General features: G+C 63.1%; 51 protein-coding genes and 2 riboswitches (1 of these 53 only partly in view). Of the genes, 16 read left to right on the top strand and 35 right to left on the bottom strand.

The annotated features are described in order from the left end of the window. On the bottom strand, positions 1-36 hold the 5' end (the start) of the coding sequence (locus BLR24_RS23870) for an aspartate ammonia-lyase (RefSeq protein ID WP_093021699.1). The gene continues 1416 nt to the left of window position 1, outside the view; the window shows 36 of its 1452 coding nt (coding positions 1-36); the start codon lies at positions 34-36; its stop codon lies beyond the left edge, outside the window. A 187-nt stretch (positions 37-223) separates the two neighbouring features. Continuing rightward, on the bottom strand, positions 224-1210 hold the full coding sequence (locus BLR24_RS23865; protein WP_093021696.1) for a LysR substrate-binding domain-containing protein: 987 nt from the start codon (positions 1208-1210) through the stop codon (positions 224-226). 61 nt (positions 1211-1271) lie between these two features. Between BLR24_RS23865 and BLR24_RS23860 the strand changes: the two genes are divergently transcribed. Beyond that, positions 1272-2714, top strand: coding sequence for an amidase (locus BLR24_RS23860; RefSeq protein ID WP_093021693.1), 1443 nt, complete (start codon positions 1272-1274; stop codon positions 2712-2714). A 178-nt stretch (positions 2715-2892) separates the two neighbouring features. Here the strand turns inward: BLR24_RS23860 and BLR24_RS23855 are convergent, their stop codons facing one another. Continuing rightward, complete coding sequence (locus BLR24_RS23855) at positions 2893-3831, bottom strand: 2-hydroxyacid dehydrogenase (protein WP_093021690.1); 939 nt, start codon at positions 3829-3831, stop codon at positions 2893-2895. Positions 3832-3877: 46 nt separating this feature from the next. Next, positions 3878-5743: an ABCB family ABC transporter ATP-binding protein/permease gene (locus tag BLR24_RS23850; protein ID WP_093021687.1), complete on the bottom strand. Its 1866-nt coding sequence runs from the start codon at positions 5741-5743 to the stop codon at positions 3878-3880. 42 nt (positions 5744-5785) lie between these two features. Here BLR24_RS23850 and BLR24_RS23845 point away from each other — a divergent pair, with 42 nt between their 5' ends. Continuing rightward, positions 5786-6211 (top strand): acyl-CoA thioesterase, encoded by a 426-nt coding sequence (locus tag BLR24_RS23845; RefSeq protein WP_093021995.1) that lies wholly within the window; start codon positions 5786-5788, stop codon positions 6209-6211. 73 nt (positions 6212-6284) lie between these two features. Here BLR24_RS23845 and BLR24_RS23840 read toward each other — a convergent pair whose 3' ends face one another. The 12 genes from BLR24_RS23840 to BLR24_RS23785 all read right to left on the bottom strand — a co-directional run bounded on the left by BLR24_RS23840 (position 6285) and on the right by BLR24_RS23785 (position 18326). Next, positions 6285-7049 (bottom strand): enoyl-CoA hydratase, encoded by a 765-nt coding sequence (locus BLR24_RS23840; RefSeq protein ID WP_093021684.1) that lies wholly within the window; start codon positions 7047-7049, stop codon positions 6285-6287. 40 nt (positions 7050-7089) lie between these two features. Further along, positions 7090-7683, bottom strand: coding sequence for a 2-hydroxychromene-2-carboxylate isomerase (locus tag BLR24_RS23835; protein WP_093021680.1), 594 nt, complete (start codon positions 7681-7683; stop codon positions 7090-7092). Positions 7684-7714: 31 nt separating this feature from the next. Further along, a complete protein-coding gene (locus tag BLR24_RS23830) occupies positions 7715-8455 on the bottom strand; it encodes an SDR family oxidoreductase (protein ID WP_093021677.1) in 741 nt (246 codons plus the stop codon). Positions 8456-8466: 11 nt separating this feature from the next. Next, complete coding sequence (locus BLR24_RS23825) at positions 8467-9297, bottom strand: acyl-CoA thioesterase (protein ID WP_093021674.1); 831 nt, start codon at positions 9295-9297, stop codon at positions 8467-8469. A gap of 28 nt (positions 9298-9325) precedes the next feature. Beyond that, the gene (locus tag BLR24_RS23820; protein WP_093021671.1) at positions 9326-10222 is read right to left on the bottom strand and encodes an alpha/beta hydrolase family protein; all 897 of its coding nucleotides are present in this window, start codon (positions 10220-10222) and stop codon (positions 9326-9328) included. A gap of 53 nt (positions 10223-10275) precedes the next feature. Next, positions 10276-11472, bottom strand: a complete 1197-nt coding sequence (locus tag BLR24_RS23815; protein ID WP_093021668.1) for an acetyl-CoA C-acyltransferase — start codon at positions 11470-11472, stop codon at positions 10276-10278. Continuing rightward, complete coding sequence (locus tag BLR24_RS23810) at positions 11469-11885, bottom strand: endonuclease domain-containing protein (protein WP_139188794.1); 417 nt, start codon at positions 11883-11885, stop codon at positions 11469-11471. The genes BLR24_RS23815 and BLR24_RS23810 overlap by 4 nt, the downstream gene beginning before the upstream one ends. 59 nt (positions 11886-11944) lie before the next feature. Then, the gene (locus tag BLR24_RS23805; RefSeq protein ID WP_093021664.1) at positions 11945-14368 is read right to left on the bottom strand and encodes a 3-hydroxyacyl-CoA dehydrogenase/enoyl-CoA hydratase family protein; all 2424 of its coding nucleotides are present in this window, start codon (positions 14366-14368) and stop codon (positions 11945-11947) included. A 36-nt stretch (positions 14369-14404) separates the two neighbouring features. Then, complete coding sequence (locus BLR24_RS23800) at positions 14405-14839, bottom strand: DUF2147 domain-containing protein (protein ID WP_093021661.1); 435 nt, start codon at positions 14837-14839, stop codon at positions 14405-14407. Between the two features lie 40 nt (positions 14840-14879). Then, positions 14880-16676, bottom strand: coding sequence for an acyl-CoA dehydrogenase C-terminal domain-containing protein (locus tag BLR24_RS23795; RefSeq protein WP_093021658.1), 1797 nt, complete (start codon positions 16674-16676; stop codon positions 14880-14882). A 60-nt stretch (positions 16677-16736) separates the two neighbouring features. Then, positions 16737-17438: a TetR/AcrR family transcriptional regulator gene (locus BLR24_RS23790; protein ID WP_093021655.1), complete on the bottom strand. Its 702-nt coding sequence runs from the start codon at positions 17436-17438 to the stop codon at positions 16737-16739. Between the two features lie 129 nt (positions 17439-17567). After that, positions 17568-18326, bottom strand: a complete 759-nt coding sequence (locus BLR24_RS23785) for an SDR family oxidoreductase (RefSeq protein WP_093021652.1) — start codon at positions 18324-18326, stop codon at positions 17568-17570. Between the two features lie 130 nt (positions 18327-18456). Here BLR24_RS23785 and BLR24_RS23780 point away from each other — a divergent pair, with 130 nt between their 5' ends. Then, on the top strand, positions 18457-19341 hold the full coding sequence (locus tag BLR24_RS23780) for a LysR family transcriptional regulator (protein ID WP_093021649.1): 885 nt from the start codon (positions 18457-18459) through the stop codon (positions 19339-19341). Between the two features lie 78 nt (positions 19342-19419). Here the strand turns inward: BLR24_RS23780 and BLR24_RS23775 are convergent, their stop codons facing one another. The 3 genes from BLR24_RS23775 to BLR24_RS23765 are packed head-to-tail and all read right to left on the bottom strand — an operon-like array spanning position 19420 to position 21778. Beyond that, positions 19420-20268 carry a fumarylacetoacetate hydrolase family protein gene (locus tag BLR24_RS23775; protein WP_093021646.1) on the bottom strand — a complete coding sequence of 283 codons (849 nt, stop codon included), beginning with the start codon at positions 20266-20268 and terminating at the stop codon, positions 19420-19422. Between the two features lie 32 nt (positions 20269-20300). After that, complete coding sequence (locus BLR24_RS23770; RefSeq protein WP_093021643.1) at positions 20301-21047, bottom strand: SDR family NAD(P)-dependent oxidoreductase; 747 nt, start codon at positions 21045-21047, stop codon at positions 20301-20303. Next, the gene (locus BLR24_RS23765; RefSeq protein WP_093021640.1) at positions 21044-21778 is read right to left on the bottom strand and encodes an SDR family oxidoreductase; all 735 of its coding nucleotides are present in this window, start codon (positions 21776-21778) and stop codon (positions 21044-21046) included. The genes BLR24_RS23770 and BLR24_RS23765 overlap by 4 nt, the downstream gene beginning before the upstream one ends. A 127-nt stretch (positions 21779-21905) precedes the next feature. Here BLR24_RS23765 and BLR24_RS23760 point away from each other — a divergent pair, with 127 nt between their 5' ends. From BLR24_RS23760 to BLR24_RS23750, 3 genes are all read left to right on the top strand, one after another. Next, on the top strand, positions 21906-22613 hold the full coding sequence (locus BLR24_RS23760) for a FadR/GntR family transcriptional regulator (RefSeq protein WP_093021637.1): 708 nt from the start codon (positions 21906-21908) through the stop codon (positions 22611-22613). A gap of 56 nt (positions 22614-22669) precedes the next feature. Then, a complete protein-coding gene (locus tag BLR24_RS23755; RefSeq protein ID WP_093021633.1) occupies positions 22670-24196 on the top strand; it encodes a UxaA family hydrolase in 1527 nt (508 codons plus the stop codon). A gap of 145 nt (positions 24197-24341) precedes the next feature. Continuing rightward, positions 24342-25400, top strand: a complete 1059-nt coding sequence (locus BLR24_RS23750) for a malate/lactate/ureidoglycolate dehydrogenase (RefSeq protein ID WP_093021630.1) — start codon at positions 24342-24344, stop codon at positions 25398-25400. A 16-nt stretch (positions 25401-25416) separates the two neighbouring features. On the opposite strand, the gene BLR24_RS23745 is transcribed toward BLR24_RS23750, so the two are convergent. The 4 genes from BLR24_RS23745 to slmA all read right to left on the bottom strand — a co-directional run bounded on the left by BLR24_RS23745 (position 25417) and on the right by slmA (position 28510). Beyond that, complete coding sequence (locus BLR24_RS23745; RefSeq protein ID WP_093021627.1) at positions 25417-26304, bottom strand: DMT family transporter; 888 nt, start codon at positions 26302-26304, stop codon at positions 25417-25419. After that, complete coding sequence (locus tag BLR24_RS23740; RefSeq protein WP_175543337.1) at positions 26297-27127, bottom strand: DUF2182 domain-containing protein; 831 nt, start codon at positions 27125-27127, stop codon at positions 26297-26299. Before BLR24_RS23740 ends, BLR24_RS23745 begins: the two co-directional genes overlap by 8 nt. Continuing rightward, the gene (locus BLR24_RS23735; protein ID WP_018903738.1) at positions 27124-27726 is read right to left on the bottom strand and encodes a DUF1326 domain-containing protein; all 603 of its coding nucleotides are present in this window, start codon (positions 27724-27726) and stop codon (positions 27124-27126) included. The genes BLR24_RS23740 and BLR24_RS23735 overlap by 4 nt, the downstream gene beginning before the upstream one ends. Positions 27727-27853: 127 nt before the next feature. Further along, positions 27854-28510, bottom strand: a complete 657-nt coding sequence (slmA, locus tag BLR24_RS23730; RefSeq protein ID WP_093021624.1) for a nucleoid occlusion factor SlmA — start codon at positions 28508-28510, stop codon at positions 27854-27856. Between the two features lie 122 nt (positions 28511-28632). Between slmA and galE the strand changes: the two genes are divergently transcribed. The 3 genes from galE (at position 28633) to BLR24_RS23715 (ending at position 36191) form a co-directional block, all read left to right on the top strand. Beyond that, on the top strand, positions 28633-29670 hold the full coding sequence (gene galE, locus BLR24_RS23725; protein ID WP_093021621.1) for a UDP-glucose 4-epimerase GalE: 1038 nt from the start codon (positions 28633-28635) through the stop codon (positions 29668-29670). 264 nt (positions 29671-29934) lie between these two features. Continuing rightward, complete coding sequence (locus BLR24_RS23720) at positions 29935-31734, top strand: glycosyltransferase family 2 protein (protein ID WP_254787542.1); 1800 nt, start codon at positions 29935-29937, stop codon at positions 31732-31734. A 59-nt stretch (positions 31735-31793) separates the two neighbouring features. Next, on the top strand, positions 31794-36191 hold the full coding sequence (locus BLR24_RS23715) for a class I SAM-dependent methyltransferase (RefSeq protein ID WP_093021618.1): 4398 nt from the start codon (positions 31794-31796) through the stop codon (positions 36189-36191). A gap of 29 nt (positions 36192-36220) precedes the next feature. Here the strand turns inward: BLR24_RS23715 and argB are convergent, their stop codons facing one another. Together argB and BLR24_RS23705 are read right to left on the bottom strand one after the other, a co-directional pair. Further along, positions 36221-37114: an acetylglutamate kinase gene (gene argB, locus BLR24_RS23710; RefSeq protein WP_093021615.1), complete on the bottom strand. Its 894-nt coding sequence runs from the start codon at positions 37112-37114 to the stop codon at positions 36221-36223. Positions 37115-37172: 58 nt separating this feature from the next. After that, positions 37173-38270, bottom strand: coding sequence for a glycosyltransferase family 4 protein (locus BLR24_RS23705; protein WP_093021612.1), 1098 nt, complete (start codon positions 38268-38270; stop codon positions 37173-37175). Positions 38271-38315: 45 nt separating this feature from the next. On the opposite strand from BLR24_RS23705, the gene BLR24_RS23700 reads away from it, so the two are divergent. Beyond that, entirely contained in the window at positions 38316-39071 is a 756-nt protein-coding gene (locus BLR24_RS23700; RefSeq protein WP_093021609.1) for a glycosyltransferase family 2 protein, read from the top strand. Beyond that, on the top strand, positions 39017-41170 hold the full coding sequence (locus tag BLR24_RS23695) for an acyltransferase family protein (protein ID WP_368086200.1): 2154 nt from the start codon (positions 39017-39019) through the stop codon (positions 41168-41170). The genes BLR24_RS23700 and BLR24_RS23695 overlap by 55 nt, the downstream gene beginning before the upstream one ends. Before the next feature lie 42 nt (positions 41171-41212). On the opposite strand, the gene BLR24_RS23690 is transcribed toward BLR24_RS23695, so the two are convergent. The 3 genes from BLR24_RS23690 to BLR24_RS23680 all read right to left on the bottom strand — a co-directional run bounded on the left by BLR24_RS23690 (position 41213) and on the right by BLR24_RS23680 (position 43777). After that, complete coding sequence (locus BLR24_RS23690; protein WP_254787540.1) at positions 41213-42265, bottom strand: glycosyltransferase family 2 protein; 1053 nt, start codon at positions 42263-42265, stop codon at positions 41213-41215. A 47-nt stretch (positions 42266-42312) separates the two neighbouring features. Next, positions 42313-43317, bottom strand: coding sequence for a glycosyltransferase family 2 protein (locus BLR24_RS23685; RefSeq protein ID WP_093021600.1), 1005 nt, complete (start codon positions 43315-43317; stop codon positions 42313-42315). Positions 43318-43576: 259 nt separating this feature from the next. Further along, positions 43577-43777 (bottom strand): hypothetical protein, encoded by a 201-nt coding sequence (locus BLR24_RS23680; protein WP_093021597.1) that lies wholly within the window; start codon positions 43775-43777, stop codon positions 43577-43579. A gap of 20 nt (positions 43778-43797) precedes the next feature. Here BLR24_RS23680 and BLR24_RS23675 point away from each other — a divergent pair, with 20 nt between their 5' ends. The 4 genes from BLR24_RS23675 (at position 43798) to BLR24_RS23660 (ending at position 47443) form a co-directional block, all read left to right on the top strand. Further along, on the top strand, positions 43798-44601 hold the full coding sequence (locus BLR24_RS23675; protein ID WP_093021594.1) for an ABC transporter permease: 804 nt from the start codon (positions 43798-43800) through the stop codon (positions 44599-44601). A gap of 3 nt (positions 44602-44604) precedes the next feature. Further along, on the top strand, positions 44605-45333 hold the full coding sequence (locus BLR24_RS23670; protein WP_093021591.1) for an ABC transporter ATP-binding protein: 729 nt from the start codon (positions 44605-44607) through the stop codon (positions 45331-45333). A 209-nt stretch (positions 45334-45542) separates the two neighbouring features. After that, entirely contained in the window at positions 45543-46580 is a 1038-nt protein-coding gene (gmd, locus tag BLR24_RS23665; protein ID WP_093021589.1) for a GDP-mannose 4,6-dehydratase, read from the top strand. Further along, positions 46577-47443, top strand: coding sequence for a GDP-mannose 4,6-dehydratase (locus tag BLR24_RS23660; protein ID WP_093021586.1), 867 nt, complete (start codon positions 46577-46579; stop codon positions 47441-47443). The genes gmd and BLR24_RS23660 overlap by 4 nt, the downstream gene beginning before the upstream one ends. Here the strand turns inward: BLR24_RS23660 and BLR24_RS30790 are convergent. From BLR24_RS30790 to rfbB, 7 genes are all read right to left on the bottom strand, one after another. Then, a complete protein-coding gene (locus BLR24_RS30790) occupies positions 47440-47610 on the bottom strand; it encodes a hypothetical protein (protein ID WP_175543336.1) in 171 nt (56 codons plus the stop codon). The genes BLR24_RS23660 and BLR24_RS30790 overlap by 4 nt on opposite strands. Before the next feature lie 373 nt (positions 47611-47983). Next, the gene (locus tag BLR24_RS23655; protein WP_093021583.1) at positions 47984-51076 is read right to left on the bottom strand and encodes a rhamnosyltransferase WsaF family glycosyltransferase; all 3093 of its coding nucleotides are present in this window, start codon (positions 51074-51076) and stop codon (positions 47984-47986) included. A 352-nt stretch (positions 51077-51428) separates the two neighbouring features. After that, positions 51429-52550, bottom strand: coding sequence for a class I SAM-dependent methyltransferase (locus tag BLR24_RS23650; protein ID WP_217636338.1), 1122 nt, complete (start codon positions 52548-52550; stop codon positions 51429-51431). A gap of 34 nt (positions 52551-52584) precedes the next feature. After that, positions 52585-53136, bottom strand: coding sequence for a dTDP-4-dehydrorhamnose 3,5-epimerase (gene rfbC / locus BLR24_RS23645; RefSeq protein WP_093021577.1), 552 nt, complete (start codon positions 53134-53136; stop codon positions 52585-52587). Continuing rightward, positions 53133-54035 carry a glucose-1-phosphate thymidylyltransferase RfbA gene (gene rfbA, locus BLR24_RS23640; protein WP_093021574.1) on the bottom strand — a complete coding sequence of 301 codons (903 nt, stop codon included), beginning with the start codon at positions 54033-54035 and terminating at the stop codon, positions 53133-53135. The genes rfbC and rfbA overlap by 4 nt, the downstream gene beginning before the upstream one ends. Before the next feature lie 48 nt (positions 54036-54083). Next, positions 54084-54974, bottom strand: coding sequence for a dTDP-4-dehydrorhamnose reductase (rfbD, locus tag BLR24_RS23635; RefSeq protein WP_093021571.1), 891 nt, complete (start codon positions 54972-54974; stop codon positions 54084-54086). After that, complete coding sequence (rfbB, locus tag BLR24_RS23630; protein WP_093021986.1) at positions 54971-56053, bottom strand: dTDP-glucose 4,6-dehydratase; 1083 nt, start codon at positions 56051-56053, stop codon at positions 54971-54973. The genes rfbD and rfbB overlap by 4 nt, the downstream gene beginning before the upstream one ends. A 114-nt stretch (positions 56054-56167) precedes the next feature. Beyond that, positions 56168-56262, top strand: a riboswitch (glycine riboswitch). Between the two features lie 46 nt (positions 56263-56308). Next, positions 56309-56415, top strand: a riboswitch (glycine riboswitch). A 91-nt stretch (positions 56416-56506) separates the two neighbouring features. On the opposite strand from rfbB, the gene BLR24_RS23625 reads away from it, so the two are divergent. After that, positions 56507-56709, top strand: a 203-nt coding sequence (locus BLR24_RS23625) for an FAD-dependent oxidoreductase (protein ID WP_139188704.1), incomplete at its 3' end; no start/stop codon positions are given.

Here is a 56709-nt window from a genome sequence, read left to right as displayed (position 1 = left end):
GAGAAAGTCGTGTTCGGTCCGGAAATTGGGGCTCATACAGATTCCTCGGCTAAAAAAAAGCACGCGGGTGGCGCGTGCCGGAAGATTGCTGTGTGACAGCGGCAAAAACTGCCGCGACTGTAGTGGGGCCCGGTCCGCAACGCCAATGCCGTTTGCGGGGGGTGCCATGCGCGGCATTTATAGATTGTGCAGCGCACAAATCCAGCACGTCAATCGATCGATGTCAGCGCGGCGGCTGGGCGCCGACCAGATACGACCACAGCGCGTCGGCCGTGCGTTTGGGCTGCAAGCTGTCAGAGGGCGAAGCCTTCGCCGAGCGGCCGCCACCGGTCTTCACGGGCGCCGGCGCGCCGGGCCGCTCGCGGTAGGCGCGGATCTCCATCGTCGCCTCGAGGCTGTCGATTTCGGGCGGCAGCGCGCTCACGAGCTTGCGCGACTTGATCTCCTTGCGTACCGCGCTCTGCGGCAGAAAGGCGATGCCATGCCCTTCGAGCGCCATGACTTTCAGGCCCTCGGCCATGTCGGTTTCATAGACCCGATCGAGGTGGATGGCGGTGCCCGACTCCTTCAGCAGCTGATCGACCACGCGTCCCAGGTAGGCGCCGGGCGCGTAGCCCAGGTATGGCAGCGGCTGGCCCGGCCGGCCGGGCAGGCGGAAGCGCGGCGCGCCGTCGGCATCGGCCTTGACCCAGGGCGCCACGGTTTCCTCGCCCAGGCTGACCATCTCGTACTTGTTGGCGTCGAGCTGCAGCGGCTGCGAGGGGTGGTGGTAGGCAATCAGCAGGTCGCAGCTGCCTTCCACCAGGCGCAGCACGGCGTCGTGCACGTTGAGCGCGATGAGCCGGCTCTTGATGGGGCCGAAATGCTCGCGCAGGCTGGTCACCCAGGAAGGAAAGAAAGTGAAGGCCAGGGTGTGGGGCACCGCGATCTCGATCACGTCCTGCCCGGCCGCCGAATGGCCGCGCAGCATGGCGCGGGTGCTCTGCAGCGATTGCAGCATCTCGATGGCCTGGCTGTAGAGCGTCTGGCCCGCGGGCGTGAGGCGCGTGGGATAGGAACTGCGGTCGACCAGGTCGGTGCCGGCCCAGCCCTCGAGCGCCTGGATGCGGCGCGAGAACGCGGGCTGCGTCACGTGCCTCAATTGGGCCGAGCGGCTGAAGCTGCGCGTTTCCGCCAGGCTGATGAAGTCTTCTAGCCACTTTGTTTCCATACGCGGCGATTATGCGAGCGTCGCGCCATACTGGGCTCCCCCTCCTTTTCCCGCATTCGCCATGGCTCCAGCCGATCTGCTCGACCTCAGCGCTACCGAACTTTCCCGCCGCATCGCGGCCCGCAGCGTGTCCTGCCATGAGCTGATGCAGGCCTCGTTGGCCCGCATCGAGGCGCTCAACCCGCGCTTCAACGCCATTGTTTCGCTGCGCGAACCCGAGGCGCTGCTGGCCGAAGCAAGCGAGCGCGACGCCGAACTGGCGCGCGGCAATCGGCGCGGCTGGATGCATGGCTTTCCCCTGGCGGTGAAAGACCTGAGCCACGCGGCCGGCCTGCCGACCTCCATGGGTTCGCCGCTTTCGCCGCGCTCCCCGGCGCGGACCGACAGCCTGCACGTCGCGCGCATGCGCGAGGCCGGTGCCATCGTGATCGGCAAGACCAACACGCCCGAATTCGGCCTCGGTTCGCACACCTACAACACGGTGTTCGGCATCACCCGCAACGCCTATGCGCCCGAGCGCAGCGCGGGTGGCAGCAGCGGCGGCGCGGCCGTGGCGCTGGCCCTTGGCATGCTGCCGGTGTCCGACGGCAGCGACATGATGGGCTCGCTGCGCAACCCGGCCGCATTCAACAATGTCATCGGCATGCGGCCCTCGCGCGGACGCGTGCCGGGCGATCCCGAACAGGAGCTCTTCTTTCAGCAGCTGGGCACCGAAGGGCCGATGGGCCGCACGGTGGAAGACACGGCGCGGTTGCTCGCGGTGCAGGCGGGCTTCGACGCGCGCGTGCCGCTGTCGTCGCCGCAGCCGCTGCCCTCGCCCGATGCGCTGCAGCTCGACGCCGACGTGAAGGGCCTTCGCATCGGCTGGCTCGGCAGCATCTGGCCCGAGTTGCCGCTCGCGCCCGGCATCCGCGAACTGGGAGAAGGCGCGCTGGACATCTTTCGCACCCTCGGCTGCGAGGTCGAGCCATGCACCCTGGACGTGCCGCGCGAGCACAACTGGAGCGCCTGGCTGCGGGTGCGGCAACTGTTGGTCGGTGGCAAGCTCGGCGCCTATCTGAGCGACCCGAAGCTGTTTGCACAGCTCAAGCCCGAGGCGCAATGGGAAATCGAACAGAGCCGGCATCTCGATGCGGCCTCGCTGTACCAGGCCTCGCTCTATCGATCGAACGTGTACCGCGCGTTCCTCAAGCTCTTTGAGCGTTTCGATTTCGTGCTGGCGCCAACCGCCCAGGTGTTCCCGTTCGAAGCCGAGCTGCACTGGCCTGCCGAAGTGGCCGGCGTGCCAAGCGACACGTACCACCGGTGGATGGAGATCGTGACGCCTTTCACGCTGGCGGGGTTGCCAACGCTGAATGTGCGCGCGGGTTTTGGCGAGGGTGGCTTGCCGATGGGGCTGCAGCTCGCGGGGCCGATCCATACGGACTTCGACGTGCTGCGGCTCGGGCATGCGTATGACCAGGCGTGCGGCTGGGCGTCTCATCGCCCGTCAGCCCTGGCTTGATTGACTCCCTCCCCTTCCGGGGGAGGGTTGGGGTGGGGGCCAAGCGGCCTATCCATCGGGCGCCCTGGCCGCCCCCATCCCAGCCTTCCCCAGAGGGGGAAGGAGCAAGACCTCAGGTCGGGGTGAACAGCGCAGACATTGGCTTCACTCCCTCCCCTTCCGGGGGAGGGGCAAGACATCAGATGGGCGAAATAACCCCGCGCCCCGCAAAGTGCCCTTCGGCATTCGCAAGGAAGCGGCTCACCGACGCCTGTGTGGCCTCCGGCGACCACCCCGCCATGTGCGGCGTCAGCAGCACGTTGTCCAGCCCGATCAGCGGCTCGGGCCGCTTGGGCTCGCTCTCGTACACGTCGAGGCCCGCGCCTGCGATGCGGTTCTGGCGCAGCGCAGCAGCCAGCGCCTCGGTATCGACCACGCTTCCGCGGCCGATGCTGACCAGGTAGCCCTGCGGCCCGAGGGCGTCGAGCACCTCGGCATTCACGAGGTGGCGCGTGGACGGACCGCCCGGCGCGGCCAGCACCAGGAAGTCGACCCAGGCGGCAAGCGACTTCAGGTCGCCGAAGTAGCGGTGCGTTGCGCCTTCGCGCGGCTTGCGGTTGTGATAGCCGATCTCCATGTCGAACGCAGCCGCGCGCTTGGCGATCTTCTGGCCGATGGTGCCGAGCCCGAGGATGCCGAGCCTCTTGCCCGACACGTTCGGTGGCTGCGGAATTTCTTCGCGCCACACGCCTTCGCGGCACAGCCGGTCGAGCTGGCGAAAGCCGCGCACGATGCTGATCAGCATGCCGAAGGCGTGGTCGGCCACGCAGTCGTCATTGGTGCCGGCGCCATTGGCCGTGACGATGCCGCGCGCGCGGGTCACTTCGAGCGGAATGCCCTCGTAGCCCGCGCCCATGCAGCAGATCAGCTCGAGCGCCGGCATGGCCGCGATCTCTTCGGGCGTGATGCCGATCACGCCGATGGTCAGCACCGCGCGAAATTTCTTGCCGTGCCCGGCAATCGCGGCGGCGCGCACGGCGGCGTCGAAGGCATAGGTCATGTCGTAGACCTCGGCAATCTGTGCCTGGTGGGCGCTCGAGAGGCTGCTGAGCACCAGCAGGGGAATCTTGGTCGGCACGTCTGAACTCCTGAATCGGTAAAAAACAAAGGAACGAATGATCGGGCTACAGCATCGGTACCGCTTCGCTCTTCTGCAAAGCCCACATCTGCGCATACCGGCCCTGCCTGGCGAGCAGATCGGAATGCGTGCCGCGCTCGACGATCACGCCCGCCTCGAGCACCAGGATCTCGTGCGCATCGACCACCGTCGACAGGCGGTGCGCGATCACCAGCGTGGTCTTGTCCTGCGCCGCGCTCCTGAGCTCCGATTGAATGGCGCGCTCGTTGGCCGAATCGAGCGCCGAGGTGGCCTCGTCGAAGATCACGATCGGCGGGTTCTTGAGCAGCGTGCGCGCAATGGCCACGCGCTGCTTCTCTCCGCCCGACAGCTTAAGGCCGCGCTCGCCCACGGTGGTTTCATAGCCCTTGGGCGTGGCCGAGATGAAGTCGTGGATGCGCGCCGCACGCGCGGCGTTTTCCACCTCTTCGCGGTTGGACCCGGGGCGGCCGTAGGCAATGTTGTATTCGACCGTGTCGTTGAACAGCACCGTGTCCTGCGGCACGATGCCGATGGCGCGCCGCACGCTCGATTGCTGCACTTCGCGGATGTCTTCGCCGCCGATGGTGATGCGGCCCTGCTGCACGTCGTAGAAACGGTAGAGAAGGCGTGCGAGCGTGGATTTGCCCGAGCCCGAAGGGCCGACCACGGCCACCGTCTTGCCCGCGGGGATCTCGAAGCTCACGTGCTTGAGGATGGGCCGCGCGGGCTCGTAGGCGAAGCTCACGTCTTCGAAGCGCACGGTGGAGTCGACGCCGTTGCGCTCTCCTGGAGGGAGAGGGTGCAAGGACAAGGGCTGCGCGCCCGGCGCATCGCGCACCTCGCGCTCCTTCTCCATCAGCACGAACATCTTGTCCAGGTCGGTCAGGCTCTGCTTGATCTCGCGGTAGATCACACCCAAGAAATTGAGCGGAATGTAGAGCTGGATCATGAAGGCGTTGACCATCACCAGGTCTCCGAGCGTCATGCGCCCTTCGACCACGCCCGACGTTGCGCGCCACAGCATCAGCACCAGGCTGACCGCGATGATCAGCTGCTGCCCGGCGTTGAGCATGCTCAGCGTGCGCTGGCTCTTGATGGCCGCCTTGCGGTAGCGGTCCAGGCTGGCGTCGTAGCGCTTCGCCTCGAACTCCTCGTTGTTGAAGTACTTGACGGTTTCGTAGTTCAAGAGCGAATCGACGGCGCGGCTCTGAGCCATCGAGTCGAGCTCGTTCATAGTCTTGCGGAACTGAGTGCGCCACTCGGTCACCGTCACCGTGAAGGTGATGTACAGCACCAGCGCGGCGCCCGTGATCCAGACGAACAGCGAGTCGAACTTCACGCCCAGGATGGTGAGCACCAGCGCCAGCTCGATGATGGTCGGCACGATGCTGTAGAGCGACATCGAAATGAGCGAGTGCACGCCGCGCGTGCCGCGCTCGATGTCGCGCGTCATGCCGCCGGTCTGGCGCTCCAGGTGGAAGCGCAGGCTCAGCGAGTGCAGGTGGCCGAACACCTCGAGCGCAATCTGCCGCGCCGTGCCCTCGGTGGCCTTGGCGAAGATCAGCTCGCGCAGTTCGCCGAAGAGCGCGGTCGAAAACCGCAGCAGGCCGTAGGCCAGCAACAGCCCGATGGGCACAATCAGCAGCGCCTGGGCCATGTCCGGCTTGGGCGTCATCGTGTCGATGAGGTTCTTGAGCAGCACCGGCACGCCCACGTTGGCCACCTTGGCGCCCACCATGAAGCCAAGCGCGGCGATCACCCGCCACTTGTATTGCCACAGATAGGGAAAGAGGCGGCGCAGCGTCGCCCAGTCGGAGCGGTCGCTGCGCGCCGGCGCGTGGCCGGCGACGGGATGGGAAGGAGGAGGTAGGGCTTCGCCGCTGCGGCGCATGGGGGACAATCGTGGTTGCTTTGTTTGTTCCAGATTGTGCCCATGTCCGATATTTCCAGCACCGCCGCCACCGCCGCCCTCAAGAGCCTGCCCACCGACATGGAGCTGGTGCTCAAGGTCATTCCGATGCCGGCCGACTGCAACGCCAATGGCGACATCTTCGGCGGCTGGGTCATGGCGCAGTGCGACCTGGCCGGCTCGGTCATTCCCGCGCGCTATGCCAAGGGGCGCCAGGCCACGGTGGCGGTCAACGAATTCATCTTCAAGCAACCAGTGCGGCTGGGCGACATTCTTTCGTTCTATTCGAAGCTGGTGCGTGTCGGGCGCACCTCGGTCACGGTCACGGTCGAGGTTTTTGCCGAGCGTTTCCTGGCCCAGGGCGAATACATCAAGGTGACGCAGGCCACTTTCACCTACGTGGCGATTGACGACAACGGCCGCCCCAGGCCCATCGAACAGCAGCCCTGAGCGCGCTCGCTCAGCGATCGATTGCTACTTTTTTTGCAGCATCGCTCGCGGGCCGCCCTGCCAAAGAGCGCCTTCAGACCTTGGAGAAATCCGGCTTGCGTTTCTCCATGAAGGCACCGAAAGCCTCCTTGGCGGCGGGTTCGCGCAGCATGCGGCCGAAACTCGCGCCCTCTTCCCCCATGCGCTCGAGCACGGCGGGCATCTGGGCCTTTTTCAGCAGACGCTTGGTTTCCACCAGCGCACTCAGCGGCTTGGCCGCGAGCTTGCGCGCCTGAACCTGCGCAATGGCGTTGGCTTCGGTCGGCGGCACGATGCGGTTGACCAGCCCAACTTCGAGCGCGGCTTCGGCCATGAAGGGCTCGCCCAGCAGCAGCGCCTCGGCCGCGCGGTGGTAGCCGAGCATCTGCGGCACCAGCAGGCTGGAAGCGGCTTCGGGGCACAGTCCCAAGTTCACGAAGGGCATCGAGAAGGCGGCGTTGTCCCCTGCATAGACCAGGTCGCAATGGAACAGCATCGTGGTGCCGATGCCCACGGCCGGGCCGCAGACGGCCGCGACGATTGGCTTGGGGAAGGTCGCGATGCCGCGCAGGAAGCGGAACACCGGCGAATCCTGGCCGGCGGGCGGCGCATTGAGAAAGTCGCCGATGTCGTTACCGGCGCTGAAAATCGTCGGGTCACCCTGGATCAGCACGCAGCGCACGGCCGCATCGCTCTCGGCCGCAGCCAATGCATCGGCCAGTTCGCCGTACATCTTGCTGGTGATCGAGTTCTTCTTGTCGACGCGGTTGAAGGTCAGGGTCATCACACCGGCTTCGGTGTGGGCGAGGATGTCGGTCATGGAAATGGTCCTTGGATAAAACGGGGTGATGGCGACGCGTTCAGGCGTCGAGGGCTTCGCGCACGAAATCCAGCCGGTCCTGGCCCCAGAACATCTGGTCGCCGACGAACATGGTGGGCGCGCCGAACACGCCGCGCTCCACGGCCTCCTGCGTGACGGCTTTCAGGCGGTCTTTCACTTCTTGCGAGCCGGCGAGCGCAAGCAGCGCAGTGGGGTCGAAGCCCGCATTTTGAAGTACGGCGCCGAGGGTAGCGGGGTCGTTCATGTTCTTCGGCTCGACCCACATCGCATGGAAGACGGCATCGACGTAAGCGCCAAAACGCGCGGGCTCCTTCATCTGGACGCCAGTGGCGCCGCGCATGAGCAGCAGTGTGTTGATGGGAAAGTGCGGGTTGTGCGCGAAGGGCACTCCGTAGCGTTTGGCAAAGCGCTGCAGGTCGATGGTCATGTACGGCGCCTTGAGCACGATCTCGGCAGGAGACCGGTTGCCGGTGGCCTGAAACACGCCGCCGAGCAGCATGGGCTTCCAGACCAGTTGCGCGCCGGTGTCGGCGCACACGTGCGGCAGCTGCGTGGCGGCCAGGTAGGCGGCGGGGCTGCCGAAGTCGAAATAGAAGTCGACGGATTTGGTCATGGGTGTGTCCTTGGATCAACGAACCGGCATCTCAGAACTTCTCGGACCAGGGCCTCAGGTCAAGCTCGTGCGTCCATGCATCGCGCGGCTGCGAATGCAGCATCCAATAACTGTCAGCGATGTGCTCAGGGTTAAGGATCCCATCGCTCTCCTTCAGCGCATAACGCTCGGGAAAATTAGTGCGAATGAACTCGGTGTCGATCGCGCCGTCGACCACCACGTGCGCCACGTGAATGCCCTGCGGACCCAGCTCCCGCGCCATCGACTGCGCCAACGCCCGCAGTGCCATCTTCGCGCCTGAGAAGGCGCCGAAGTTGGCCGCGCCGCGCAGCGATGCCGTGGCGCCGGTGAAGATGATCGTGCCGCGATGCCCGCCCTTCGGCAGTTCGCGCGCCACCATGCGCTTTGCCACTTCGCGCCCGTTGAGGAAACCCGAGAAGCAGGCCATCTCCCACACTTTGAAGTACTTGCGCGCCGTCTCGGTCAGGATGCTCTCGGGCACATTGGCGCCGATGTTGAAGACCATCACCTCGATCGGCCCGATGGTCGATTCGATCTGCTCGACCAGCGCGATCACGTCTTCTTCCTTGCGGGCATCGCAGGCAAAGGCATGGGCGCGGCCGCCGTCGGCCTCGATCTGCGCGACCAGCGGCTGCAACTTGTCCAGGCTTCGGCGCGTCACGCAGGCGGCGAACCCTTCGCGCGCAAAGCGGCGTGCAATGGCCCCGCCAGTGGCGTCGCCGGCTCCGACGATGAGTGCGGTCTTTTGCATGGGATCTCCCACTATTCCTTGTAGTAGACGATCTGGTTGGATGTCGCGAGCAAAGTGCCCTTCTCGTTCCACAGATGCGCCGCCTGGTCGAAGAAGCCGTTGAAGAACTGCTGCCCCACCGCCCGGCCCAGCAGGTAACCCGTGCCGGCCTCGGCCAGCTGCGCCGGTCCGGCATGAAAGTAGGTGGTGATCGAGACCGTGCCCGCCGGCACACGCGTTGCGCGGCGCAGCCAGACGCGCGGATAGAACACGTCGCTCATCGCGGCCAGCGAGCAGAAGTCGAGCGGCCGCTGTTGCGCCTCGCGCAGCCACATCCGGGTTTCGCTGTGATGCAGGCTCTCGTCCCACTTTGCAGGGATGCCGCCGCTGAACGGGCGCATCTCGTACCGGTCGAGCCAGGCCACGCCCGACGGGCCGATGCTGAGGCGCTCGACTGACTCGGGGTTGGGCGCCTCGGGCATCGGCATGTCGCTTGCGCTCCACGTCTCGCGCCGTGCGGCGGTGACCACGGTGGCGGTTGTCGTCATGTTCGGCACGCCCCCCGCACCGGCCTGTGTGATCTGCACAGTCCAGTGCTGGGTCGAACGGTTGGTGCGCACGGCGGTGGCCTGCACGTCGAACGCGCCAGCCTCCAACGCCGCCGCAAAGTTGACCGTCAGCGCAATGGGCGTGCCCAGCAGGTCCGGATGCCGCAGCACCGACTGCAGCGCAATGGCCGCAGTGGTGCCACCGAAGGGCCCGACCATGTTCCAGTAGTCAGGGCTCGTCGCGCCGGTGAAATGGCCGACACGAATGTCGCTGTGCTCCAGCGCGATGGCTTTGTCGAAGGGGTGCGTGCTCATGGTTGCAGTGTGCCTCTGGTGGATGGCGTCATGCAGTCGTGTGCGGGACGCTGGCTTGCTGCACCGCGGTAAGTGCCGTCAACCGGTGCAGCTTGTCGAGCGTGCTCGGCCAGAGGCTCTGGCTGAACTGCTCGCGGAAAAAGCCGAAGTGGCCGATGCGCCGGGCCTGAACGTCGGCCGGCGCAATGCGCTGGACTGCACTTGGCGCTCCGGCATAGAAGCTCACGAGGCTCTCGGTGCCCGCGAGCGTCATCAGTTCGTCGTCCGTGATCGACAGCGCAAGCACCGGAAAACGCACGCGCCCGTAGCTCTGCAACGCGCGCTCGCCTTCGGCACCCACGCTGTAGCGCGGATGGAGGCACCAGCGGCGCCACTGCAGGATCACGCCCCGCGGCAGGTCGCCGACCTTCTTGAGCTTGCGGCCCGGAAAGTAGCCGCACAGCCGCGTGACCAGCGGCACCAGCACGAACCAGAAATAGAGGATGCTGCGCTTGAGCTTGGGCGCGTTCTCGCGCCAGTAGCCGCTGCCGGCGGCGATGCTGACGAGGCCGTCGACCTGCTCCGGCCGCTGGAGGAAGCCCGGCAGCTGGGCACCGAGGCTATGGCCGAAAAGATAGAGCGGCTGCCTGGGCAGCGCAGCCTTGGCGGTGTCGATGACCGCCTCGTAGTCGCGCGCCCAGTCGAACAGGTCGGCCTCGAAGCCGCGCAGCGTGGCGCCGTTGCGCGAATCACCGCTGCCGCGGTAGTCGAAGGTCCAGACGCGCAAGCCCTGCCCGGCGAGCCATTGCGCGAACGGTTCGTAGAACGATTGGCGCACGCCCATGGCGCCGCCGATCACGATGGTCGCCCGCGGTTCGCTTGACGGATCGTAGCGGCGTACGGCGACTTGCACGCCCTCGCCAACTGGAAGCTGCTGCATCTGCATGAAGTGTCTCCTTCGTGTGCCGACACTCGTCGCGGTGTTTTGCGCGTTGCCAATCAGACCCGCTCGAAAATGCCTGCTGCGCCCTGCCCCATCCCCACGCACATCGTGACCATGCCGTACTTCAAGTTCTCGCGCCGCAGTGCGTGCACCACGGTCGCCGCGCGAATGGCGCCGGTCGCGCCGAGCGGATGGCCCAGCGCGATTGCGCCGCCCATCGGGTTCACCTTCGACGGATCGAGCCCCAGCGTGTTGATGACGGCCAGCGACTGCGCGGCAAAGGCTTCGTTGAGCTCGAACCAGTCGATGTCCTCGTGCTTGAGCCCCGCATAGCGCAGCGCGGCCGGAATCGCCTCGATCGGGCCGATGCCCATGATGTGCGGCGGCACGCCCTTGCTCGCAAAGCTCACGAAGCGTGCAAGCGGTGTCAGGCCGTACTGCTTGACCGCCTTCTCGCTCGCGAGGATGAGTGCGCCCGCCCCGTCCGAGGTCTGCGAGCTGTTGCCGGCCGTGACGGTGCCGCGCGCAGCGAACACGGTGCGCAGCTTGGCCAGGCCTTCGAGGCTGGTGTCGGGGCGCGCGCCTTCGTCGAGGCTCACCGTGCGCGTCTTCGCGAGCGACTCGCCGGTCTTGAGGTTCGGCGTGCGGTCGGTCACTTCGATAGGTGTGATCTCGTCCGTGAACTTGCCGGCTTTCTGCGCGGCCATTGCCTTCTGGTGCGAGGCAAGCGCAAACTCGTCCTGCGCCTCGCGGCTCACCTTCCACTGCTGCGCGACCTTCTCGGCCGTGAGGCCCATGCCGTAGGCAATGCCCACGTCGCCCTCGCGCTCGAAGATGGAGGGCGACAGCGAAGGCGCGTTGCCCATCATCGGCACCATGCTCATGCTTTCAACACCGGCGGCGATCATCACGTCGGCCTCTCCGACACGAATGCGGTCCGCGGCCATCTGCACTGCAGAGAGGCCTGAAGCGCAGAAGCGGTTGACAGTGATGCCGCCGATGCTGGTCGGCAGGCCCGCCAGCACCGCGCCGATGCGGGCGACGTTCAGGCCCTGCTGAGATTCCGGGATCGCACAGCCGCAGATGATGTCTTCGATGGCCTTCGGGTCGAGGCCCGGCACGGCGGCGAGCGCGGCCTTGAGCGTGGTCGCGAGCAGGTCGTCGGGACGGTAGTTGCGGAAGTAGCCGCGGTGGGATTTGCCGATGGGCGTGCGGGTGGCGGAGACGATGTAGGCGTCTTGGATTTGTTTCATGGATGGCTCCTGGATTTAGCTCCTTCCCCCTCTGGGGGAAGGTTGGGATGGGGGCAGGCGGCCTTCAACTCGTTCAGGCGGTTGAGGACGGCTTGCAACACCCCTTCAAAATTGACAAACGGATCGTTTGACCCGAAGCGCAAGACCTCGAATCCCTGCGCATGCAGGAAAGCATCGCGCCGTGCGTCGTAGCTATGCTGCCCTTGGTGTTGCGATCCGTCGAGTTCGACGATCAGCAGGGGATCGAGGCACGCGAAGTCGGCGATGTAATTTCCGATGGGATGCTGGCGACGAAACTTCACACCCAGTTGCTCGCTTCGAATTCCGCTCCAGAGCCTGCGCTCGGAATCGGTCATCTCACGTCGCAGGACGCGGGCGTTCTGCTGTGCTTTGGGAGTGGACTGGTTTTGCATAGGCCGATGCCCCCATCCCGACCTTCCCCCAGAGGGGGAAGGAGGAAGAGGGAACCTCGTCAGTTCCGCACCGGCTTCCCCGTGCTCAGCATCCCCATGATCCGCTCCTGCGTCTTCGGATGCACGATCAGCGAGCAGAACGCTTTGCGTTCCAGCGTCATCAGGTACTCCTCGGTCACGAGCGAGCCCGCATCCACGTCGCCGCCCGTCACCACGTTGGCGATCAGGCTTGCGATGTGGAAGTCATGCGCGCTGATGAAGCCGCCGTCGCGCATGTTGACGAGTTGCCCCTTGATGGTCGCGGCGCCACTGCGGCCCGCCACGCGGAAGCTGCGGCGCAGCGGTGCGCGGTAGCCGGCGTCGGCCATGGCCTTGGCTTGCTGCAGTGCTACGTAGAGCAGCTCGTCCTTGTTCGGAACGATCACGTCGCTATCGAGCAGGTAGCCGAGCTTCTTCGAATCGAGCGCGCCGGTGCCGACCTTGGCCATGGCCGCGGCGGTGAAGCCCTCGGTGAGGAACGGCAGCAGGTCGGTGCCGGTGGAGGCCGCCGCGTTCTCGGCCGCACGGCGTGCGATGTAGGTCAGGCCGCCCGCGCCGGGGATCAGGCCCACGCCCACTTCGACGAGGCCGATGTAGCTTTCCATTGCGGCAACGCGCTTGGACGAATACACGGCCAGTTCGCAGCCGCCGCCCAGCGCCATGCCGCGCACGGCCGAGATCACCGGCACGCTCGCGTAGCGGATCTTGAGCATCACGTTCTGCAGTTCTTCCTCGGCACCTTCGACCGCACCGATGCCGGCGACCACGAAGGCCGGCAGCATCGCCTGCAGGTCGGCGCCCACCGAGAACATCTCGTCGGGCGACCAGATCACCAGGCCCTTGTATTCGGCCTCGGCCAGGTCGACAGCGGCGCCCAGCGCTTCGGCCACGTCGGGGCTGATGGCGTGCATCTTCGAATGGATGCTGGCGATGAGCACTTCACCGTCGAGCGTCCAAACGCGGACGTCGCCTTCGTCGCTGATCGTGGTGCCGGCCGTGTTGGCGTCGACCGCGTTCGCGCCGAGCACGCTTTCGGGGAACAACTGGCGGTCATGCACCGGCAGCTTGCGCTGCGGCACGAACTTGCTCTGCGAAGCGCTCCACGAGCCATCAGGCGTATGAACGCCGCCGGCCTGCGCGACCGGGCCTTCGAACACCCATTTGGGCAGCGGCGCAGTGCTCAATGCCTTGCCGGTGTCGATGTCTTCCTGCACCCACTTGGCAACCTGCGCCCAGCCGGCTTCCTGCCAGAGCTCGAACGGAGCCTGCTTCATGCCGAAGCCCCAGCGCATCGCATAGTCAATGTCGCGCGCGCTCTCTGCAATGGTCTCCAGATGCACGGCGGCGTAATGGAAGCTGTCGCGCATGATGGCCCAGAGGAACTGGCCCTGAGGACCTTCGCTCTCACGCAGCAGTTTCAGACGCTCGCCCGCGGGCTTCTTGAGCATGCGGCCATACACCTCGTCGGCCTTGGCACCGGCGGGCACGTAATCGCCGCTCTTCAGATCGAAGCGCAGGATGTCGCGGCCGGCCTTCTTGAAGAAGCCGGCCTTGGTCTTCTGGCCCAGGTTGCCGAGTTCGAGCAGCTTGGCGAGCACGGGCGGCGTCGAGAAGTTGGCGTAGAACGGGTCGCTCTTCTCGTCGAGGTTGTCCTGCAGCGTCTTGACGACGTGGGCCATGGTGTCCAGGCCCACCACGTCGGCGGTGCGGAAGGTGCCCGAGCTCGCGCGGCCCAGCTTCTTGCCCGTGAGGTCGTCCACCACGTCGGGCGTGAGACCGAACTTCTCGACTTCTTTCAGCGTGGCCAGCATGCCGGCGATGCCGACACGGTTGGCAATGAAGTTGGGCGTGTCGTGCGCGCGCACCACGCCCTTGCCGAGCGTGCTGGTGACGAAGGCCTCGAGGTCGTCGAGCACCTGCGGTTGCGTAGTGGGCGTGTTGATCAACTCCACCAGGAACATGTAGCGCGGCGGGTTGAAGAAGTGAATGCCGCAAAAGCGCGGCTTCAGCGCTTCGGGCAGTGCCTCGCTGAGCTTGGTGATCGAAAGGCCCGAGGTGTTGGAGGCCAGGATCGAGTGTTTGGCGACGTGCGGCGCGATTTTCTTGTAGAGATCGAGCTTCCAGTCCATACGTTCGGCAATGGCTTCGATGATGAGGTCGCACTCGCCGAGCTTGGCGAGGTCGTCCTCGTAGTTGGCCTGCTCAATGAGCACCGCGTCCGCCACGTCGCCGAGCGGCGCCGGCTTGAGCTTCTTGAGGTTGTCGATGGCGCGCGAGACGATGCCGTTCTTCGCTGCACCTTGAGCGACAGCGCCGGTCGCGTCCTTGGCCGCCAGGTCGAACAGCACCACGGGCACGCGCACGTTGACGAGGTGGGCCGCAATCTGCGCACCCATCACGCCGGCGCCGAGCACGGCGACCTTCTTCACTTGAAATCGGGACATGTTGATTGGTATTTCTTGAATTGAAAACGTGGCCGATTACTGGACACGATTCCAGGTTTGCGTGCGCCAGAACGGTCCGAGGTAGCCGCGCACTTCGAGCTTCTTGCCGCCATCGATGGGCGTGAAGCTCGCGCGGTATTCCTTGCCGTTCTCGGGGTCGAGGATTTTTCCGCCTTCCCAGACGTCCTTGCCCTCGGCCTTCTTGCCGCCGCGGATGATGTCGAGCCCCGTGATGGGCTTGCCCTTGCGGTCGTCGCCGCATTCATCGCAGATCGCGTCGGGCTTGGCGTCCTTCCGGAGCGACTTCTCGATGCGTCCGATGAGCGCGCCGCCGGATTCGCCGATGCGGATCTCCGCCTTGACCTCGCCCGTCTTGTCGTCGACGTTGCGCCAGAGCCCCACCGGGGTGCTCTGGGCCATGACTGTGGCAGAGATAGCGGCCAAGGCCATGGCTGCAAACAACGATTTCATGATTGGGTTCCCGGCTGGACGATGAAGAAGAACAGCAGCCTCAGGCCAGCGCCGCTTCGGTATCCATCAGCACCTTGCTGCCGGCGCGCGCGGTGCGCATCAGCGTCGCGGTCTCGGGGAACAGCTTGGCGAAGTAGAAGCGCGCGGTCTGCAGCTTGGCGACGTAGAACGGATCGGTGTTGCCGGCGGCAATTTCGCGCAGTGCCACCTGAGCCATGCGGGCGAACAAATAGCCGAACACGAAGTGGCCGGCCACGCGCAGGTAGTCCACCGCGGCGGCGCCCACTTCGTCGGGGTTCTGGAAACCCTTGAAGCCGATCTCGGTCGTGAACTTGGTGAGCTGGTCGCCCAGCATGGCGATCGGGTTGATGAACTCGGCCATCTTCTCGTTCACGCCTTCTTCTTCTACCAGTTTGGCGACGAGTTTTCCGAACTTCTTGAGCGACGCGCCGTTGTTGCCCAGCACCTTGCGGCCCAGCAGGTCCAGCGACTGGATGGTGTTGGTGCCTTCATAGATCATGTTGATGCGGTTGTCGCGCACGAACTGCTCCATGCCCCATTCCTTGATGAAGCCATGGCCGCCGAACACCTGCATGCACGAATTGGTCGCGATGTGGCCGTTGTCGGTGATGAAGGCCTTGACAATGGGCGTGAGCAGCGCGACCAGTTCGCCCGAGTCCTTGCGCACCTTTTCATCGGGATGGTTGTGCTCCTTGTCGAGCAGCAGCGTGCAGAAGATCTGCAGCGCGCGGCCGCCTTCGGCATACGCCTTGGCCGTGAGCAGCATCTTGCGCACGTCGGGGTGCACGATGATCGGGTCAGCTTCCTTGTCCTTGGCCTTCACGCCGGAAAGCGAACGCATCTGCGTGCGGTCCTTGGCGTAGGCCAGCGCATTTTGATACGCCACTTCGGTCAGGCCGAGCGACTGGTTGCCCACGCCCAGGCGTGCGGCGTTCATCATCACGAACATGGCTTGCAGGCCCTTGTTGGGCTCGCCCACTAGCGTGCCGGTGGCGCCTTCGATCACGATCTGCGCGGTGGCGTTGCCGTGGATGCCCATCTTGTGCTCGAGGCCGGCGCAGAAGATCGGGTTGCGCTCGCCGAGCGAACCGTCGGCCTTGACCTTGAACTTGGGCACCACGAACAGGCTGATGCCCTTGCTGCCCTTGGGCGCATCGGGAAGGCGGGCCAGCACGAGGTGAATGATGTTGTCCGTCATGTCGTGCTCGCCGGCCGAGATGAAGATCTTGCTGCCGGTGATGCGATAAGTGCCGTCGGCCTGCGGCTCGGCCTTGGTGCGCAACAGGCCCAGGTCGGTGCCGCAATGGGGTTCGGTCAGGCACATGGTGCCGGTCCATTCGCCGCTTGTGAGCTTGGGCAGGTAGGTCTTCTTTTGTTCGTCGGTGCCGTGGGCCACCAGGGCTTCGTACGCGCCGTGCGAGAGGCCGGGGTACATGGTCCAGGCCTGGTTCGCGCTGTTGAGCATTTCGAACAGGCACTGGTTCACCACGAAGGGCAGGCCCTGGCCGCCGAAGGCCGGGTCGCACGACAGCGCGGGCCAGCCGCCTTCGACGTACTTGGCGTAGGCGTCCTTGAAGCCCTTGGGCGTCTTCACCTCATGCGTGGTCTTGTCGAGCTTGCAGCCCTCTTCGTCGCCGCTGATGTTGAGCGGGAACGTGACTTCGGCGGCGAACTTGCCGGCCTCTTCGATCACCGCATTGATGGTGTCGGCATCGGTCTCGGCATGGGCCGGAAGCGCCTTGAGTTCATCGGCGACGTTGAGCACTTCGTGCAGCACGAACTGCATGTCGCGTACGGGTGGGTTGTAGGTAGGCATCCGGAACTCTCCTGGTCGAAAACTGGAAAAAAAGAAAAGGAAGAACGAAAAAACGGGCGCTCAGCGCACCGGCTTGAGCCGGCGGGAAGCGGAAGGCTTGGACTTGGCGGCGGCCGTCTCGGCCGGCGGTGCTTCGGGCGTGGCACTGCGCGCCAGGATGTTGTTGAAGCCCACGTTGGCGCGGCCGATGGAGCCCGGCACCTGGAGAAAGCGCGCTTCGTAGTGCAGCGCGAGGATCAGGCCGTGGATCTCGAAAGCGACCTGGCGCTCGTCGGCGTCAGCGCGCAGATGGCCTTCGCTCTTGGACTGCACGATGGCGCGCAGAACGGCCGCCTGCCAGATGCTGACCGACTCCACGAGCGCATCGCGCACCGGGCCGGGACGGTCGTCGAATTCGGAAGCGCCGCTGATGTAGATGCAGCCCGAGTCGATTTCGGCCGAGGTGCGCTTCATCCAGTTGGCGAACATGGCGCGCAGCCGCGGCAGGCCGCGCGGCGCCTCAAGGGCCGGAAAAAACACCTCTTGCTCGAAGCGCGCGTGATACTCGCGCACCACAGAGATCTGCAGCTCCTCGCGCGAGCCGAAGTGGGCGAACACGCCCGACTTGCTCATCTTCGTAATTTCGGCCACGGCGCCGATCGACAGGCCTTCGAGCCCGATCTGCGCCGCCAGCGCCAGCGCCGCGTCCACAATGACGGCCTTGGTCTGCTGGCCCTTCTGGGCGGCACGGACCGGCTTGGCGGGAACGGCATTGACAGACATCGTGGAAGCTCCGAATAAAACGAACGGTCGTTCTATTTTGCAGGCGCTTTGCGATTTTGGCTGTCAATGACCCTCGGTGATTGAAGGTTAATTGATGCGCAGCGGGGCCACCTCCGGCCCCGCCCGGGCTCAGAACTCCTGCGACACGGGCCGCAGCACCACCTCGTTGATGTCCACGTTCGCGGGCTGCTCCACGGCGTAGACCACGGCGCGTGCCACGGAGTCGGCGGGAATCTGGTTCGCCTCGTAGAACGCCTTCACGCCGGCCGCGCTCTCGGCGTCGCTGCTGCCGAACTTCAGCTCCGATTCGATCGCGCCGGGCGACACGATGGTCACGCGCACGCCGCTGTTGCCCATTTCGACGCGCAGCCCTTCGGAGATGGCACGCACCGCATGCTTGGTCGCGCTGTAGACGGTGCCAATCGGCGTGAACACCTTCAGCCCCGCGATGGACGCCACGTTGACGATGTGGCCGCTGCCCTGCGCCTGCATACGCGGCAGCACGGCGGCAATGCCGTAGAGCACGCCCTTGATGTTGACGTCGATGGTGCGATCCCACTCGTCGACCTTGAGCTTCTCGAGCGGCGACAGCGGCATCACGCCCGCGTTGTTGACCAGCACGTCAATGCGGCCGAAGGCTTCGACGGTGGCGGCCGCGAGCTTTTCCAGATCGTCGCGCTTCGCCACGTCGGTGGCGACGGCCATCGCTTCGCCGCCGGCTTCGCGGATTTCGGCGACCACTTTGTCGAGCCGGTCGGTGCGCCGTGCCGCGAGCACCACCTTGGCGCCGCGTGCGGCCAGGTGGCGCGCGGTCGATTCGCCAAGCCCGCTGCTCGCGCCGGTGACGATGGCAACCTTGCCGCGGATGTTGTCTTGTACGGATGTCATGGGGATTTCCTTTCGGGTGTGTTGAAGAAGAAGTGCATGCAGTGTGGAAAATCCATGCGTTCCCGTAAATGAAACTCTGGCGACTTCAGAATTCCCCAAACTGGAATTCGCCTCCTCTTGAAAGCAGCCCATGGCCAACCGACTCGAAGCCCTGCGCGTGTTCTGCACCGCCGCCGCTGCCGCCAACTTCCGCGAAGCAGCCGCGCGCCTGTCCGTCTCGCCACAGGTGGTGACACGCGCGGTGCGCGAGCTCGAAGAAGAACTGGGGGAGCCCTTGTTCCACCGCAGCACGCGCGGCGTGCAGCTTACTGACTTCGGGCGGCAGCTCGCGGAGCGCGCCCGCGTGGCGGTGGGCGGCATCGATGAGCTTTTTCACCAGATCGACCGGCGCACGCTGTCGCAGCACGCGGGCACGGTGCGGGTCACGGCGCCGCATGTGTATGCGCGGCTCATTCCGCACGCACTGGCGCCGCTGCTGGCAGCGCACCCCGGGCTCGTGCTCGACCTGCGCCTGTCGGAACAGCATGCCGACGTGGTGGACGAGCAGATCGACATCGGCGTACGCGTGGGGCCGATGCGCGACGCCCGCTTCGTCGCGCGGGCCGTCGGAAAAATGCCCCTGCGTGTGGTGGCGGCGCCGGCGCTCATTGCGCGAGTGGGCACGCCGCGTGATCTCGACGCCCTGTCTGCCCTGCCGCTGACGGCGCTGATCAACCGCAGCTCCGGCCGCCCCTGGCCGTGGCCGTTCAGCAAGCGGCGGGTGCTGACGGTCTCGTCGCCCGCGTTCGTCACGGACAACATCGATGCCGAATGCGCCGCCGTGCTGGGCGGCGTCGGCATCGGCCAGCTCATCGGACCGCTGGCCGAACCGTGGTTGCAGTCGGGGGCGCTCGTGCCTGTGCTGGAGGCGGATGCGCCGGAGCCATTTCCGATTCACGTCTATCGTCCGCAGCGCGCGCCGGTGCCGGCACGCGTGCGGTTGGTGTACGACGAGCTGATCCGGGTGCTGCGCTGAGCGCGCCGCCGCGCGTCAACAAAAAAGGCGCGCCGGGCTTTCGCCCGCCGCGCCGTTCGTGGCTCGCTGCCGCGAGGCTCAGAGCTTGAAAGGCACCACTTCCTGGCGCTGCTCGCCCAGGCCTTCGATGCCCAGCGTCATCACGTCGCCCTTCTTCAGGTAAAGCGGCGGCTTCATGCCAAGGCCGACGCCGGGCGGCGTGCCGGTGGTGATGACGTCGCCGGGCAGGAGCGTCATGAACTGGCTCAGGTAGCTCACGATCTTGGCGATGCTGAAGATCATGGTCTTGGTGTTGCCGGTCTGCATGCGCTTGCCGTTGAGGTCGAGCCACATCGACAGCTTCTGCGGGTTGGGCACTTCGTCGCGCGTGACGAGCCACGGGCCAAGCGGACCGAAGGTGTCGCAACCCTTGCCCTTGTCCCAGGTGCCGCCGCGCTCGATCTGGTACTCGCGCTCACTCACGTCGTTGATGGTGCAGTAGCCAGCCACGAAGTTGAGCGCATCTTTTTGCGAGACGTAGCGCGCACGCGTGCCGATGACCACGCCGAGCTCGACTTCCCAGTCGCTCTTGACCGAGTTCTTTGGCAGCATGACCGGATCGTTCGGGCCCTGGATGCAGCTGGTCGCCTTCATGAAGACCACGGGCTCCGCGGGGATCGGAAGGCCCGATTCGGCCGCATGGTCGGCGTAGTTCAGGCCGATGGCAATGAACTTGCCGACATTGGCCACGGGACTTCCGAAGCGCGGCTTGCCCCTGACCAGCGGCAGCTTGTCGACCTTCTGCTTCTGCAGCTTGGCAAGGGCGGCGTCGCCGAGTTGCTCGGGCCCGATGTCCTTGACCACCGCGCTCAGATCGCGCAGACGGCCTTCGCTGTCGATGAGGCCGGGCTTTTCCTTGCCGGGGTTGCCATAGCGAACGAGTTTCATGTTGTCCTTTCTTGTGAGACTGATTTGACTGGCTAGTAAGTGGAGCGGCCGCCGGAGAGGTCGAACACAGCGCCGGTGGAGAACGAGCAATCTTCGGTGCAAAGCCAGCCGACCATAGCCGCAATCTCTTCCACCGTGCCAAAGCGGCCCATGGGAATTTTCGAGAGCATGAAGGCGATGTGCTCGGGTGTCATCTGGTCGAAGATGGCGGTCTTCACCGCCGCGGGCGTCACGCAGTTGACGCGGATGCTGGTGTCGGCCAGCTCCTTGCCCAGCGACTTGGTGAGCGCAATCACGGCGGCCTTGCTCGCACTGTAGGCGCTGGCGTTCGGGTTGCCCTCTTTTCCGGCGACGGAGGCAATGTTGACGATGCGGCCGTAGCCCTGCTTTCGCATCTGCGCCACCACCTCGCGGCAACAGAGAAAGACGCCGTTGATGTTGACGTCCATCACCTGCCGCCAGTCATCCACGGGGTAGTCCCACAGCTTGGTGTTGGGGCCGGTAATGCCGGCGCTGTTGACGAGCGCGTCGATGCGCGGCGCATGGGCCAGCGTGGCCGCCACGGCCGCGGCCACCGAAGGCTGCTGCGCCACGTCGACCTTGACCGCGAAAGCCTTGGCACCCAGCGCAGTGCAAGTCTGGCGGGCCGCGGCCTCGTCGCGGTCCCACAGGGTGACGCTGCCGCCCGACGCGATCAGCCGCTGTGCAATGCCGAAACCCAGCCCCGCCGCGCCGCCGGTCACCACCGCGTGGCGGCCGGCGAAGTCGAGCTGGTTCATATGGTGAGGCCGCCGTCGACCGTGAAGGCCTGGCCGGTCGCGAACACCGATTCGTCGCTCGCGAGGAACACCACAACGGGTGCGATTTCTTCGGCCTTCGCGAGCCGCCCCATGGGTTGGCGTGCGATGAACGCCTTGCGCGCAGCCTCGGGATCGTCGTTGGCATTGATGCGGTCGCCGAGGGACGGCGTATCGACCGTGCCTGGACACACGGCATTGCAGCGGATGCCGCGGGTCACGAAGTCGGCCGCCACGCTCTTGGTGAGGCCGAGCACCGCCGCCTTGGTGGTGCCGTACACGAAGCGGTTGGGCAGCCCCTTCATGCTCGAGCAGACGCTCGCCATGTTGATGATACTGCCGCGCCCCGCCGCCAGCATGCCGGGCAGAGCGGCCTGGATGGTCCAGAACTGCGCTCGCACATTGAGGTTGAACGCGAATTCGAGGTCTTTGTCGGTGGCGTCGAGCGCGGTGCCGTTGTGCACCACGCCGGCGCAGTTGAACAGCACGTCGAGTGCCGGAAGACTCTTGAAGAAGGCGGCGATCGCATCCTTGTCGAGCACGTCGAGCCTGGCGGTGCGCACGTTGGCCACGCCGGCGTAGCGCTCGAGCAGCTTCTCATTGACGTCGGTGGCCCACACCTGGGCGCCTTCGGCCGCCATGGCGAGAACGCTCGCGTGGCCGATGCCTTGTCCGGCCGCCGTGACGAGCGCGGTCTTGCCCTTGAGTCTCATGCATGTCTCCTTGAAAGTTGGAAGCGGCCGTTCAGGGTTTGGCCCGATGGCAACGGCGCAGCGAGATCGTATTCTGAATTGGCCTTACCACTTGTCCAATTCAGGACAACCCTTAACTCCCGCACCCGTGCCAATCCAGACCGTCGAACCCCAGCGCCTGTACCGCCAGATTGCCGACCAGCTCCGAGAGCTGATCGGCAAGGGCGAATTCACGGTCGGGGCGCGGCTGCCGGCTGAACGCGATCTGGCCAAGCAACTTGGCGTGAGCCGCCCTTCGGTGCGCGAGGCGCTGATTGCGCTGGAAGTCGAAGGCTGGGTCGAGGTCCGCACCGGCTCGGGCGTGTACGTGCTCGACCGCTCGCATCGGGCGGCCAAGCCGATCGCGCCCACCGAATGGGGCCCGCTGGAACTGATTCGCGCGCGCCGCGTGATCGAGGGCGAGACCGCCGCCATTGCGGCGACGATCGGCAAGCGCAAGGACATCGACGCCATGAGCCGTGCCATCGAAACGATGCGCGGGCTCGCCGACCGCGAAATAATGCCACTCGAAGGCGACCGCGCGTTCCACGTGGCCATCGTGAACGCCAGCGGCAACACCGTGCTGATGGAGACGGTGCAGAGCTTCTGGGATTCCCGCAACGGACCGATCTTCACGCGGCTGGGCGGCTACTTCGAAACAGTGGCCTCCTGGCGCTCGGCCATTGCCGAGCACGAGGCCATTCGCGACGCGGTGGCCGCGCACGACCCCGAGTCCGCGCGCGCCGCGATGCACGCCCACATGGACAACTCGCACCAACGATTCAGCGCGAGCTGGCGTCGCGCAAAAGCCGCCTGAATCGCCAGCATCTCCTTCATCAAAATGTTTTCTAACCCCACACCACGAGTTCCACGATGAATCCCTTCATTCGCCTGCATCCGGCCGACGATGTCGTGATCGCGCGCAGCCAGCTGGTCGGCGGCGCCAAGGTCGAAGACTTCGCCGTGCGCGGCCTGATTCCCGCCGGGCACAAGGTGGCGACGCGTGCCATTGCCGCCGGCGAGCCGGTGCGCCGCTACAACCAGATCATCGGCTTTGCGAGCAAGCCGATTGCGGCCGGCGAGCACGTGCACACGCACAACCTCGACATGGGTCCCGACAAGGGGGATTTCGAGCGCGACTATGCGTTCGGCGCCGACGTGAAGCCCGCGCCCCCAAAGCGCGAGGCCACCTTCATGGGCATCAAGCGCGCGGACGGCCGCGTGGCCACGCGCAACTACATCGGCGTGCTCACGAGCGTGAACTGCTCGGCCACCGCGGCGCGCGCCATTGCCGACCACTTCTCGCGCAAGACCAATCCATCGGCCCTGGCGGACTACCCGAACGTCGATGGCATCGTGGCCCTCACGCATGGCACCGGCTGCGGCATGGACACGCAGGGCATGGGCATGCAGATCCTGGAGCGCACGCTCACGGGCTATGCCACGCACCCGAACTTCGCGGGCGTGCTGGTGGTGGGCCTGGGCTGCGAGGCGAACCAGATCAATGCCTGGCTTGCGACCGGTCACCTGGCCGAGGGCGAGAACTTTCGCACCTTCAACATCCAGGACACCGGCGGCACGCGCAAGACGGTGGAGAAAGGCATCGCGCTGATCAATGAGATGCTGCCGCGAGCCAATGCGGTGAAGCGCGAGCCCTGCAGCGCGGCGCACATCACGATCGGGCTGCAATGCGGCGGCTCGGACGGGTACTCCGGCATCAGCGCCAATCCGGCGCTGGGGGCGGCGGTCGATCTGCTGGTGGCACATGGCGGCACGGCCATCCTCAGCGAAACGCCCGAGGTCTATGGCGCCGAACATCTGCTGACGCGCCGCGCGGTCAAGCGCGAGGTCGGCCAGAAGCTGGTAGACCGCATCAAGTGGTGGGAGCACTACACCGAGATCAACGAAGGCGAGATGAACAACAACCCCTCGCCGGGCAACAAGGCGGGCGGCCTCACGACCATCCTCGAAAAGTCGCTTGGCGCGGTGGCCAAGGGCGGCACCAGCAACCTCGAGGCGGTGTACGAGTATGCCGAGCCCGTCACGGCGCACGGCTTCGTCTATATGGACACGCCGGGCTATGACCCCGTGAGCGCTACCGGGCAGGTGGCCGGCGGCGCAAACGTCATCTGCTTCACGACCGGGCGCGGCTCGGCCTACGGCTGTGCGCCTTCTCCTTCGCTGAAGCTCGCGACCAACTCGGCGCTGTGGCAGCGGCAGGAAGAGGACATGGACATCAACTGCGGCGAGATCGTGGACGGTACGTCGTCGATCCAGGAGATGGGCCAGCGCATCTTCGAACTGGTGCTGGCCACCGCGTCGGGCGAACCGTCGAAGAGCGAGAAGCATGGCTACGGCCAGAACGAATTCGTGCCGTGGCAAGTCGGCGCGGTCATGTAGCTCGCCCCCAGGGCTACGCGCACTTCGTGTCGCTTCTCCCTCCCCCTACCGGGGGCAACACCAGCGGCCCGGCAAAGCCGGTTCCGCGGTGTTTCACGAACGGGCCTTGCTGCGCGGCCCTTGATCAAACCCATGGAGTCACCTGATGCCCCAAACCCTTCCCGCCGCTACGTTGCAATCGCAATGCGCGCAAATCCTGACTGCTGCCGGCAGCACCCCGGCTGAAGCCGCGCAAGTGGCCGGCAACCTGGTGCTGGCCAACCTGAGTGGCCATGACTCACACGGCGTGGGCATGCTGCCGCGCTATGTCGATGCGGTGGCCGAGGGCGGGCTCGTGCCCAATGCATCGGTCAAGGTCAATGCCGACATCGGCACGATGCTCGCGATCGACGGCCAGCATGGCTATGGCCAGATCGTCGGCGTGCAGGCGACGGAGCTCGGCATCGCGCGCGCCAAGCAGCATGGCAGCTGCATCTTCACGCTCGCCAATGCGCATCATCTGGGCCGCATCGGGCACTTTGCCGAAATGGCGACGGCGCAAGGCTTGGTCTCGATGCACTTCGTCAACGTGCTGTCGCGGCCCGTGGTGGCGCCGTGGGGCGGCGGCGACGGGCGCTTTGGCACCAACCCGTGCTGCATCGGCATTCCGCTGGCGGGGGCCGAGCCCTTCCTGCTCGACTTTGCGACCAGCCGCGTGGCCCAGGGCAAGATGCGCGTCGCGCACAACAAGGGCGAACGGGTGCCCGACGGCTACCTGATCGACGAACGCGGCGCGCCCACCAACGACCCCGGCGTGGTGGTGGTGCCGCAATCCAACGGCCTCTTCGGCGCACTCATGACCTTCGGCGAGCACAAGGGCTACGGCATGGCGATGGCGTGCGAGTTGCTTGGCGGCGCGCTCAGCGGCGGCGGAACCTGGCACCGCCCAGCCGACACCGCGCGCACCGTACTCAATGGCATGCTGACAATCCTGATCGACCCCGCGAAGCTTGGAACCCAAGCGAGCTTCGAGCAGGAAGCGACCGCCTTCGTCGAGTGGCTGCGCCAGAGCCCGCCAGGCGAGGGCTTCGACCAGGTGCAAATCGCCGGCGAGCCGGAGCGCGCCGCACGCGTGGCCCGCGAGCGCGACGGCATCTGGCTCGACGATGCGACGTGGGGAGAAATCGTCGCGGCGGGTTCGAAGGTGGGCGTGGCGATCGCGTAGAAGCCTGCTTGCCTGGCTAACGGCGCGCGTTGCGCGACTTCTGGCTCAGCACGATCGCAATGCCGCCGAGGATGGCCACCGACGCGGCCGCGAGCCGCGGCGTAATGGCTTCCGACAGCAGCAGCACGCCGCCGATCGCAGCCAGCAGCGGCACCGACAGCTGCACGGTGGCCGCCTGCATGGCCGAAAGACGGGCCAGCGCTGCATACCAGATGACATAGCCGAGGCCCGAGGTCACGGCGCCGGACGCCACGGCCAGCGCGATACCGGTCACGTCCGCATGGGCGCGCGCGACGAAGACAAGACTCAGCGCCAGCGCCAGCGGCACGGCCCGAAGGAAGTTGCGTGCCGTGGCGGCCAGCGGATCGGCCACGCCGCGGCCGCGCAACGAATATACGCCCCAGGCCACCCCGGCGATCGCCATCAGCACGGCGCCCAGGAGCGGCGGCGCGGCGACGCCCGGCAGCACGAGATAGACGAGCCCGCCCGCCGCCAGCACGAAGCCCAGCCATGCGAGCGGCCCGAAGCGCTCGCCGGAACCCAAGCCCGCGCCGAGCATCGTGAGCTGGACCGCACCGAACAGGATCAGCGCGCCCGTTCCCGCCGGCAGGCTGAGGTAGGCGAACGAAAAGAATGCGACGTAGCCGAACAGCATCGCGGCGGCGAGCCAATCGACGCGGGCGGGCGACGGCGGCCGTGCCCTGAGCCGCACGACGAGGGCGAGAGTGAGCGCGCCCGAAACCAGCCGGATGCTGCCGAAGCTGGCCGGATCGATGCCCTGGTGCTGCAGTGCCAGCCTGCACAACAGCGAATTGGCCGCAAACGCGACCATGGCCGCCGCGGTGAGTGCCACGGTCTGCAGGAGGGACGGAGCGCCGCGCGCCTCGGACACGGCTTCAGACATGCGACGCCACCATGAAGACGGCCCAGCCCAGCAGCGCGAACCCGAGCGGCGCGCTCAGGCGACGGCCCCAGGGTACGTTTTTTTCCAGTGCCATGACGACGGCCAGAAGAAGCATCCAGCCTAGGCTGCCCGTGCCGACGGCGAACATCAGCAGCATCAGCGCCCAGCAGCAGCCGACGCAGAACAGGCCATGGTGCGTGCCCAGTGCAAAGGCCTGGCGTGCCTGCGCCTGTCCGCGCCAGTGCTCGATGACGAAGCTCAATGGCGAGCGGCACTTTTCAAGGCACTGGTGCTTGAGGCGGCTGAACTGGAAGGCGCCGGCCAGCGCGATGGTCGCGGCGCCGATCACCCAACCGTGCCAGGCCAGCGTTGGCGCGCTGGCGAGCAAAGCTAGCACCGCGCTGTGGAGCCCGTGCGCCAGCAGCCCGAAGGCACCCCACACCGCCATGTAGCCGAGCCCCAGCATCACCAGCAGGCGCGCATGGTCCGGGCGCCCCGTGGTCAACCGATCGAAGGCGTTGAACAGCGGCAGCGTGGTCGGCAGCATCATGGCCATTGTCATGAGAATCCACGTCACGGCATAGAGCACCGCGGGCACGACCACGCCGCCGGCGGGAACGACCTGGCACAGGAACGCAGCCGGGCCCGAGACGGTCCAGTCGCCATGTTCAAGATAGCGTCCGTAAGGGCTGCGCGCCCAGGCCCACAGCACCAGCCACGCGAGCGTGGCGAGCGCGGCAAGAACCGGCAGGAACACGCGGCGGTGCCGTACGGCGCTGCGCGGCGGCAAGCCGGCCCTTTGGCGGCCCGGCGCGGCGCTCATGAGTCGAAGACGAAGGTGCTCTGCAGCGCGTTGTGGTTCTTGATGTCGAGGTCGATGCCGAGGGCGGGATTCTTCGACCGGTAGGTGGGCGCCTTGCCGACGAACACCGGCGCGCCGGGCACAGTGGAGAACACGGTGTCCGACAGCGTGGTCTGTCCGCCGGTTGCGCCGCGGTAGGGTTCGAGTTCGGCGTAGTAGTCCTTGCCGATCTCCAGTTCGCCCTTGCCTTCGTTCACGGTGAAACGGATGGGCGCCCGCTCGACCGACACCACCTGGCCGATGAGCGCGGCCAGGTCGGCGATCGGCCCGCCGGCCTTCCCGGTGTAGACCTTGAGCAGCGCTTCCTCTTGTTCCTTGGAGGCCTTGTCGTCGACGAAGATCGCCGCCGTCCAGTTGCCTTCGAGGATATTTCCGGGCACATGCGCCACGGCCGCGATGGTGTTGCCGCCGACGTCGACGCCGTCGATGGTTCCCTTGTCGATGCGCCAAGCGACGATGGTGTCGCAGGTGCCGTTGTCAGGGTCCTCGCCGATCCAGCAGGGACACAGGACGTTGCAGTTGCACACTTCCAGCAGGCGACCTTCCAGGTGATAGCTCATACGAACCTCCGTTCAGAAGCCACACAAACACGGACTTGTCGCCGCAATTCAGCGGCAAGGGGCACTGATCGTACGCTTCGCAACAAGGCAAGTCGAGTGCGGCGCGCGGTCCCGCGCCATCCCCTCCTTAGCCGACGATCAGCGCGATCGTGGCTTCGAGATGCTCCGAAGGCGCGCGTCGGAAGCCCGAGCGCGTGAAGCGCTGCAGCTGGCCGACCACGAAGGCCGTGAGCGCCGCGGCGCGCACCTGGGCGTCCACCGTGGGTGTGGTCGAGCCATCCGCCGCGGCGGCGCCGCGCAACACCTGGCGCAAGGTGGCTTCGATTTTGTCGAAGAACTGGTTCATGCGCTGTTGGAGCCGCTCGTTCTCGAACACCAGCGCATCGCCCACCATGACGCGCGTCATGCCGGGGTTGCGCTCGGCAAACTGCACCAGCAGCGTCAGGATTCTTGCGGCCTGCTGGGCACCCGTTGCACCCTCGCGCTCGAGGATCTGGTTCACCAGCGTGAAGACGCTTTGCTCGATGAAATCGATCAGGCCTTCGAACATCTGTGCCTTGCTCGCGAAATGGCGATAGAGCGCGGCCTCGCTCACATCCAGCCGCGCAGCCAGTGCCGCGGTCGTCACCCGTTCGGCGCCAGGCTGCTCGAGCATGGCCGCCAGCGCCTGCAGGATTTGCACGCGCCGCTCCCCGGGCTTGGGTCGCTTTCGCACCGGAGCTGCAGTGGTCGGCGTCTCTGTCTGGGTTTCTATGCCGGGATAGCTTGTCTCTTCGTTCTGCATGGGAGCGCGTGCAAAGATGTAATCAATTGATTCTCGCACAGGGCCGCTCGCAGTGAGCGCGTGCAAACCAGCCCCTGCAAAGCTCGTACAGAATCGGGCCCTGCAATCAGGAAAGAGTTCACATGGCCCAAAGCAGCGTTCTGGTGACCGGCGGGGCAGGCTTCATCGGCAGCCACACCTGCGTGGCGCTGGCCGCTGCCGGATACACGCCGGTCATTCTCGACAACCTTGGCAACAGCGACGTCCGCGTGCTGGAGCGGTTGAGCCAGATCACCGGCAGCGCGCCGCGGCTGATCGAGGGCGACGTGCGCGACAGGGCTCTTCTCGACCGCGTGCTGGGCAACGAACGCTTCTCGGCCGTGATCCACTTTGCGGGCCTCAAGGCCGTCGGCGACTCGGTGGCCGACCCGCTCACGTACTACGACAACAACGTGCATGGAAGTTTGGTGCTCGCATCGGCCATGCAGCAGGCAGGCGTCCATACGCTGATTTTTTCGTCGTCGGCCACGGTGTACGGCGAACCCGACCATTCACCCATTCCTGAAGACGCGCCCTGCAGGCCGGCCAATCCCTACGGGCGCTCGAAGCGCATGGTGGAAGAAGCGCTGATCGATCTGCACCGGGCCGAACCAAGCTGGCGCATTGCGCTGCTGCGTTATTTCAACCCGGTGGGCGCGCATGAGAGCGGACTTATCGGCGAACATCCGCAAGGCAAGCCGAACAACCTGATGCCCTTCGTGTGCCAGGTGGCGGTGGGGCAGCGCGACAAGTTGCTGATTCACGGCAAAGACTATCCGACGCCCGACGGCACCGGCGTGCGCGACTACGTGCATGTGATGGACCTGGCCGAAGGGCACGTGGCGGCCCTGCGGCACGCAGAAAACCAAGCGGGCCTGGTCACGCTGAACCTCGGCACCGGCCGCGGCGCCTCCGTGCTCGAAGTGGTGCATGCCTTCGAACGCGCGAGCGGGCGGCCGCTTCCTTATGAGGTCGGCCCGCGCCGGCCCGGCGACGTGCCAGCGTACTGGGGCGATCCGTCGCTCGCAGAGACGACCCTGGGCTGGCGTGCGCAACGCGGGCTCGATCAGATGTGCGCGGACAGTTGGCGGTGGCAGCAGGGGAACCCGAACGGGTACGACACTGCAGCCATCGATCGCTGACCACATTGGCGGCATTGCAGCGAGAGCCGACGAGGCGCGCGCTGGGATCAAAACGGCGCGTTGTCCTTCAGGCTGCGGTACTTCGAATTGATTACGCTGGTAACGAACGCATACCTCCGTATCGAGCAAGCCAAGGCTCAAACAGCCTGTTACCCCCTGCAGCTCTTTCATAGCTGCTTCTCTCGGTATTCTGAATCGACGGGATTTCTGCACGCCAGAGAACCCCAGCTACCGCTTCACCTTTGAACACTTGGGAGAATGACTTTGTCTATCGATCAAGCACGATATACCCATTGGGCCGCAGCGCGCCGGTTTCCATCTTTTGCGGATGACGCATACCGGGCCTGGACTGAAGAAGGCGCATCGTGTCTGCAAGCGCAAAAGGCGGCGCTGGGTATCGAACTGGCGAGTCTCCCCTACCAGCACGGCATCAGCTTCGCGATCGCCGACAACGGCGACGACGAAGAGCTACGCGATACCTTGGCGTCGCTTTCTTCCCAGTGGTGCCATCGATTCGATGCGGTGGTGGCGTGCCAGCCCTCGCGTGCCGCAACTGTCAACGCGGCGCTCCTGTGCGTCAAGGATTCGGTCAATGTTCGCCTCGTCGTTTCGGGTGCAACGGCAAGTCGCACCGAGTTGCTGCAAATCGCGCTGGAGCATTCGGCCGAAACCTTTTTCGGAGTGATCCTGGCAGGCGACCGGCTCGCTCCGTCAGCCGTTTCCTCCCTGCAGCTCGCATTGGCAAACCGGCCGGAGGCGGTGGTCATGTATTCGGACGAAGACTGGATCACCGAGGACGGCATCCGCTGCAAGCCGCGGTTCAAATCAGCTTGGGATCCGGAGGCGCAACTGGGGTTTGATCTGCTGGATGGCCTGTGCGTGATGAAGCGCGCAAACGTTCTGGACGCCGGGGGTTTTGGCTCCAAGTTCGAACCGGCCGCACGCTACGATCTGCATTGCAGAGTGGCCATGCCATTGCATTGCAGCCGGATCCGTCATGTGCCCTCGGTGCTGTATCACCGGCGGATACCACCGGTCCTGAATGCGCGTGACACCGCGGACGCCATCGAGACCTACGCGGCAGCGGCCAGGCGGGTCGCCTCGGCAGCGGCCTTCCAACAGACAGGGACCGCAGTCGATGTTCGGCCGTCGCCCATCGCGGAGTTTGTCAACCACGTTCGCAGGCCGCTGCCCAATCCTGCGCCCCGGGTGAGTGTGCTTGTGCCGACCCGCGACCGTGCGAGCCTGGTCAGGACCTGTCTGAATGGTTTGCTCGAGCAAACCGACTATCCCGACTTCGAAGTCATCATTCTCGACAACGACAGCATCGAGCCGGCGACCATGGCCTTGTTCGCGGAACTACGCGGTGATCCTCGCGTTCGCGTGCTGCGCGTTCCCGGCCCTTTCAATTTTTCGGCGATCAACAATGCAGGCGCACAAGCTTCGACTGGCGAGGTGCTGCTTTTCCTGAACAACGACATCGAAGTGCTGGATGCCGGGTGGCTGCGCGAAATGGTTGGCGAAGTCATGCGGCCGGACATTGGCTGCGTGGGCGCAAAGCTCCTCTACGGCAACGGCACCGTCCAGCACGCCGGCGTCATCCTGCAGCGCGGACCGCTCGCAATGCATGTGTGCCGCACAGACGACGCCACGGACTCCGGAGTGGACGGGCGTCTTGCGGGCACGCGAGGGTACCTGGCGGTGACCGGGGCCTGCCTCGTCGTTCGCCGCGCGGTGTTCGAGCAGGTCGGGGGATTTGACGGCGAACATCTGGCGGTGGCCTTCAACGACGTTGACCTTTGCCTCAAGGTGAACGATGCGGGGTACCGCAACATCTGCACGCCATTTGCATCCTTGCTACACCTTGAAAGCGCGTCGCGCGGACACGACCACGCTTCGGAAGAAAAGCAGAAGCGAGCCCGACGCGAGCAGGACTACACCAGCGCCAAGTGGATCGATCGCTTCGAAAACGATCCCTATCACAACCCGAATGTGCTGCTGGACTGGCTCACCGGTGCCCAGTTGGCAAACAACGTCGATCCACGCTGGCAGCTCGCACGCTGACACCGGCAGTTTCATCAAACCGAATCTAGCGGAGGCTCGGACGCGTCTGGGCGAGAACAATGAAAGAACCCACCATCATTCTTCCGACGATCGACAAATCGCTCGACGTTCTGACGCACCCCGTGCTGGATCCACTCTTCTGGACACCGCACCTGCTCGGCAAGGCGAGCGCCTGGTGGACCCATACGCCGTTTGCGTTCTGGATCGTGGCCGCATGCAGGCCAGGCTTGCTGGTGGAGCTCGGCACGCACAACGGCGTGTCGTATGCCGCCTTTTGCGAAGCCGTGGCCCGGCTCAAGTCGGCGACGCGCTGCTACGCGGTCGATACCTGGGCCGGCGACGAGCACGCCGGACATTTCGACTCGCAGGTCTACTACGAGCTCCGTGATTTTCACGACAAGCACTTCAGCTCGTTCTCCGAACTTCTCAAGTCTACCTTCGACGACGCACTGCCCTATTTCCCCGAGGGCTCCATCGACCTGCTTCACATCGACGGCTTCCATACCTACGAGGCGGTCAAGCACGACTTCGAGACCTGGCTTCCCAAGCTGTCCGACAAGGCCGTAGTCCTGTTCCATGACACGAATGTTCGCAGCGGCAATTTCGGAGTCTTCCGCTTTTTCGCAGAGCAGTCACAAAACTATCCCTCCTTCGAGTTCCTGCATGGGCATGGCCTCGGCATCCTGGCGGTCGGAAAGCACGCACCTGCGGCAGCCATGGCGTTGTGCAACCTGGAACCGGAACAGGCAGATGCCGCCAGGACCCGCTTTGCGCATCTGGGCGCGCGCTGGTTCGTCACCACACGCGAGCAGCTCGGTTCGGCCGAACTGAATCAGCGCATCCATGAGGCCAATGCCCTTCGGGCCCCTGTTGAAGCCGAACTTGCGCAAGTGGCGGCAGCCCGGCTCGCCGAAGCCGAAGCCCGTGCACGCGCCGAGGGCGAAGTAATCGCGTTGTCCCATGAGGTTGCCGACAAGGCCGCTCAACTGGAGGCGATGTCGAAGCAGGCGAGCGATGAGGGAGCCAAGGCGGCCCAAGCGGAAGCTGCAGCTCGGGCGACGAGTTTCGCGCATGAGCAGGCAAGCAGGCGCGTGGCGGAGCTACGGAATGTCGTGGCCCAGTTGGCAACCGACCTCAACAAGGCGCGAGAGGATTTGAAGGAAGCCGGCGAAGAGATCACTGTTCAAAAGCGGGCGGTGCTCGCACGGAAAGACTTCGCCAACTCCCTGATCGAACGTTTTACGCGCCTTCGGATCGATCCCTCTTTGAGGGTGAAGGCCAAGATGCGTAAGCGTCTCCGGCTGCTTGCCAAGCGCCTTGCCGGCCGGCGTGTCGATCTTGCGACAGTAGAGACCGTTAGATTCTCACCGTATTTCGATCGGGACTGGTATCTGAACACCTACCCCGACGTGGCGACTTCTGGCGTAGACCCTGCGGAACACTACGTCGCCTACGGTGCAAGCGAAGGACGCGACCCTGGTCCGTGGTTCTCTGGCTCCGAATACACAGCGCACTACGCGGACGCAGCGGGCTTCAATCCTCTGCTTCACTACATGCTGGTCGGTGCGCGGGAAGGCCGGCGCGCCGGCTTGCGCGGGGACGACAAGGCAGAGTCGCTTCTGCCCTCCTTGCCGAACCGCGCATTCTCGATCTTCTACGTCTCCGGCGAAGCGGATACGCCGGGCCACCAGTACCGCGTGGCGCGCTACATGGAGGCAGCACGCATGAATGGCGTCGCGGCAGAGTGGGTGCGACAGGACCAGCTCGAAGCGCAGCTCCAGCTGACCTCAAGGCACGACGTGATGATCCTCTGGCGCACCCAGTGGAGTCCCGTTCTCGAAAAAGCCATAGGGCTGATGCATGCGCAAGGCAAGAAGGTGGTGTTCGACATCGACGACCTGATGATCGAACCGGATCTGGCCGATACCAAGGTGATCGATGGCATCAGGTCCAACGCCCACCCGGAAGAAGCGGTGCGCGAGCTCTTCGCAAGCGTGCGCAGGGCCATGCTCGCGGCCGACGTGTGCGTTGCGAGCACCCAGGAGCTGGCCTACCACATGCGCTGCGCGGGCAAGACCACCCATGTGCTGTTGAATGGTTTCGACGACCAGACTTTCGAACTGTCCAGGCGCAGTGCAACGCAATGGCGTAGCGCGCGGCCCGACAACCTGGTGCGGATCGGCTACGCCGGCGGATCGCGAACGCATCAGCGCGACCTGGGGCTTGCCATCGAGGCGATTGCGCGCCTGCTCCGCGAAAACGAGCTGTGCCGCCTGGTGCTGTTCCAGACCGAATCGGGCATGCGCTTGGTCGACGTGGAGGAATACCCCGCGATGGCCGGCCTGGAGCACCGCATCGAGTGGCGGCCCTTCCAGACACTGGAAACACTGCCGCGGGAAATAGCGCGCTTCGACATCAACATCGCGCCGCTCGAATTCGGCAATCCATTCTGCGAAGCCAAGAGCGAATTGAAATTCTTCGAAGCCGCGCTGGTCGATGTTCCGACCATAGCGTCTCCCACCGGCCCCTTCACGCGGGCCATGGAACACGGCGTCTCGGGCTTTCTGGCGACCACCGCCGACGATTGGTATCACTACCTTTCGACCCTTGCCGGGGACCACGCGCTGCGGGCCCGCATCGGCTCGGCGGCCTTCCTGCGCGCCATGGCTTCGTACGGGCCCCTGCAGCGGGCCGCGCAGTTCGGCCGCGTGCTCGATCAGTTGCAAGGCGAAGCCCAGGCGGCGCGGAGCTTTGCGCTCGATGCACGGATCCGCTCGGCGCCGATTCTCCGGCCCAGCCTGATGCCTCTGAAAGTGCTGTTCGAACACCGGGCCGACGAGGGCGAGCTTGCCGAAGTCTCGGTCGTCATTCCGCTCTACAACTACGAACAGTTCATCACCGAAGCACTGGAATCCGTCCGGGCACAGACACTGGCGGTACTGGACCTTGTGGTGGTGGACGACTGCTCGACCGACGATTCGCTGAACACAGTGCTGGCATGGGTCCGGCAGCACGCCACGCGGTTCAACCGCGTGGTGGTCGCGCAGCATGAGTCGAACTGCGGCCTGGGCTTGACGCGCAACGCTGGCTTCCATCTGGCGGACAGTTGCTACGTGCTTCCCCTGGACGCGGACAACCGGCTGCGGGCAAAGTGCTGCGAAGAACTGCGCCGCGCCATCCGCGCCGAGCGCGTCGCATTCGTCTATCCGACCATCCAGCACTTCGGCGCCTCCAGCGCCATGCTCGGCGAAGCCGCCTACGAGCCGCAGCGCTTCGTGGCGGGCAACTACATCGACGCAATGGCGCTCGTCTCGAAGGAAGCGTGGGCGATCGTCGGTGGCTACAACCACGTTCGCCACGGATGGGAGGACTACGACTTCTGGTGCCGGCTCGCCGAGCAAGGCCAGCGCGGATTCCGGGAACCGCAAACGCTCGCGGACTACCGCGTGCATGCGGGTTCGATGATCAAGGCCGAGACGACGGTTCCAGAAAACTATCGCCGCTTGATCGAGAACTTCAAGGCCCAGCATCCGTGGGTGTCGCTGATCGACGAGCAGCTGGCCCGCAAACCGCCGGCCCTGCAGGTGCGCCTGAGCGACGACACGGTGAAGTCGCGGCTTCAAACGCTGCTTCCGATACTTCGCTGTCCCAAGACGGGACTCAAGCTGGCGCACGACGCGGAGCGGGATGCCCTGGTGACCGTGGACGGCTGGAGGACCTGGCCCATCCTCCAGGGCCGACCGATTCTTTGCGAGGAACTCGGCGAGCCCGAGGTGAAGCCCGTCGACCATGTCAGCAACCCGCTGCCGCCCGAAGCCCTGAAGCTTGCAAGGAGCACCAAGGGATGGGTTCTGAATCTCAGCGGCGGAGGCTCGCAGGAGAAGATCGAGAACGTGGTCGAGGTCGAGTACAGCCTGTTCAGGCATACGGACGTGGTTGCGGACGCCCACGTGCTCCCGTTCGACGACGGGGTCTTCGACGCGGCGATCGTCATGAACGCCTTCGAACACTATCGCGAACCGCAGAAGGTGGCGGCGGAACTCCTGCGGGTACTGAAGCCCGGTGGCCGCATCCTGGTTCGGACCGCCTTCATGCAGCCGCTGCACGAAAGGCCGTGGCACTTCTTCAATTGCACCCGGTACGGACTGGAGCAGTGGTTCAGGGAGTTCGAAGCCGAGCGAGTCCGGGTGTCGGAGAATTTCTCGCCCAACCACGCCGTCAGCTGGCTCGCGTCGGAATGCGAACAGGCGCTGCGCGCCAACGTGTCCGACGAAGCTGCCGAGCGCTTCCGGAACTCCTCCACGGGCGAACTCGTCGACCTGTGGCGCGATCCGTCGCTGCGCAGCACGCCGCTCTGGACGGATTTCGAAAAACTGCCCCAGTCGGCGCAGGAAGTTAGCGCAGCGGGCTTCGAATTCCTGGGCCGGAAACCGGCGATTGCCAGGGTGAACAGCTAGATCCGATCACCGCAAGGCCGGTAGCGCCCTCAGCGCGCACGAATCATCGTGCCGTAGGCCTGGTCGGTCAGAATTTCGAGCAGCATGGCGTGCGGCACGCGGCCGTCGATGATGTGCACCGCGTTCACGCCGCTCTTGGCCGCGTCGAGCGCGCCCTCGATCTTGGGCAGCATGCCACCCGAAATAGTGCCGTCGGCAAACAGGTCGTCGATTTCGCGTGCGCTCAGGTTGGTGAGCAGCTTGCCGTCCTTGTCGAGCACCCCGGGCGTGTTGGTCAGGAGCATGAGCTTTTCGGCCTTGAGCACGGTGGCCAGCTTGCCGGCGACGACGTCGGCATTGATGTTGTAGCTCTCGTTCTCCTCGCCGAAGCCGATGGGGCTGACCACGGGAATGAAGGCGTCGTCCTGGAGCGCCTTGACCACGCTGGGGTCGATGGAGACGATGTCGCCCACTTGGCCCACGTCGTGGTGCAGGTTGGGGTCGGTGCGGTCCGCCATCTTGAGCTTCTGCGCCCGGATCATGCCGCCGTCGCGGCCGGTCAGGCCCACGGCCTTGCCGCCGGCCTGGTTGATCAGGCCCACGATGTCCTGCTGCACTTCGCCGGCCAGCACCCACTCGACCACTTCCATGGTTTCGGCGTCGGTCACGCGCATGCCCTGGATGAAGCTGCCCTTCTTGCCCAGGCGGTTGAGCGCCGCCTCGATCTGCGGGCCGCCGCCGTGCACCACCACCGGGTTCATGCCGACCAGCTTGAGCAGCACCACGTCTTCCGCGAAGTCGGCCTGCAGGGCCGGGTCGGTCATGGCATTGCCGCCGTACTTGATGACGATGGTCTTGCCGTGAAACTTGCGGATGTACGGCAGGGCCTGGGCCAGGATCTCGGCCTTGTCGCGCGGGGGGATGTTGAGGACGGGGTCGGTCATGGGCGGTCAGGCTCCGAAGCGAAGGACGATGAGGGAAATTCTCGCAAAGAAAGCGCGGTCAGGGGCGCAGCCAGCGAGGCACCTTGAAACGCACGATCATGAGATACGCGCCCACGTAGGTCGTGACGAACAGCAGGCAGAACAGCATCAGCACGATGGTGTTGTTCCAGAACAGCACCGCCGGCACCACCGACAGCGCCGCGAACATCCACAGATACGGCGAAGTCCTGTTGTTGCGTGCGAGCAATTGCCGGGCTTCGTCGTCGGCAAACGCCACACGCACGATGCGGCGGAAGATCAGCTGGTGAAAGTGCAGGGCATCGGCGGTGCCGGGAGACTGCCCGCGCGCCAGCTTGCGGTAAATGGAAAACAGCGTCTCCCACACCGGGTAGATCAGCAGCAGCATCGGGAACCACGGCGAAACGACGCGGTGCCGCTGCACCAGCGTCACGCAGGCCACGGCAATGACCATGCCCCACACGTAGGCGCCGCCGTCGCCGGCAAAGATCTTGCCGCGCGGATAGTTCCAGATCAGGAAGCCCACGGTGGCGCCGACCAGGCACACCATCATGGCCGCCAGCTGGCGATCGCCCACCTGCAGGGCCACGTGCGAGATGGCCAGGCAGACCAGCACCGCCACGGTGCCGGCCAGGCCGTTGTACCCGTCGATGATGTTGAAGGCGTGCGGCAGGCCGCCAATGGCCAGGGCCGCGAACAGCACGGCGCCATAGGGAACCATGGCGAGCCACGTGTCGACAGTTTCGATGCCGGTGCGCGACAGGCTGAGCCCCAGCACCCAGCACACGAGCAAGGCGGAGCCGATGGTGAGCCCCAGCCGGTAGCGCACCCTGACGTTCTGCGTCACGTCTTCGACGATGCCAGCGAGCACCGCCGGCGCGATGCACAGCAGCGTGAGCATCGAGGTCTTGACCGGCCAGGACACGTTGAATGGATCGGTGCCGGTAATACCGGACGCCAGCCAGGCCGCGCCCATGCCGAGCAGGATCCCCGCGCCGCCAAGCCGCGGCACGTGGCCTTTGTGGAAGCGCTGGGGCATGTCGGTGCCGTAGAGCCGGGCATGCCTGCGCGCGCGGCGCATGAACAGCTGGACCGCAAAGGCGGAGACGAAAAAACTGATGACGATCAGAGCAATCATGTGTGGGTGTTGGGGAACCCTAGAATTCCCGAGCGAAATTAGACCATGCCAGCGACCTCCCCCTCCCAAACCCCGATCACCGTTTCGATCGTCAGCCACGGCCAGCTCGCGCTGGTGCTGCCGCTGCTCGAGCAACTCGACCGCTTCAGCCGCGCCTCGACCGCCAAGGTGGTGCTCACGCTGAACATCCCCGAACCCGACCTACTGGCTGGCCTGGAATGGGGGTTTGCCATCGAGCGCATCGAAAACGCGAGCCCCAAGGGGTTTGGGGCTAACCACAACCAGGCGTTCGAGCTCTGCGATACGCCGTGGTTCCTGGTGCTCAACCCGGACATCCGCTTCGACGGCGACGTTCTGGCACCGCTGGTTGCACAGGCCGCGCCGGATGCCGGCCTTTTGACGCCGCGAATTCTGGAGCCGGACAAGAGCACCCCCGAGCAGCACCGCGCGATCATCACACCGCTCGAGATCCTCACCCGGCGCAAGCCCGGCTATGTACGACCGACGGTACCTGACTGGATTCCGGGCCTGTTCATGCTGTTTCGAAGCGACGCCTACCGCCAGATCGGCGGCTTCGACGAACGTTTCTTCATGTACGGGGAAGACTTCGACATCTGCGCAAGGACCCAGCTGGCAGGCTGGAAGCTGCAGGTGGGGGAAGACCTGCTCGCGCGCCACGAGGCCCAGCGCGCCAGCCGCAGCAGCAAGAAGCACCTGTACTGGCACGTGACCAGCCTGCTGAAGGTGTGGAGCTCGGCGGTGTTCTGGCGCTACTTGAGGGCGCGCCCCCGCCATTCCTGAAACAAACGCTTTCCGTTTGCGAAGACAATCCGGGGCCGGGAAGCCGGAGCCAAGCCGCCTTTCCCTCTCATACGACGACGATGACGACAACCAGCAGCCCGACATCCCCGCAGGAACACGCCCACCTGGTTCACCCCAAATACCGACCCGACATCGACGGCCTGCGCGCCGTCGCCGTGATTTCGGTGCTCGGCTACCACGCGTTTCCGCAGTGGATCAAGGGCGGCTTCATCGGTGTCGACATCTTCTTCGTCATCTCGGGTTTCCTGATCACCACGATCATTTTGGGGAGCTTCGAAGGTGACGGATTCAGCTACCGCGAGTTCTACGCGCGGCGGGTAAAGCGCATCTTTCCCGCGCTGGCCCTGGTGCTGGCGGCCACTTTCGCCTTCGGCTGGTATGCGCTGCTGCCGAACGAGTGGGTGCAGCTTGGCAAGCACGTGGCGGCGGGTGCGGGCTTCGTCTCGAACTTCGCCTTCTGGAACGAAGCCGGCTACTTCGACAATGCGGCCGAGACCAAGCCGCTGCTGCACCTGTGGTCACTGGGTATCGAGGAGCAGTTCTACATCTTCTGGCCCGTGCTGCTGGGCCTGGCGTGGAAGCGCAAGTGGCGAGTGCTCGCGGTGGTGGGCACGGTGGCGGCCATGTCGTTTTTGCTCAACGTCACGACCATCCACAGCCACCGCACGGCGGCGTTCTACTCGCCGCTGTCGCGCTTCTGGGAGCTGATGATCGGCGGCATGCTGGCGTACATGCGGCTTCACCGGCCCCTGCCAAAGCCGGGCTGGGGCCGCCATGCGCAGTCGATTGCCGGGCTGGTGCTGATCGGCCTGGGCCTCGCCTACATCCGCGGCAACAAGGCTTTTCCGGGGTTCTGGGCCATCCTGCCCACGCTGGGTGCGTTCTACTGCATTGCGGCCGGCCCGACCGGCGTGCTCAACCGCTACGTGCTCGCCTCGAAGCCGATGGTGTGGATCGGCCTGATCAGCTATCCGCTTTATCTTTGGCATTGGCCGTTGCTCGTGTTCGCGCGCATCGTGGAAGGTGGCCTGCCATCCGAAGGCCTGCGCGCCTTACTAATGGCGACAGCGGTTCTGCTGGCCTGGATCACCTACCGGTTTGTCGAACGCCCGGCACGCGTCTCGTCGGCGCCGCGCATGGTGCGCACGCTCGGCGCAGCCGTGGCCTGCTTGGCTGTGCTCGGTGTCTTCGCCCTGACGAGCCGGCTCACAGGCCGCCTGGATGACCATTACTTCGACACGGTCGAGGCGGCACGAAAGAACTGGGTGTACGGGGAAGGCCTAACCCCGGCAAAACTGAAAAGCGGACAGACCGTCTTTCGGGTGGGCTCCGGCAAGGAGCGCGTCTTGATCATGGGCGACAGCCACGTCCAGCAATATGGAATCCGTGCCGCACAACTGGCGAAGGATCCAGCGCAGCAGCTGAACTCGATCACGTTCGCAACCGCACCCGGATGTCCTTTCGTCCCGGGTATTTTTCGCGATGCCACGCCGGGCTGCGACGAGTTGCGAACGGCCTTCATCGATTACGCTTTGAGCGACGATGTCGACACCATCGTGATCGGGGGATGCTGGAACTGCTATTTCATCGACCAGGCCCAGCCGGCCACGGGCGCGCTCAGCGAAGAAGGGTTCTACTTTCGCGCAGGTCCTCAAAAACTTCTCTTCCGCGAAGGCAGCGGGGTGGACGCATCACTGGCCTCGCTGGAGATTCTGCTGAAACGCATCGCTTCCAGGAAGAAGGTCTACCTGCTGCTGGACAACCCGATCGGCCTGGAATTCAGTCCCGAGCATTTGATCAGCGGGCACCGGCTTGGCACCATGCACGTCGGGCGGATGACACCTCACATTGCGCTTCGCACAACGCAGAACAACCTCAACCAGCGCATGGCCGAGATCGCCGCCCGTAGCGGTGCGTCGGTTGTCGATCCGCTGCCTTTTTTGTGCCCCGAGAATCAGTGCATCCGGGCCCTCGCCGACGGGACGCCGGTGTACAAAGATCGTGACCATTTTCGATCGGACTACGCTCGGACAGTGCCCTACCTCGACGACATCCTGCTCGAACGCCACGGTCGATGAGGGCAAGGCCGACCGCTCGGTTCGCCCGGACGCCAGGCGCCATCAGTCGAGCAGGCGCCTAACCGCGCTAAGCCCTGGCAGCTTGGTCAGGGAGCCGATCGCTGCCACCGTCGAAGGCGAAACGCGGCGCAGCAGGAAGATGACCATGCGCAGCTTGAGCTTGGACTTGCGGCCCACCGACGGATTGGCGAGGACCACGGCGGCGTACTGCTCCAGGATGTCGAGCATCTCGGCGCGGAATTCGTTGTCGTGCTTGGTCGAATCGATAGCGTGGTCGACGAAGTACGCCTGGAACCGCGGCACCAGGTAATCGCGCAGGTAGTACAGCGAGCGCCGCGGCTCGTCCGGAAAGGCCGCGGCCAGCTTCATGAAATACCTGAAACGGCTGCGGACCATGCGAACACCGAACGAAGTGCTCGCGGTGTGGATGCACCAGACCGTCACGGCCCGATCGACGAAATGGTTGGTGTAGCCCTTCCTGAATATCCTCAGAAAAAGATCATCGTCTTCATACCCCGTGAACTGCGGATCGAACCCCCCAACCGCATCGAAGGCGGTTCGGCTGATCAGGCTGGCCGATGGCAGGACGAACATGTCGTGGCGCAGCAGGTCGAAGAGATCCGTCTTGGGGTGCGATTTGGCGCCCAGCTTGACCACACCGGTCCGGATTACATTGGCATCCGCATCGGCCTCGTAGAGATCCGCATAGACGAAGCCGAACCGCGCCTCCTTGGCGGGAATCGCTTCGACCAGGATCTCAATGTGGTTAGGCAGATAAAAATCATCCTGATCCAGAAAGCAGATGTACTCGGACGTGGAAGCAGCCACTCCGGCGTTGCGCGCCGAGCCCTGCCCCCCGTTCTCCTTGTCCAGGATGCGAAACGGATAGCGCTCGGCCAGCGCGTCGAGCGCCGCGCGCTCTTCGGGGCGAGAGCCGTCGTTCACAACGATCACTTCGTTCGCCGGCACGGACTGCTCGAACACGCTGCGGACCGAACGCTCGATGAAATCGGCGCCGTTGTAGAACGGGATGATCACCACTACCGTGGGCGACACGCCCGTGCCGCCGGCGACGGATGTTGGAGAGGAATTCATTGGGGTCATTGTTTTTCTGGAAGAACGCGGTTCGGTGGCGGGCGAGCCTACACAGATTCGAACAGATCGCGAACCACGCCCCGGAAACCGCGGCCGAACTTGTCGTAGCGCCCGGTCATCGCTTCGCGAAGGATCGGCAGGCAACGGGCGATCCGCGAGGCGGGCAACGCGGCGCGAAACCGCTGATGCTCGATCTTGCTGCGCACCTTCGCAAGAATTTCCGGCGAGACCGCGTCTCCGAATTTCTGCAGCCGCGCAAGAAGCAATTCGGCCTTGTGAGCCCGCTCGACGTGCGTGCTGCCCCTGGAAGCCAGCGCCTTGTGCACCTTGGCTACGAAAGTGTCACGTCGCGCCCCGATCTGGTTTGACTCGTGCTGGCGGTAGTCGATCAGCGGTTGCTCCAGCAGGTCGACTCGCCCGATGGCCGAAGCGATGATGCCCAGCCATTCGTCGTGCACCCATTCGACCGGCAAGGGCAGCGCGTGCTCGAGCAGCGAGCGGCGAAACACTGTGGTCGCGCCGGTCACGAGGTTGCGTCTCAGGAAAACGTCGAAAGCGTTTCCGCCATGAATTCGCTCGATTTCGGAGTTCGTGACCTCGAGCGCATGAAAAAGCGTGTGGCCCAGGTCGCGACGCTCGGCGTCGACCAGGCGTGCATCGGTGTGCAAGAGCAGCAGCTTCGGATCACGTTCGAAGAGCGGCACCATCTGCGCGAGTCGGTCAGGGAGCCAGACGTCATCCTGGTCGCTGAGCGCGATCAGGCCGCCAGTGCAGGCGCCGATCGCCTGCTCGAAGTTCTTGACCACGCGCAGGGCGGGCCTGTTCTCGAAGATGCGCAGGGCAACAGCGTGCCCGGGGCGCTCGGCGGCGCACTCGGCCACGGCAGCGCGCACCACGTCCACCGAGCCGTCGGTCGATGCGTCATCGGACAGCACGATTTCCACCGGCGGCAAGGTCTGCAGGCAGATGCTTCGCACCTGCTCACGCAGGAAACGCGCGCCGTTGTGGGTGCAAAGGGCGACGGAAACTTCAAGGGAACGGGGAATGCTCATGGCTTGCCCGCCTTGCGAACGGGTTGGGGATGCTACGGAACGACAGGCGGGGGCTCCAGCGGCTACAGACCACGAAAACCGAGACCGGTAAAATTATCTCCTTCTTCACACCCAAACCAGAAAATGTGCGTCCTGCGATTTGCCCCACGAAAGGCGCAGAATCCCGCCTTTGGGCCACCTCGCCGCAAGGCAAATCTCAAGTCTTCGACCGCAAGGGCGGAAGATCAGGCATATGGTTTGTAGGGCCAGGGCGGGACCGTCACTGCAATATCATTGCCGCTGCAGCGTAGTGGCCATCGTCCAGACGTGCGATATGGCCTAGCACGAGCTCTTCCTCGGCCAACATCGCTAAATCCATTGAAAAGAGAAACATCGATTGACGAACATCGGCAATGAGGCACTGGTGCTTCTTGAAGCCCGGCATCCAGAACATACGGCCGGAGATGACTTCCTCCGCCAAGCAAACACCCAAAGGCGCGCATGAGCCAAATTCATTCCAATTTGCATCGCAGCCCATGGGCCGACTGGTGGGAAGGCACCCGCCGCACAGACATCTGGTGGACCCTCGCATGGTTCGACGTCGTGCTGCGCTATCGCCGCTCGATGCTGGGACCTCTCTGGCTCACTTTGAGCATGGGCGCAATGATCGGAGGCATGGGCCCTCTGTACAGCTCGCTGTTTGGGACGGAACTCTCCAAATTCTTCCCTCACCTTGCACTCGGGATCATTTTCTGGGGCTTCTTCTCCAGCGTTGTGACGGAGTCGTGCAATGCCTTCGTGGGATCCTCCAATTACCTCAAGCAAGGTTATTTTCCGATCAGTCTGTTCGTATGGCGCAGCATTGCGCGCAACCTGATCCAGTTCGCGCATCAGGTTGTGTTGTACATCCCGGTTGCGCTTTGGGCTGGTATTTCGCTTTCGTGGTCCGCGTTGCTGGTCATTCCTGCAATGGCCATTGCGATCGTCAATGCGCACGCCCTGGGACTGCTGCTTGGCCTCATCTGCACCCGCTTTCGCGACGTGACGCAGATCGTGACCAGCATCATGCAGATGTTGATGTTTCTCACGCCGGTATTCTGGCTCCCGGAAAGCCTGCCCGGCCGCGCCCAGTACATCCTGTGGAATCCGTTTGCCCAGATGCTTGACCTGCTGCGTACCCCATTGATGGGGGGCGTTGCCGAGGTGCACAGCTGGCTGGGCATCTTGGGTTGGACGACCTTGTCCCTCATCGGGTCTGCAATCTTGTTTACCAGATACCGCCGACGCGTTGTCTATTGGCTCTGACACATGGCTTCCATTTCACTCAAAAACGTAGATGTCAACTTTCCCATTTATGGGGCTGGTGCAGCGTCATTGAAGAAAACGCTCGCGGCTTCTGTCACGGGCGGCAGGTTCGGCAAAGAGACCGGCGTCACGGTCGTTCAGGCGTTGAGCGACATCAACCTCGAGTTGAAGAGCGGAGATCGCCTGGGCTTGATCGGACACAACGGCGCAGGCAAATCAACTTTGCTCCGTACGCTTGCTGGCGTCTATGAGCCTTCCGCTGGCGATTTCAAGCGCGAGGGAACGGTATCGAGCCTGATTGATCCCTCTCTAGGCATCGAAGCCGACGCAACAGGTATCGAGAACATCATGCTGCGTGGACTCGTCATGGGCATGAGCAAAAAAGAAATCGACAGGCGGATACCAGAAATTTGCGAATTCAGCGGGCTTGGGCAATACGTGAACATGCCTGTGCGAACCTACTCCACCGGCATGATGATGCGGCTCGCTTTTTCAATATCTACAAGTGTCGAAGCAGACATTCTGCTGATGGACGAATGGCTCTCAGTGGGCGACGCCGAATTCACTGAAAAAGCAGAAAAACGCATGCGAGACGTGGTTTCCAAGTCGGGCATTCTGGTCCTTGCTTCGCACTCACCGGCGCTGATCGCCAAAGAGTGCAACATGGTCGTCAAGCTCAGCCATGGACGGTTGGAGGCCGCCGAAATGTCGGTACTTGAAACTGCCGAGTAGGCGACCGACCGGCCACAACCCGATAGCGTCCACGGGCCCGTGCTCGTGGACGCTTTTTTTTGCCGATTCTCAGATTGCCCACGCCGCGTATTCAAGGCGCCGGGCATGCAGGCTCGGCGCATGTGTCAAATCTCCCTCTTCCAAGGCAGAATCCGCAAGCACGTATCGATTTTCAACGTGCAATCTGTGCTTTCGTTCAAGAGGGTTCCATGAAGAAACATGCTGTCGTTACGGGCATCACGGGGCAAGATGGCGCTTATCTGGCCGAATTGCTGCTTGCCAAAGGTTATGTTGTCTACGGCGCCTACCGACGCACCAGTTCGGTGAACTTCTGGCGCATCGAAGAGTTGGGAATCCAGAACAACCCGGATCTCCATCTGGTAGAGCATGACCTGACCGACCTCGGAAGTTCCATTGCACTGATTCGCGACGCGGCTCCGGACGAGGTCTATAACCTCGCCGCGCAGAGCTTCGTGGGGGTCAGCTTCAACCAGCCTGTCGCCACCTCGCAGATAACCGGTGTGGGCACATTGCACCTGCTGGAAGCCATACGCTTGGTCAATCCGAAGATTCGCTTCTATCAAGCCTCGACATCGGAAATGTTTGGCAAGGTACAGGCTGTACCGCAAATTGAAGAGACACCGTTCTATCCGCGCAGTCCCTACGGCGTTGCGAAGCTCTACGCCCACTGGATGACTATCAACTACCGCGAAAGCTACGGAATTTTTGGCTGCAGCGGCATCCTTTTCAATCACGAAAGTCCGCTGCGCGGCCGTGAGTTCGTGACGCGCAAGATCACCGACAGCGTTGCGAAGATCAAGCTCGGCAAGCTGGACGTGCTGGAACTCGGTAACCTCAACGCCAAACGCGACTGGGGTTATGCCAAAGAGTACGTCGAGGGCATGTGGCGCATGCTGCAAGCGCAAGAACCCGACACATACGTGCTTGCAACGAATCGCACCGAAACGGTCCGCGATTTCGTGACCATGGCATTCAAGAGCGCGGGGATGGCCATCGAGTTCAGGGGCTCAGGCGATTCTGAGTCAGCGGTCGATGCCGCTACCGGCAAGACCGTGATGCGCATCAATCCCGAGTTCCATCGCCCTGCCGAAGTGGAGCTTTTGATTGGCAATCCCGCCAAGGCAAAAGCAAAGCTCGGTTGGGAGCCTGCGACCACACTCGAGCAACTTTGCCAGATGATGGTGGAAGCAGACCTCAGACGGAACGTCCAGGGCTCATCGTTTTGAGGATCCTGCTGACCGGTTCTGAAGGATTTACCGGCCACGCTTTTGCCAAGCGAGCCGTTGCGGCCGGTCATGTCATCGTCGCGCTGCAGGCCGATCTCACGCATCGCGAGGCCCTGCACCAGGAAGTGCTCGCGCTTGCGCCCGAAGCCGTGGTGCACCTGGCGGCCATCAGTTTTGTGGGGCACGCCAGTGAAGCAGCGTTCTATGCGGTCAATGTCGTCGGAACCACCAATCTGCTGGACGCGCTGGTTCAACTGCCTTCAAGGCCTCACCGCGTTCTCTTGGCCAGCAGCGCCAACATCTACGGCAACACGGCCCGATCGCCAATCAGCGAGGACCAGCCCCCGGCGCCAGTCAATCACTACGGGATGAGCAAGCTGGCCATGGAGTTCATGGCAAGGACTTTTGGCGACCGGTTGAACCTCGTGGTCACCCGGCCGTTCAATTACACCGGACCTGGACAGGACTCTCACTTCCTGATTCCCAAGCTCGCCGCGCACTTTGCCACGCGCGAACCGTCGATCGAGTTGGGGAATCTCGATGTCGAACGCGAATTCAACGATGTGCGGATGGTTTGCGATGCGTACCTGCTGCTGCTCGCTCACGGAGTACCGGGTGAGACATACAACATCTGCTCGGGCCGACCGTATGCCCTGCGCTTAGTCATTGAGACGTTTGCCCGGATGACTTCTCACAACCTCCAGATCGAGATCAATCCGGCCTTCGTCAGGGCGAATGAAGTGCACAGTCTGTGTGGCGACCCACAGAAGCTCCACGCGCTCCTGTCAAGGCAAGGAGCCAACTTGAATGAGCCTCTGCTGGAAGACACCCTCGAGCGTATGTTGCTTGCCAAGCAAAGCTAGAGCTTGCTCGGCCTCGTGCGCACGCAACCGCCCGCAAAAGCAACCAGGCCGATGAAAACGCCGCACCAGAGGGTGACGCACCGGGTTGCGATCGCGATTGCGACCGCATCCGCTTTTTCTGCGCCCTGCGCCATCAGCTGAAAAACCAGTGATGCACCATCAAACATCGACAGGCTTCGTACGAGCTGTTAGCGCCGACCCGGCTACGCCAAACGCGCTGAGACGGGCAAAAGCCGTGGGGCAGCATACGGACAGCGGACCTTCCAAAGAAAAATTCGCCGCCGCCATGCAATGCCTTCCCAGGTTCCTCCGAATCAATTTTCACGGCAGCGCGGTTTCCGTGCCCCGTCAGAACTCTACTTCGCGTCTAACTCGCACACTCACTTCCTTTTCTTCTTTTTATCCATAAAACCAAAATTCGAACCGCAGCTGAGAAAAATTTCAACAATCTCGCAGCGACATTATCTAATTCATCGCAAGAAGATCAATGCCGAACCCGCCATAGAAATTCAGCATTCCCGATTGCTGCGGTAGCTGTTTTCAGGATTCTTTTTTTACAAAATCAACTACGCCGGAGAGAGAGATTTCCCAAGAGGAGGGAATCCTCTGGTGAAGATAGTTTTCCCTGCGAGTAGGTCCATCCTTGGCAAGCGCCACCGCTTTTTTCATGCCATCCATGAAAGCTTCTTTCGAAAGATCACACGCGATGATGTTATCACTGGAAGGAAATGAATTTTTAGTATAGAGCGTGTTTGTGACGGCCACACCACCAGCACTGGCCACGTCGTAGACAGGATATCCTGGGTGAGGCGTATGAATCAGGCACAAACCCAAGTCAACCTCCTGCAAGAAGCTCTTGTACTCCTCCCAACTCAGTATCCCAAGATTGATTGTCTTTTTTCCGCCAAAGAACTCAAGCTGGGGGATGGAATCGTCACCGGCGAGGAAAATATTCCATTCATCCGGATCAAGGATTTCATTTTCGAGGCAACCATCGATAATTTGCGCACCAAACCAGAAAAGATTGCGCGGATTTGTCATTCTGGCATAAAAGAACAAGCTATATGGCTTCTTCTGCGGAAACTCCCTGGAGGTGCTTCTTGAAAATACCGGATCAAAAACCACGCTATTCTTATATATCTGCGGGTACATGTCCTTGAACCAGTCGCTCAGGTAATGGCTGTTAACGATATACTTGGACGAGGGCGTATTGAGCGCGTTCCAGCAATCCAAATAATCGTCACCTCGCTGATAGAACATCAATTCGTCTTCTTGGATGATATGGTAAACGTTTTCATTTTTTACGTTCTGGCGCAATGCCGTTGCGGTCCACCATGACGATGCAAGAAAAATATCCGAGCCGGAGGAGTAAACGGGAAGAGAGTTTCGACCCAAATCGTTTCTCGAACTATCCGAGTAGAACAAAACATCGCCCCACGGCTCAATACCTATTGCAGCCATAATTGCCAAGTACTGTTCCTGAGTGGCTCCACCGTCTCGCGTGACAATGCGCAACGGCAAGCCGAGCGCCCTTGCAAGAACAGTGGCTATTCCTGTGCAGGTGGCAATACCGCCAAAAAGCTGCGCCCGTCCCAAGCTGGAAATGACGAGATTCAGACGCTTTTCCGCACCTGGGTCATGCACTATGTTCATTGGGTGTAAATGTCGATGCGTGCGAAGCCAATAATCCCTGCCATTTACGCAGGGAAGCGTCGGCGTATTATGCTTCGCCACTTTCTCTTTCAGCGATGATGGCTCACTTTGCCGAATTTGCTGCTCGCGCGCTCGTCGAAGCTCCATAATTTTCTGGTAGAGCCTGACCAAACCATATGGCGCAAGCATCTTTGCCAATTTTTTTGGACGAGCCAGGATCCTGAGTTTCGCAATTGCTCGTTGGATTAAAATCATTTCTAGCCTTTCACTGCTGCTCTTTTGGGTCGCAGGCGTAGAATTTTGCGCTGCCGATGCAACAACAGATTGGTGTATTGGCTGCCGATTTCGGACGATACCGTCGGCAAATCCTGACGCGAGCTCCTTGAGCGGAACAATTCTGTAATCAAATCCTGCGTCCCAAGCGATATACACCATGAGTCTTTCCAGCGCATGGAGCACAGATCTTTCGGGCAGCGGCTCGACGGGCACTTCTTCAGCACTCAGCGCAATAGAGATTATTTTTTTGAGCGCGATCGGGCGATACCAGAACATCGTGCCGTAGGGCATGATGAAAGCCAAAGCATTCTCAAAATCCACTTTCTTTTCGCAGCGCATTCTGCTCCACAGGTCATTCATCATACTTATGAACGGAGCTTCTGTTTCGCGACGCACCGGAGCTACATATCTCCAAAAGCGCGGAATGTCCGGAATTACTATTCCTAGATTCGGATTCTCTCGGAGGGAATTTATGATTTTTCCTGCCTGCGCCAGCATGGTGTCGAAAATGTCCTGCTGCCAAGAAGCTCCCACCCAGTCTGCCGCTGTGGGACTTCTCTTTGTATGGGCATGCAGAACAAAATCGTACTTGGACAATCTGTCGGAAATGAAAACCCACGGCAATATATCCCGGCCGCGATTTTCAATGACGATGACTTCCCGCGCCTCAGAGCCAGCATCAGCCGGCGTCGGCAACAAGGCCCGTATCTCTTCCGCCTTGCTCTCGGAGTTGGTCGTTACGAATAGAGAATACGAAAAGTCCAGCGCCTTCAAGTAGTCAACGTACTTTTTCCATACATCGATATAGAAAACATGGACATGAATAGCAACTGACTCCCTCTCTGCACCGGGGTGGCGCAACGAAGTCGAGCAATATGTATTCAGAACCTTGTCGCAATACAAAATCGACCTGTCGGGTTGAAAATCCCTGGAAATGTAATCCTCGATCAATCCGGTCGGATAGTCCGACACTCGGTTGATTTCGCCGATGATGTGTCGGGGATTCTTATGCTGAAGCAGGGCTTTTATCTTCAGCAATGGCAGTCGAACATTGAGACAAAGATCCGCCGGGACATACGAAAGCTCTTCACGAGAAAGCTCGAGATCGAGCGTGTCCAGCAAGACCTTGTATTTGAAACCTGCGTCGCGAAGAATTTGTGTCAGCTGGATTTCATACTTGGCGATGACTTTAAATATGTCGGTTTCGCAAGCCATCCCTTCCCAGAACGAGCGCCATGAAGATGACTGAGTGACAGCGGACTTGAAGACCAAGAAGAAGCTTTGCACATGCTCCAAAATATTGGTCCCCAATTCAGGAATGACTTCGTCTTCCTGCCGGTGATTGATCATTCCCCAGAAATTGCATGGATCGCGATCCATCCTGCCGTAAACTTCTGCAAGATCAAATAGCGGCCCAAAACAACTGTCGTTCATCAAGGTTACGCTGTCGTAGACCGAGATATTTTCGTGTCCCTCACGATCGATTGCCTCTTTCCACGCGTAGAAATCAAAACCCGCATTTGCCCGTTCGAAAATCTCATCCACGCAAGGTGAAATCGCGTCTTTGTCCGACGAAGAAAGAGGGCTGTTCGAGATAAAAACAATGCGCCCAAATATGCTTCTTATACTCTTTAACTGATAAAGAACATGAGCATGCAAATCTGAGTTCTTGTTGTAATGAACATATAAAAGGATTTTGCTCATGATATTTATGGAAAGGCAAAAATTGCGCAGCCAAGGCTTTTTTGAGAGGCGAACGGAGTATCAAGATTCAATTTCGCAGTGGAGATAGACAGCCCTGAATGATGGACATGCGGTTGAGCAAGTCCTTGCGCCGCGAAACGCCGTGCTCACCACGAGCGCGTCATCGTCTGGTCTGTAGTCATGCGCGCGTACATGCTTCGGTGATAGCCAAGCGCAACCTGCTTTGGCAGGTTCGAATGTATGTAGTTAATGTCCACCATCCAGGTTCGCCCCGATGTACATAGTGAATTGCTGGCCCAGCGGTCAAACAACTACATCAAGCCGATCGGCGATCCAAAATCTAGGCAGTTATTTATCCACGACGCAAGAAATCGGCCAACTTTCGCATTGGCAAAGTCACACGCCATGAAGCCGATGCACGAATCGCTCGAACTTCATCCTTTAGGGCAACCAACTGCCCATTGCATTCTTCAACCAGTGTTTGCGTAGTCCTCAACTGTTGCTGGGTCAGCTGCAATTCTTGCTGACAGTGATTCAACTGCTGATCCTTCGTGCCCACCCTGGCATCAAGTTGCTCCAGTTCGACGCGCAATTCGGCTTCTGTCTGCAGCCAATCTTTTTGCCGGGACCTCAACTCGAGCAATTCATCCTCGGGCAACGGAGGCAGAACAGACCAAGCATTTGCATTTTGAGCGTCCGCGACAGCCAATGCGCCGTGCTGCGCCATCAACTGAGCAGCGGTAATCGCATCCGTTCCCACCACGACGCGTGGACCCAATTCGTTGTCTTCTCGCGCACGCTTGCGAATCACACAGACGGAGTTGTAGAACTCGATTGAATGGATTTGCGCCAGGCTCTCCTCATCCAATGCTGCGCCGTAGCGACTTTCGAACGAACGCAGGACTTCCGCGCGGCGGTAAGGCTTGCCCCAGTGCTCATGGTTGATGACATCCGCCAGCCTCTTGAGGAAGGACACCGATGACCATGGATCCACCAGCCCACCCTCGAATTCCTGCCAGTAGGAGCAATGCAGATCCTCTACGACGAAGATGCCGCCCTGCTCGAGCCTGGGGAAGTAGCGAACGAAGCTCCGGATGATGTCACTCGAGCGATGAGACCCATCGTCGATGATGAGGTCGAACCGCTCCGCATAAACCGCGATCGCGCGCTCGGCGTGGTCGGTGTTTGCGTCTCCGACGACCACGTGAACGCGAGGGTCGTCATACCTCAACTGCGTGCATGCGACATTAATGTCGCATCCGACCAATACGGCAGCACTTTCGAAGTACCGGCTCCAGATCTCCAACGATCCGCCATTCTGGATACCGATCTCCAGCAGGCGCAACTTGCTGGCACGATAGGGGCGAAAGAGTTCTTCGTAGACCTTGAGGTAGATCGTCCACTTGTCCGAGACCTTTCCTCGATGCGAGGCATACAAATCAGCAAGCGTCTGCGTGGCCGGCCCTTGATTCATTTCGTCGATGTTTCCCGAGATGCGTGCACGCCCCTCAGGCATCGAATACCTCGGCCGAGTCCAGGTACGGAGCCACGGCGTCCTTGACCGACAGTTGGGGCTGGATACCGCAATCCGGCCAATCAATCGCCAGCGTGGAGTCGTTCCAGCGGATACCGCGCTCATGCGCCGGCGCGTAGTAGTCCGTCGTTTTGTACAGGAACTCCGCCGTCTCGCTCAGAACAAGGAAGCCGTGCGCAAAGCCCTCAGGAACCCACAGCTGCCTGTGGTTGTCCTCGCTGAGCTCCACACCTACCCATTTACCAAAGCTCGGCGATGACTTGCGGATGTCCACGGCCACGTCGAACACCGCGCCGCGCACCACGCGCACGAGCTTGCCCTGTGGCTGCTGAATCTGATAATGCAACCCCCGCAGCACGCCCTTGGCCGAGCGCGAATGGTTGTCCTGGACAAACTCGACGTGCCGCCCAACAGCTTCGTCGAACGCCTTACCGTTGAAGCTCTCGTAGAAAAATCCACGCGCATCGCCGAAGACCTTCGGTTCGATGATCAGAACCTCGGGGATTGCGGTGGGTGTTGCCTTCACGAGCGCACCTCCTCGGCCAGCAGATGATTCAGGTACTTGCCGTAGCCGTTCTTTTGCAGCGGCGCAGCAAGCCTTGCCAACTGTTCCCGGTCGATGAAGCCATGGCGCCACGCGATCTCTTCCGGACAGGCGATCTTCAGGCCCTGCCGATGCTCCAGCGTTGCGATGAACTGCCCCGCTTCCAGCAGGCTCTCGTGCGTGCCGGTATCGAGCCAGGCATAGCCGCGCTGCATGATCTGCACGTTCAGCTGCTTGAGATCCAGGTAAGCCTGGTTGACGGCAGTGATCTCCAACTCGCCGCGCGCGCTGGGCTTCACGGCCTTAGCAATGTCGACCACCTGGTTGTCGTAAAAGTAGAGGCCAGTGACCGCATAGCTGCTTTTGGGCTGGGTCGGCTTTTCCTCGATGCTGCTGGCCTTGCCCTCGGCATCGAAGGCCACCACGCCGTAGCGCTCAGGATCGTGCACGTGGTAGGCAAACACCGTGGCACCCGAAGACTTCGAATCGGCATCGGCAAGCAGATGCGCAAAGTCGTGGCCGTAGAAGATGTTGTCGCCCAGCACCAGCGCGCTCGGCGAATTTCCTACGAATTTGTCGCCGATGATGAAGGCCTGCGCCAAGCCATCGGGGCTCGGTTGCACCGCGTACTGCAGGTTGATGCCCCACTGGCTGCCATCGCCCAGCAGTTGCTGGAAGCGCGGCGTGTCCTGCGGCGTGCTGATGATCAGGATGTCGCGCATGCCGCCGAGCATCAGCGTGCTGAGCGGGTAGTAGATCATCGGCTTGTCATACACCGGCAGCAGCTGTTTGCTGAGCGCGAGCGTTGCGGGGTGCAGGCGCGTGCCCGAGCCGCCAGCGAGGATGATGCCTTTGCGTTTCGTCGTGGTCTTGGTGGTCATTGTTTTATTTCTCTCCTTGCTTTCTTTGCTTTGCCGCGCTCGGCGTGTTTAAAGGGTTTCGCGCAGCATGCGGGCCACGCCCTGCTGCCAAGAAGGCAGCACCAAGCCGAAGGTGGATTGCAGCTTGCTAGTGTCGAGGCGCGAATTGGCGGGGCGGGTGGCGGGAGTGGGAAAGGCGCTGGTGGGCACGGCATCGACTTCCGCGGGGCCAGCCTTGAGTTCGGCGCCGGCCTGCCGGGCTTGCTCGAGCACGAAGCGCGCATAGCCGCACCACGTGGTCTCGCCGCCGGCCACTGCGTGATAAAGCCCCGCCTTGGCTGGGTCTTGCAATGTGGCGCGGATGGCGTGTGCAGTGACATCGGCCAGCAGTTCGGCCCCGGTGGGCGCGCCGAACTGGTCGTCAATGACGGTCAGGCGATCCCGCTCCTTGGCGATGCGCAGCATGGTCTTGGCAAAGTTGCCGCCGCGCGCGGCATACACCCAGCTGGTGCGAAAGATCAGGTGTTTGGCGCAGCGTTCGGCCACCAGTTGCTCGCCTTCGAGCTTGGTGCGACCGTACACGCTGAGGGGGCCGGTGGCGTCGTCTTCTTTCCAGGGCTTGCTGCCGCTGCCGTCGAACACGTAGTCGGTGGAGTAGTGCACCATGAGCGCGCCGATCTGCTGGGCGGCCTGGGCTACCACGCCGGGCGAGGTGGCGTTGAGCTTGCGCGCAAAGTCGGGCTCGCTCTCGGCCTTGTCGACCGCAGTGTGGGCCGCGGCATTGACGATGACGTCGGGTCGCACCTTCAGCACGGTCTCGGCCAGTTGCTCGGGGCGGCTGAAGTCGGCATGCAGGTCGGTGCTGTCGAAATCGAGCGCCACCAGTTCACCCAGCGGCGCGAGGCTGCGCTGCAGCTCCCAGCCGACCTGCCCGCCCTTGCCCAGCAGCAGCAACTTCATGCCGCGGCCTTGGCCGCGGGCGCGGCGTCGTATTGCTTCTCGACCCATTCGCGGTAGGCACCGCTTTGAACGTTGCGCACCCATTCGGCGTGGGCAAGGTACCACTCGACGGTCTTGCGGATGCCGCTGTCGAAGGTTTCGGCGGGCTTCCAGCCGAGTTCGCGTTCGAGCTTGCGCGCGTCGATGGCGTAGCGGCGGTCGTGGCCTGGCCGATCGGTGACGTAGCTGATCTGCTCCTTGTACGGCTTGCCGTCGGCCTTGGGGCTCAGTTCGTCAAGCAGCGCACACACGGTGTTGACGATCTCGATGTTGGGCTTCTCGTTCCAGCCGCCGACGTTGTAGGTCTCGCCAAGCTTGCCGGCTTCGAGCACGCGGCGGATGGCGCTGCAGTGGTCCTTCACGTAGAGCCAGTCGCGCACCTGCATGCCGTCGCCGTACACGGGCAGCGGCTTGCCGGCCAAGGCGTTGACGATCATCAACGGGATGAGCTTCTCGGGAAAATGAAACGGCCCGTAGTTGTTCGAACAGTTGGTGGTGACCACCGGCAGGCCGTAGGTGTGGTGCCAGGCGCGCACGAGGTGGTCGCTGGCGGCCTTGCTGGCCGAGTAGGGGCTGTTGGGCTCGTACTTGTTCTCTTCGGTGAAGGCAGGGTCAGTCTTGGAAAGCGAACCGTAGACCTCGTCGGTCGACACATGCAGGAAGCGGAACGCGGCCTTCTGGTCGGCCGGCAGCGCGCTCCAGTAGCCACGCACGGACTCGAGCAGGCGGAAGGTGCCAAGCACGTTGGTCTGCACGAAATCTTCGGGGCCGTGGATGGAACGGTCTACATGCGATTCCGCGGCAAAGTTCACGATAGCGCGCGGTTTGTGCTCAGCCAGCAAGCGGTCGACCAGGGCGCTGTCGCCGATGTCGCCCTGCACGAAGATATGCCGTGGATCGCTTTTGAGCGACGCGAGCGTCTCGAGGTTGCCGGCGTAGGTGAGTTTGTCGAGATTCACGACCGGCTCGTCGCTCTGCGCGATCCAGTCGAGTACGAAATTGGCGCCAATGAAGCCTGCGCCGCCGGTTACCAGAATCATGAGTCCCCCGAAGTTGTCGAACAATCGCCCTCAGGCGAATCTGCCCGGTGATTATCCCATTGGACCGAATTGCCTAAATCGAGGGGCGGGCAGCTCGGCGCGTGCGCCTACAATAGCGCCACTGCAGGAGAGCAGGTAGCGCTTTTTGCTACCTCACCGAAGGCGCAAACTCCCATAAACGCTCAGGTCGGCCCCACGGATTCTTGAAGTTCTTCTTTCAAAGAGTTTCGGCAAGGGGCCTGTACTGCACCAACTGATACGCCGTCTGGAGAGCCATCACCCTCGCGTGATGCACCGAAGGAGCAAACCCGTTGCGGGCGCAGCGGGTGAATCTCTCAGGTACCAAGGACAGGGGGAGCGGCAACTTGGACGGCGGTCGTCCGGTTGCTTGCTATTGAATCAGTAGCGCACCAAGCCCGCCGTTCAAGCGCCAACTTCCAAAAGGTACTTGAAATGCGTGTGATCGTTCTTGGCGCCGGCTTGCTCGGCGTGACCTCGGCTTACTACCTCCAGCAACTCGGCCACGAAGTGACCGTCATCGACCGGCAAGCCACGCCTGCCGCCGAAACCAGCTTTGCCAATGGCGGGCAGATCTCCGTCAGCCATGCCGAACCCTGGGCCAACCCCAGCGCACCGCTCAAGGTGCTGCAGTGGCT

It is taken from the genome of Variovorax sp. OV700 (assembly GCF_900099805.1).
In the GTDB taxonomy this organism is placed as follows: Bacteria; Pseudomonadota; Gammaproteobacteria; order Burkholderiales; family Burkholderiaceae_C; genus Variovorax.
This window is presented reverse-complemented; position numbering and strand designations above follow the sequence as displayed.

What these genes read in the sequence shown, in the direction of transcription:
- BLR24_RS23865 (WP_093021696.1), bottom strand. Translation starts at nt 1,210, where the DNA reads ATGGAAACAAAGTGGCTAGAAGACTTCATCAGCCTGGCGGAAACGCGC.
- BLR24_RS23860 (WP_093021693.1), top strand. Translation starts at nt 1,272, where the DNA reads ATGGCTCCAGCCGATCTGCTCGACCTCAGCGCTACCGAACTTTCCCGC.
- BLR24_RS23850 (WP_093021687.1), bottom strand. Translation starts at nt 5,743, where the DNA reads ATGCGCCGCAGCGGCGAAGCCCTACCTCCTCCTTCCCATCCCGTCGCC.
- BLR24_RS23845 (WP_093021995.1), top strand. Translation starts at nt 5,786, where the DNA reads ATGTCCGATATTTCCAGCACCGCCGCCACCGCCGCCCTCAAGAGCCTG.
- BLR24_RS23840 (WP_093021684.1), bottom strand. Translation starts at nt 7,049, where the DNA reads ATGACCGACATCCTCGCCCACACCGAAGCCGGTGTGATGACCCTGACC.
- BLR24_RS23835 (WP_093021680.1), bottom strand. Translation starts at nt 7,683, where the DNA reads ATGACCAAATCCGTCGACTTCTATTTCGACTTCGGCAGCCCCGCCGCC.
- BLR24_RS23830 (WP_093021677.1), bottom strand. Translation starts at nt 8,455, where the DNA reads ATGCAAAAGACCGCACTCATCGTCGGAGCCGGCGACGCCACTGGCGGG.
- BLR24_RS23825 (WP_093021674.1), bottom strand. Translation starts at nt 9,297, where the DNA reads ATGAGCACGCACCCCTTCGACAAAGCCATCGCGCTGGAGCACAGCGAC.
- BLR24_RS23820 (WP_093021671.1), bottom strand. Translation starts at nt 10,222, where the DNA reads ATGCAGATGCAGCAGCTTCCAGTTGGCGAGGGCGTGCAAGTCGCCGTA.
- BLR24_RS23815 (WP_093021668.1), bottom strand. Translation starts at nt 11,472, where the DNA reads ATGAAACAAATCCAAGACGCCTACATCGTCTCCGCCACCCGCACGCCC.
- BLR24_RS23810 (WP_139188794.1), bottom strand. Translation starts at nt 11,885, where the DNA reads ATGCAAAACCAGTCCACTCCCAAAGCACAGCAGAACGCCCGCGTCCTG.
- BLR24_RS23805 (WP_093021664.1), bottom strand. Translation starts at nt 14,368, where the DNA reads ATGTCCCGATTTCAAGTGAAGAAGGTCGCCGTGCTCGGCGCCGGCGTG.
- BLR24_RS23800 (WP_093021661.1), bottom strand. Translation starts at nt 14,839, where the DNA reads ATGAAATCGTTGTTTGCAGCCATGGCCTTGGCCGCTATCTCTGCCACA.
- BLR24_RS23795 (WP_093021658.1), bottom strand. Translation starts at nt 16,676, where the DNA reads ATGCCTACCTACAACCCACCCGTACGCGACATGCAGTTCGTGCTGCAC.
- BLR24_RS23790 (WP_093021655.1), bottom strand. Translation starts at nt 17,438, where the DNA reads ATGTCTGTCAATGCCGTTCCCGCCAAGCCGGTCCGTGCCGCCCAGAAG.
- BLR24_RS23785 (WP_093021652.1), bottom strand. Translation starts at nt 18,326, where the DNA reads ATGACATCCGTACAAGACAACATCCGCGGCAAGGTTGCCATCGTCACC.
- BLR24_RS23780 (WP_093021649.1), top strand. Translation starts at nt 18,457, where the DNA reads ATGGCCAACCGACTCGAAGCCCTGCGCGTGTTCTGCACCGCCGCCGCT.
- BLR24_RS23775 (WP_093021646.1), bottom strand. Translation starts at nt 20,268, where the DNA reads ATGAAACTCGTTCGCTATGGCAACCCCGGCAAGGAAAAGCCCGGCCTC.
- BLR24_RS23770 (WP_093021643.1), bottom strand. Translation starts at nt 21,047, where the DNA reads ATGAACCAGCTCGACTTCGCCGGCCGCCACGCGGTGGTGACCGGCGGC.
- BLR24_RS23765 (WP_093021640.1), bottom strand. Translation starts at nt 21,778, where the DNA reads ATGAGACTCAAGGGCAAGACCGCGCTCGTCACGGCGGCCGGACAAGGC.
- BLR24_RS23755 (WP_093021633.1), top strand. Translation starts at nt 22,670, where the DNA reads ATGAATCCCTTCATTCGCCTGCATCCGGCCGACGATGTCGTGATCGCG.
- BLR24_RS23750 (WP_093021630.1), top strand. Translation starts at nt 24,342, where the DNA reads ATGCCCCAAACCCTTCCCGCCGCTACGTTGCAATCGCAATGCGCGCAA.
- BLR24_RS23745 (WP_093021627.1), bottom strand. Translation starts at nt 26,304, where the DNA reads ATGTCTGAAGCCGTGTCCGAGGCGCGCGGCGCTCCGTCCCTCCTGCAG.
- BLR24_RS23740 (WP_175543337.1), bottom strand. Translation starts at nt 27,127, where the DNA reads ATGAGCGCCGCGCCGGGCCGCCAAAGGGCCGGCTTGCCGCCGCGCAGC.
- BLR24_RS23735 (WP_018903738.1), bottom strand. Translation starts at nt 27,726, where the DNA reads ATGAGCTATCACCTGGAAGGTCGCCTGCTGGAAGTGTGCAACTGCAAC.
- slmA (WP_093021624.1), bottom strand. Translation starts at nt 28,510, where the DNA reads ATGCAGAACGAAGAGACAAGCTATCCCGGCATAGAAACCCAGACAGAG.
- galE (WP_093021621.1), top strand. Translation starts at nt 28,633, where the DNA reads ATGGCCCAAAGCAGCGTTCTGGTGACCGGCGGGGCAGGCTTCATCGGC.
- BLR24_RS23715 (WP_093021618.1), top strand. Translation starts at nt 31,794, where the DNA reads ATGAAAGAACCCACCATCATTCTTCCGACGATCGACAAATCGCTCGAC.
- argB (WP_093021615.1), bottom strand. Translation starts at nt 37,114, where the DNA reads ATGACCGACCCCGTCCTCAACATCCCCCCGCGCGACAAGGCCGAGATC.
- BLR24_RS23705 (WP_093021612.1), bottom strand. Translation starts at nt 38,270, where the DNA reads ATGATTGCTCTGATCGTCATCAGTTTTTTCGTCTCCGCCTTTGCGGTC.
- BLR24_RS23700 (WP_093021609.1), top strand. Translation starts at nt 38,316, where the DNA reads ATGCCAGCGACCTCCCCCTCCCAAACCCCGATCACCGTTTCGATCGTC.
- BLR24_RS23690 (WP_254787540.1), bottom strand. Translation starts at nt 42,265, where the DNA reads ATGAATTCCTCTCCAACATCCGTCGCCGGCGGCACGGGCGTGTCGCCC.
- BLR24_RS23685 (WP_093021600.1), bottom strand. Translation starts at nt 43,317, where the DNA reads ATGAGCATTCCCCGTTCCCTTGAAGTTTCCGTCGCCCTTTGCACCCAC.
- BLR24_RS23675 (WP_093021594.1), top strand. Translation starts at nt 43,798, where the DNA reads ATGAGCCAAATTCATTCCAATTTGCATCGCAGCCCATGGGCCGACTGG.
- BLR24_RS23670 (WP_093021591.1), top strand. Translation starts at nt 44,605, where the DNA reads ATGGCTTCCATTTCACTCAAAAACGTAGATGTCAACTTTCCCATTTAT.
- gmd (WP_093021589.1), top strand. Translation starts at nt 45,543, where the DNA reads ATGAAGAAACATGCTGTCGTTACGGGCATCACGGGGCAAGATGGCGCT.
- BLR24_RS30790 (WP_175543336.1), bottom strand. Translation starts at nt 47,610, where the DNA reads ATGTTTGATGGTGCATCACTGGTTTTTCAGCTGATGGCGCAGGGCGCA.
- BLR24_RS23655 (WP_093021583.1), bottom strand. Translation starts at nt 51,076, where the DNA reads ATGAGCAAAATCCTTTTATATGTTCATTACAACAAGAACTCAGATTTG.
- BLR24_RS23650 (WP_217636338.1), bottom strand. Translation starts at nt 52,550, where the DNA reads ATGAATCAAGGGCCGGCCACGCAGACGCTTGCTGATTTGTATGCCTCG.
- rfbA (WP_093021574.1), bottom strand. Translation starts at nt 54,035, where the DNA reads ATGACCACCAAGACCACGACGAAACGCAAAGGCATCATCCTCGCTGGC.
- rfbD (WP_093021571.1), bottom strand. Translation starts at nt 54,974, where the DNA reads ATGAAGTTGCTGCTGCTGGGCAAGGGCGGGCAGGTCGGCTGGGAGCTG.
- rfbB (WP_093021986.1), bottom strand. Translation starts at nt 56,053, where the DNA reads ATGATTCTGGTAACCGGCGGCGCAGGCTTCATTGGCGCCAATTTCGTA.